We start from the raw sequence: 57,671 nt of genomic DNA, 5'->3' as shown, positions 1-57,671 counted from the left end.
TCTGGACGAGGGCTTGGCGATCATCAGCGAACACGCCAAGACGCTCGGCTACGACGGCCTGATCTTGTTCCTCGACGAATTGATTCTCTGGCTGGCCACGCACTCGGGCGATTTGAATTTCGTGCAGATGGAAGGGAACAAGCTGGCAAAGCTGGTTGAGTCCCGTAAGGCCGAACGTCCGGTGCCAATCGTCAGCTTCGTGGCTCGTCAGCGAGATTTGCGTGATCTGATCGGCGACAATGTTGCTGGTGTGCAGCAGTTGAACTTCTCCGATGTCCTGTCGCACTGGGAAGGCCGCTTCCACACGATCACGCTCGAAGACCGCAACCTGCCGGTGATCGCTCAGAAGCGTGTGTTGAAGCCGAAGAACGATGCGTGCCGGGCCGAGCTTGAGCAGGCATTTGAGCAGACGGCCAAAGTACGGCAGGAGATCATGGAAGTCCTGCTGACTCGGGAAGCTGACCGTGCGATGTTCAAGCAGGTCTACCCGTTCAGCCCGGCGCTGATCCAAGCACTGGTGGCCGTGTCGAGTGCCCTCCAGCGGGAACGGACGGCGCTCAAGATCATGCTGCAACTGCTCGTCAACCGACGTGACACGTTGCGCCTCGGCGATGTGATTCCACTCGGCGATCTCTGGGACGTGGTGGCCCACGGCGATGAAGCGTTTACCGACGTGATGCGTGTCCGTTTCGAGAACGCCAAGAAGCTGTACCAGAACCGGCTGCGTCCGATGCTGGAGCAGCAGCACGAAATCGACTACGAGGTGGATAAGCAGCGAGCCAAGGACAACGAAGAGATCGAAGGCCGACTGTCTCGCTTCGAGAATGACGACCGGCTCATCAAGAGTCTGCTGCTGTCGTCGCTCGTGCAGGGTGTGGACACGCTCAAGAACATGACCTGCACCCGACTGGCAGCACTCAACCACGGCACGATCCGGTCTCGCATACCGGGCCGGGAACATCAGGTCGTCGCCCAGAAACTCCGCACATGGGCAGGTATCTGCGGCGAACTGCGTGTCGAAGGCGATCCGGCGAATCCCACCGTGTCGCTGGAACTGGAGGGAGTCGATACCGAAGGTCTGATCGAAGCGGCACGAGTCTTCGACAACCCCGGCAACCGGCAATCACGCATCCGGGGAATGCTGTTCCTGTCGCTGGGCATTCCCGATCAGGACGAGATGTTCATTGGCTACAACTTCCTGTGGCGAGGCAGCCGTCGCTCGTGCGATGTGCTGTTCACGAACGTCCGGGCGCTGCCCGATGAATCGCTGCGTTCACAGGACGAGTGGAAACTGATCCTCGACTTTCCGTTCGACTCCGAAGGGCACACACCCATTGAGGACTTGGACCGGCTGAACAAGTTCCGTGACAAGAACGAGGCCCATCGCACCATTGTCTGGCTGCCGTCGTTTTTCTCGACTCGCACACAGGCCGAACTTGGCAAGCTGGTCATCATCGATCACCTGCTGCGAGGCAGTAACCTCGATCAATACGCCAAGCACCTCTCGCTTCAGGATCGGGAGACGGCCCGGTTGCTGTTGAAGAACCAGCAGAGTGCGCTGCAATCTCGACTGACTCAGGTGGTGGAAGCGGCGTATGCGATCCGCAGTGAACCGACGCCGGGATCGCTCGACAGCGCCTACGACATGTCGGACTCACACTTCCAGTCGTTGTTCCCATCGCTGTTGTTGCAGCGACCCGTGGGAGCGACACTCGGCGAGGCGATGGAGCATTTGCTCGATCAGGCGTTGTCGCACCAGTATCCGAAGCATCCGAAGTTCGGTCAGGAGATCAAGCTCGGCAAGGACTTGAAGCAGGTGCTTGAAGTCTGCCAAGAAGCGGCTCGCTCACAGGATGGCCGGGTGTTCGTGGAAGACAAGGCGGTGCGACTCAAGCTCCGCAACATCTGCAACCCGCTCGATCTGGGGCAGATGTCCGAAACGCACTTCGTGCTGGGAGCGTTCTGGAAGAACCACTTCAACCGGATGCTGTCGCAGTCGGATCAGACCCATCCCACGGTCGCCGACCTGAAGCGTTGGATGGAGCAACCAGACGAACGTGGGTTGCCTCGGGAGATCGAACATCTGCTGGTGCTGGTCTACGCCGACCAGACGAATCGGTCGTTCGTCCGCTATGGCGGCAACTACGTTCCGTCGCTGGACGACATGCCCAACGATCTGGAGCTTGTCGAGCAGCAGCTTCCTGATGTGAAGGATTGGGAGACCGCCGTGCAGCGGGTCTCCGAAATCTTCGGCCATGCGATCTCACGGCTGCTGAACGCAGGGAACCTGACGACGCTGGCCTCAAAGGTGAAGGAGAGCGTGACGAGCCTGAAGGCGGACGGCGAAAGCCTGCCGGATCGCCTGCAACTGATCCTGAAGAACCTGAGCATGGCGGACGGCGACATCGAGAAAGCCGACCGGGTGAGAACTGCCGAGGCCGTCCGCAAGCTGCTGAGCGATTGCGAAGGCAAGGAAGCCACGGCGCTCGTGGGTGTGATCGCCTCGGCCAAGATGGACACGTCGGGAACGGCCATGGGGCGCAGCTTCAAGTCGGCGACTTCGATCTTGGATTGCCTGCGAAACACCAAGTGGGACTTGTTCAACGGTGTGTCGCATCTGGGTGACGAGCGGAAGACGCAGGCGGACCTGTTGATTCAGGATGTGCGGTCGGCGTTGTGTACTGACGAGTTGGCTCTGGCCGGTGGTCTGGCCTCCAAACTGTCGGAAGCCGAGAGTCGAGCGATCAAGCTGCTGACGCCGCCCAAGCCGAAGCCCGATGATCCAACTCCACCACCACCGCCACCGAAGAAGGGCTGGAAGCAGGTTGGCACCGGCAGCCGGTCTCGGTTGAATCATGAGGAGTCTCTGACTGAGGCGCAAGAACTGGTCCAAAAGTTGGAACAGAACTCGAAGCTCCGACTCACGATCCACTGGACCTTGGAGGAGGAGTCTGAATGAGCGTCGGCATGTTGAGTCCTCAACAGGTTCGTTCCCTCGTGGAAGACAAGTGGCAGCGAGACATCGATGCTCTGGCTGTCGGTCTGCACGTTGCGCCCTCATTGATCGGGCCGAACGAAGTTGATTTCGAGTTCGGCAAAGCCAAGGTGGTTCGGGCCGACACGGTGTTCGAAGTGCGTGAAGCCCTGCTGACCGCCGAGAAGGAGAAACGCCGCCTTGTCCTGCTGACCGGACTTCAGCAGAACGATCTGGGCCATGATGTCGTGGGCCGCTTGGCTCGCAGTCGGCTGTTCGCCGTCGATCACTGGGCCAGTCTGTGTTCGCTGTTCAAGGCCAAGGAACTGGATCGTGCGATTCTTGATCCCGCCATCGCTCAAGCGTTGATGGAGTACGCACCACCTGACGGCTATCCCCCAGTTTCAGCCGGTTTGCTGGATGCCGGAACCGTCTGGCGAGCGATCTGCCGTCATGTCTTCGACATGGGAGAACGTGAACCCGATCTGGTGTCGCTGCTGCTCTGGGCGTCTTCGGAAAAAGGAACCAAGCGATACCAGAAGGCCGGTGACGAAGTGTGCGCCAGCCTGCGGCGTCGGCTGATTCACAACCTTGGTGATCCTGCCGACTCGATTCTGCGGTTCCTTGAAAGTAATGCGGGACCGGACGCACTGGCGTTGGCCGTGGCCTGTCAGGTGGTCTTCGGATTGGGCGATGACTCCACCCTCGATGCCGCTGCTGCTCGCATGGAGCAATACCACGGAAACAAGCCGCTGCCCAAGGCCACTGGTCGGACGTTGGGGAAAGTGGCCGTCGATGCGATCTCCGATCTCGACCGGCATGACGATCCCCGCATCGCTCAACAACATTTGCAGCGGGCCGACGAGTTGCTGAAGCAGTTCATCTGTGAGGAGTACGCCTACCGCAGCACGCTCACCCGACTCTCGTTTGAGCAACGACTGGGGCGACTGGGCCACGCCATCCAAGCAGCCGTTAAGAAGACCACGGACGAGACCATCACCGCCTGTGAGTCTCGCTTGGAAGACATCGCCGAACATCGCTTCGCCAAGCTGGGTCGAAACAAAGATCAGGTCTCCAAGGCTGAGATGGCCGTGCGGTTGATCCGCTGGCTGAAGACGCCGAACACTGCTCCTACCTCGTTTGCAGATCGAGCGAGTTACCATGTTCGGGAGATGTCGTTCGTCGATTGGGCACGGGAGCCGCTGTGCCGTGGCGAAGATGTAGCGGACCTGTCGTCGGCGTATCAGCTTCTTGACCAGACCGTGCTTCAACGTCGGGAAGAGATCAGCCACTCCTTCGCCAAGTCGCTGGCCGACTGGTCGTCGGTTGGTTCGAAGGATGCTGGCGTTCTCGGTGTCGAGGACGTGCTGAATAAGGTCGTCAGCAAGGTCGTCGAAGCTGGCAACAAAGTGTTGCTGGTGGTTCTGGACGGCATGAGTTGGGCGATCTGCCACGAACTGCTGGAGGACATTCGGCAGGATCACTGGTTCGAATCCACTCTGGACGAGTCCAACGTACTTCCAGCGCCCGTCATCGCCACGATTCCCAGCGTCACCAACTTTTCTCGGGCCAGCCTTCTGTCTGGGGCGCTCGCCAAGGGAGACCAGAACCTCGAACGGAAGAACTTCGAAGCGAACAAGGCGCTCTCCGAGGTTTGCGAGAAGAAGTCTCCCCCGATTCTGTTCCACAAGCAGCAGTTGACCGAAGGCAACCGGGGAGCGATCTCTGCTGAGCTTTCGGCAAAGCTCACATCTCCTCAGCACAAGGTGGTGGGCGTCGTCATCAACGCCATCGATGATCGACTGAGCAATGCCCAACAGGTCATCGAAAATTGGTCGATCAGCCGGATCAGTCCGCTGCGTGCGTTGCTGCGACTGGCTCGTGACTCAGGCCGAGTCGTGATCCTCGCCAGCGATCATGGCCATGTCTGGCATCGCCCGGATGGAAAATACCGTCCTTACGACGAGAGCAGCCGGTGGCGCAGCAATGACGGCAAGTGCGGTGACGACGAGATCGTCCTGACCGGCAGTCGAGTCATCGCCGGAGACAAATCGGTGATCGTCCCGTGGACCGAGAAGGTCTATTACGGTCGCCAGCAGAACGGTTATCACGGTGGAGCGACCCCGCAGGAAATGGTCTGTCCGCTGATCCTGCTGACCGACAAAACCAGCGCCTATTCCGGCCTGTATCGGTGTGAGTATCCCAAGCCTGACTGGTGGTCGGCGGCTCCGGTTGCCTCGCCCGAAGTCGAAGAGCCGCAGGTCACGATCACGGTTCCCGTCAAGGTTGGTCCGCCGACACTTTTCGACATGGAGTCGGACGAGAAGCCGGTCGCCAAACCGACGAAAGAGGAGAAGAAGGGAACAAAGGCAGGTGCCGATTGGATCGCTGCGCTCTTCAAGTCGCAGGCGTACAAGGACCAGAAGACGATGATCCGCCGTCACCCGGTCGAAGACGAGGTGTTGCAGATGTGCCTGTCGGCCCTCGATTCCAGTGGTGGCATCATGACCCCTGCGGCCTTTGCCAAAGCCGCCGATGTCCCGATGGCCCGGCTCGACGGTCTGGTCGTCAAGATGCAGCGAGTGCTGAATGTCGATGGATACGAGATTCTGACGCTGGATCGCACCGAGAACCGTGTGGAATTAAACGTTGCCAAGTTGAAACGCCAGTTTGATCTGGACTAAGCGAACCATGGAAATCAGCCCCGAACGACGCCGAGAAATCATCGCTGCCTTGCGAAAAGGCACGGTGCCCCAACGTGGACTCGATTTCCTCGCTGTCGGCCTGCAACGTTTTGAAAACGTGATCTCCGAAGAACTCGATGACGTGGCTCAGGGGAGTGCGATCTTCAAGGCCGTGCGAGGCGAATACGGCTGCGGCAAGACGTTCTTCGCTCGCTGGGTGCAGGAGTACGCCAAGAAGAAAGGCTTTGCGACTGCTGAAGTTCAAATCTCCGAGACAGAGACTCCGCTGCATCGACTGGAGACTGTCTATCGCCGAGCGATGGAACAGCTTTCGACGCCTGACTGTTTCCTCGGAGCGTTCCGGTCGGTGATCGACGGCTGGTTCTACGGACTCGAAGAGGACGTTCTGGCCGAGGGCACTGTCGATCCTCAAGACGAGAAAGCGCTGGCGAACCGGGCTGACGAACTTTTGGAACAGCGCCTCGGTGAGATCACTCGGGCGACACCCCAGTTCGCTTCGGCCCTGCGTGCGTATCGAACGTCACAACGGGCAGGAGATCATGCGACAGCGGAAGGTCTGGCCGGTTGGCTGGCCGGGCAACCGCACATTGCCGCCGCCATCAAACGAGAAGCCGGGATCAAAGGCGATGTGGACCACTTTGCCGCTCTCAGCTTCCTGCGAGGACTGCTGCTCATCCTGAAGGACTCTGGTTACTCAGGATTGGTGCTGGTACTGGACGAAATCGAGACCATTCAGCGAGTCCGATCCGACGTGCGTGAGAAGGGACTCAACGCACTGCGGCAGTTGATCGACGACATTGATGGCGGACGGTTCCCCGGCTTGTACTTGGCCATCACGGGGACGCCAGCCTTCTACGACGGGCCACAAGGCATTCAACGGCTGGAACCACTCGCTCAACGGCTGCATGTGGACTTCCAGACTGACGCTCGCTTCGACAACCCCCGAGCCGTGCAGTTGCGGCTGACGACGTTCGATCACGACCGGCTGGTGGAAGTCGGAACAAAGGTGCGTGAACTGTTCGCTGCCGACTGCAAGGCTCCAAGCCGAGTGCGGTCGCTGGCGGGCAACGACTACATCGACTCACTGGCACGGTCGCTGGCCGGGAAGCTGGGTGGCAAAGTTGGCATCGCCCCTCGACTGTTCCTGAAGAAGCTGGTCGCCGACGTGCTGGACCGGATCGACCAGTACGACGACTTCGATCCTCTACAGCATTACCAGTTGACCGTGACGAGCAATGAGATGACGAACGTGGAGCGAGAAGCACAGGCCCAAAACGTGGACGACATCGAGTTAGACGTGTGAATGCCTTCGACCGACTACATCCTGCACTCCAACATCACATCGTCAATTCTCTCGGTTGGAGAGAGTTGCGAGAAGTGCAGTCGTTGTCCATCGACGCATTCCTGACCGGGGCCAACCTCGTCATTCTTGCACCCACGGCTGGTGGGAAAACCGAGTCAGCGTTCTTTCCTGTGATCTCCCAGATGCTCGAAGAGTCGTGGTCGGGCATCTCAGTTCTCTACGTCAGTCCGATCAAGGCGTTGCTTAACAATCAGGAACAGCGTCTCGACAAATATCTGCGCCTTGTTGGACGGCAGGCGGCGCTGTGGCACGGAGATACTCCGCAGGGCGAACGGCGACGGATTATTGCGGAACAACCGGACTGCCTCCTGACCACTCCAGAGTCGCTGGAGGTTCTGCTTGTCTCGCAGAAAGTCGATCATCACCAGTTCTTCAGCAACGTACGGGTCGTGGTCATCGACGAGCTTCACGCCTTTGCCGGTGACGACCGTGGCTGGCACCTCCTGTCGGTCTTTGCCCGAATCGGGAAGATCGCAGGCCGAGACATTCAGCGGATCGGCCTCTCGGCCACAGTCGGCAATCCCACAGAGATGCTCGGCTGGCTGTCATCGGGTTCCGAGCGTCCCCAGCAAGTCGTCTGGCCGAAGGGAAGCGACTCGAAAACACCCGATGTCCAACTGGACTATGTGGGATCGTTGGCGAATGCCGCCAAGGTCATCAGCTTGCTGAACCAAGGTGAGAAGCGTTTGGTGTTCTGCGACAGTCGCTCCCGTGTCGAGCAGTTGGCGGTGTCGCTTCGACAGTACGGTGTGGATACGTTCGTCTCTCACAGTTCACTCGGACTGGATGAACGTCGTCAGGCCGAAGAAGCCTTCGCCCAGCGTCAGAACTGTGTGATCGTGGCCACCAGTTCGCTGGAACTCGGCTTGGACGTTGGTGATCTCGACCGGGTGATTCAGATTGATGCTCCCGGTACGGTGTCATCCTTCCTGCAACGGATGGGGCGCACGGGCCGACGATCAAACACGACACGCAACTGTCTGTTTCTGGCGACCAACGACGAGGGGCTGTTACGGGGAGCGGCACTGATCGAACTGTGGCAGCGGGGCTACGTCGAGCCGGTTCAGGCTCCACCGTGTCCCTACCACATTCTGGCTCAGCAGTTGATGGCATTGATCCTTCAGGAACGAGGGATCGGCAAGTCTCAGTGGTTCTCGTGGGTCGAACGTGTCCCCGGCTTCGCCCAGTTGCCACCAGAGCGGGTCGCCGAACTCGTGGAGTTCATGATCGCCAAGGGCATTCTGTGGAGCGACAACGGCATCTTGGCATTCGCCCCCGAAGGAGAAAACACATTCGGGCGTCAGAACTTCATGGACATCTTGTCGGTCTTCACTTCGCCGCCGCTGTTCACAGTGATGTCCGGGCAGAAGGAACTGGGCAACGTCCATGAATCGACCTTCTACAAGCGTGAGGAAGGCCCGGCGATTTTGGTGCTGGCTGGTCGAAGCTGGAAAACAAAACATTTGGACTGGAAGCGCCGGATCGCTCACGTCGAGCCAACTGACGAAAAGGGTCGATCACGCTGGCTCGGTGAAGGCCAGATGCTCAGTCACGCCGTCTGCCAGAGCATCCGCCGCATCCTCGCCTCTGATGCAGATGAACCAGCTTGGTCACGCCGGGCCGTGCAGCAGTTCACCGAACTGCGTGACGAACACCCGTGGGTCTCAGCGGATGCCACGAGCCTCGTGCAGATGCCCAACGGTCAGGTCCGCTGGTGGACATTCGCAGGAGGCGTGGCGAACACATTACTCGCTGATGCACTGAAACCACACTGCGACGTGAAGAGCGATAACCTCTCGTTGAGCTTCCCCACGGCATCATCGCTGGACACGGTTGTCGAGTACGTCAACGGCATCCAGCCCGAGGCCATCAGCCCCATTCCGAACATCGACGCCATGGAGAACCTCAAGTTCTCCGAATGCCTCTCACCCGGAATCGCCGCCGAGGTGTTCGTGTCACGGTTTGATGATCGAGTGGGGGTCGCACAAGCGATAGAAGAACGAAAAAGAATCGTTGCCCACAAGGAATAGTGCAATGTTGAAGAGGAAAGAACTGCTTGAGTACATCGGCATCCAACTCGCCCACCTGAAGGCGACAGTTGCCACACTAAATGCTGTTCACTTCTTCGATCTCAATGTGGTTGCGGAGGACTTTTTCACTCACCTGCTCAATGCGGTCTACGGATACTCGTTGGTCAACCTAAACCACGAAGACTTGAACAAAGCTGCAATCGATCTAGGAGACTGCTCTGCACGACTCGCCGTTCAGGTAACGTCTCAACGGAATAAGGCCAAGATTCAAAAAACTTTAGACAAGTTTGCTGAGCATGGCCTCGTAGATGACTACGACAAACTGAAAGTCCTCATCATTGGGGATCGCACGGGTGACTACCCGACTCTCCAAGTTCCAGCAGGAGTCTCGTTCTCTGGTTCAAGCGACGTGATCGACATTGATGGACTGATGAAGAACATCAGTGAACTTGAAACCACAGAGCTTACGACAATCGCCGCTCTGATTCGGCGAGAGGTTTCCGATACAGCCGCCACACACACCGAACTAGGAAACAAGCTCGACGAGATCGCAGCTACCCAGCGAGAAATGTTGAAGCGACAAGAAAAGGAATCAACAAAGTCGGGAGAGATCAGCGAATCAGTTGGAGAACTCCGCAAGGTCGTCAGTTCGTTTTCGGAGACGATGCTCCCTGACGCTATGGCGTCTGTTCATCAGGGGGTCTTGGACCTTGCTCGTGACTATCTCAAGGACAACAAGCCGACCCAAGTATTGGAGTTACTTGAGAAGCAAAAGGCCACGATATGGCCAACAGCAAACGGGCCAACAAAGGCGAGGCTGTTATGCACGATGGGTGGTGCGAAGCTTGCGCTCGGCTCAGAGACCGAAGCGGCGCACTTGTTTCTTGAAGCACGTCAGTACAACCCCAATGACGAAAAAGTGCTTTCGAATGTCGCCGTGGCGTATCTCCTGCTGGGAGATGACGAGAACGCTGCGGATTCTGCCGAAGAAGTGTTGCAGCGCAATCCAGTGAACTTTCAGGCGTATTCAGTCCTGATCCAATCCAGTGACGAGCCGCTCGATAAACTGGTCGAGCGAGTACCTGAACATTGTCGCACAAACTCGGAGGTGGCGCTGGCTCTCGGGTTCGTTGCCCGGCGCCGAGGAGACTCGACTTCCGCCCGAGAGTGGCTTCAGCTTGCAGTGGACAACGATGCGGACAATCATCCTGACATAAAGGGAACTCTTGGAGAGACGATTCTTCATTCTTACACAGGAAATCCGCTGTCGCCTGTTCGGATCGAACAACTCAATGAGGAAAGTCGCTCCGATCTTCAATACGTCGTCGAATTGCTCAGCAACGCCTGTGATGCGCTTCACGACGATAATGCGCTTCGACTGCGGGTCACATGGCTTCTGAACGCTGCCATAGCCAGTCGTCTACTTGGCAACGATCAGGATGCAGCCAAATACCTTACCCGAGCAAAACAAGTTACCCCAGAACATCCAGCCGTCCTTTACCAAAGCGCACTCGCCGCCCGTGAAGACGGCGATCTCTCAGCCGCTATTGACATAGCCCAGTCGATTGGAGCCTGCGACGAACTGCCGCAAATTCCGTTGATTGTCGTCCAGTTGTTGTGGCAGGCCAACCGCACCGACGAGGCCATCAAGGAAGCGAATACCTTCATAAAATCGTCTCCCTCTGAGGAACTGGCCTTCTCAGCACGACAAATACTCGTGGAACTTCTCATGGAGCAAGGCCGGTTGGCGGAGGCTCGTCAACTGTCAGAGGAGATTGTTGCATCTGCCCCCACGGACGTAAGTGCGCTCGTTAGTGCTTCTCAAGTTCTTCGGGCGATGGGTGAGTCAGATGATGCCAACGGCACCTTGGACAAGGCGTACAGGGTTTCGTCAGCAAGTACGCCAGCAACCCATCAATTCCTCTTGGGGAATGAACTCGGAGCGACGGGGCGCTGGGTTGAGGCTGCAACAGTGTTCGAACGAGTTGTAGACACGACGGCAGATTCTCCACTCACACGAAAGTACATCCATGCCTGCTATCAAGCTAGTCTGCTGAACAAGGCGCTTGTCGTGTGCAGAACGCTGCGAGAGGCCGCTGGACCGCTGGAATTCGTCACCGATGTCGAGGTGTCCATTCTCCAAGAGATTGGCGACCTAGCATCGGCCCGCTCAGTCTGTGAGGAACTGATTGAGGCGTTCCCAGATAACGAGAAGCGGCGAGTACAGGTTGCGGTGATCTTTCTTCGCCAGCACGACGATGTGGCTTTGGATGCGTTCTTGGACAACCCACCGGACTGGCGGCAGCTTCCGATTGAATGCGGTCAACAGATTGCTCAACTCTATGCCGCCCGAAAGCGATACCGTGAGGCGATTCAACTCCTTTATGAAATGAGGAGAGTTCACTCGGTTGGCAAGGTACATCTCCAGTACCTTCAAACATTTCTTTCCGACATCAATAAGCACGACTGGCTCGAAGTGCATGAGTGTGGCGTTGATGTCGCTGTGTGCGTAAAGGACTCGAACGACGAGCTTCAGTGGTACGTCATCGAAGATCGAGAGGGAGCCGATGTCGCCAGAGGGGAACTTTCGCCAAGCCACCCGTTGGCAAAGGCGCTTCTCGGAAAGAAGCCGGGCGACACAGTATTGCTGAAAGAGTCGCCGATGTCCTCGGAACAGGGGGTCATAACCGAAATAAAGAACAAGTACGTTCACGCATTTCACGAATCCGGCAAAGTATTGGAAGTGCGGTATCCAGATCAGGCTGGTGGATTCGTGGCGATGAAGATGAAGCCGGGAGAGGAGGGGGTGAAGGAACTCCTGACGAAGCTCGAAAAGCAACAAGACGAACGACAGCAGGTCATTACTCAAGCACATTCTTTGTATGCCTCACATCCCCTGCCCATCGGTGCCGTCGCCCGTTTCCTCCAATGCGACATCATTCAGGCGTGGAGTCACCTGACCGAACACGAAGACGGCAAAGTAATCTGTGCGTCTGGCACAGCAGCAGAGAGTGAGTCAGCGGTTCAGATTCTTGATCGGGAAAGTGTGAAGTGTGTAATTGATCCTGTCTCGTTGATGACCATTCACGCTTTATCTCTGGCCGATGAGGTTGTGTCCACAGTAGGGCGGCTCGGGATTGCTCAGGCGACAATCGACTTGCTGACTGATACGCTTCATAAGCGGAGTGCGATCAGCCGCAGAGGGTTCATGACGCTGACCAAGGAGGGACAGCACTTCGTGCGCCGTGAGGTAACAGAAGCGGATGTGGAGTCTTATCTCCTGTCCCTTGAGACGCTCATCAAGTGGATCGACGACAACTGCGACATTTTGCCGTGGTCGCCAGAATTGTCCACGAAGCGAGAGGAACGCAAGGAGTTGCTCGAACTCATTGGGGACGAAAGCCTCGACACAATTTTGGCCGCCAGCGATCCTGCTCGGGCCTTGTACTCAGACGATCTTCGTCTGCGTCAACTGGCAAAGGCCGACTTCAACGTCGATGGTCTCGCAACCCAACCAATTCTATTGAGAGCAGTTGAAGCAGGCATCATTGATCGAGAGAAGTACAACAAGGCCGTGGTTCGGTTGGCTGCGGCTGGCTATCTTCACACGAGAATCGACGGCGAAGCACTTTTGGAGGCAGCACGGCAAGCTGACTGGTCGTTGGCCTTCCCTTTCGTGAGTATCACTTGGCTACTTAGAGGGCCTGACTGTGACGAAAACGCCGCCATCCAAGTTGTCGCAGACTTCTTAAAGCAGTTGTGGGCGCAGCCGATGCTTCCACGGTCAACAGACTACCTTGTATTCCGTCTTTTAGATGAACTTGGAACGGGGCGGGATGTTTTTCAGGTTACGGAGAAGCTGCTTTCGTCGGTCAACCAGCGATTCCTCGTAAACCCCATCGCCCAGAGCGAGGTGGCGAAGCTAATCGTGGCATGGAGATCAATGCGAATCCTGTAGCGGATGCTGTCAAGAGCAACAGTTACCGAGTTTAGAAGACTACAAACGAAGTAAGACGGAAGGAAATGAACGTGTCAGCACTTGGATGGGTCGATTTTTCGTCTGAGCATCGTGAGAAAGTCAAGTCGGTCATCGACTTGCTCTCCACTCCCGGTGTGATCGACGAATTGGGTATCGGCGTCATCCGAGATTCATTCTCCGACTCGCTGTTCCCCGGAATCTCGACGATCCAGACGAGAGCGAAATACTTCCTGACTGTCCCCCGCATCTTCAGGGACTACGAGAAGCTGCCACCCAACCAGCGTCGGCGGCGGAAGCTGGCGACATACCTCAATGACCACGAAAACCTGTGCATGGAGGCAATGGTTGCCAACTACGAAGGCGATTCAGCCCATCAAATCATTGGAGCGTCTTTCGTCGGTAAGAAGGGTGAGGTTCAGCGAAAGCCGTCGTCAGTCTATTGGACCGGCATCCGGCAGTTCGGACTGATCCGCACAAACCTTTCGCTTCAAGGGTTCTGTCAGAAGTTCGCTAACCCTGACCAGCCTCTTCGTGATCTGGTTCAAGGAACCGACAAGACGAAGGGCGATGACCCGGATGCCGAAGAGCAATCCAACGAAACGATCAATACTCCAGCCTACGATGACGACTGGATCGACTCGCTGACGATTCACCTCTCTCAAGATGAAGCCTCGTTTCTCTCTCGCCAGATCGAAGCTCGTGTTCCGCTGAGCCTTATCGGGCAGATTCTCCTCGACAGCAATCTGCGCCGCAAATTCCTCGACCTTCCCTCTGATTGGAACTTCACCACATTCGCCGATGAAGCTCCTTTCCTCAACAGATTGCCTGACGATCTTCAGCGGGTCATCGCTGCGGCCAGAGATTTCTGGCAACTCATGTACGGAGCGCACATTCGGTACAACTGCCTGATTCAAGAGAAGCGAGGGACGAAACAGCTTCACAAAGAGTTTGAGGCGATTTGGGACGAGTGGAAGACTGAACTGACGAGCTTCCCTTGGGACCGATGGGACACAGGCTTCTTGTGGCAACTTACGAAGCTGCACGCTCGGCAAGTGAAGGACTACACCATTGAGTTCGTTGAAGCGTGGATCGATGGCATTCACGGGGCGGCAACCACGGAGAAGCTCGACGCTCTCGTGACCCGACAGGAACGCCTCAACAAGAAAGCTCGTGCCCGTCTGCATCCCACTGCCGACATCAGTGAGAGCGAGTGGGTGGGTATCGGCGATCTTAACTACCGCCTCAACGTCGCCCGAACGATCATCAGGGACATCGACGACGGCCTCACGTCACAGGAGGCCGACGATGCTTGATGTGAAGAAGCACCGGCTCGATTACGGGGCCATGTTGATCCCGCCCAGTGGTTATCGGTTGGCCAAGGCCGTCGCCGCCACCTACACGCTGGACCTGAATACGCTGCTTTCCATTCCGGTCGCACTGTTCTTCTCGCAGACCTTGGAGGGCAACTTCGAGACAGAGCGGGTTCAGCTTCTCGAAGCAATTCAACGCTGTCCCGAAGTGCTGCGCATCTACCATCAGCGGGGCAAGATTCACGTTCCCAAGAAGCACAACCGGCTGTACGGACTGTTGGAACCGTGTGTTGTCGGCATCCTGCCGGACAATGCCTACACGTCGTTTCATCCCAAAGTCTGGGTGCTTCGGTACGAACACGATGACCAGCCCACGATGTACCGAGTCATCGTCCTGAGTCGCAACCTGACCTACGACCGCAGTTGGGACATTGCCGCCCACCTCGATGGTGAAGTCACCGAGGAGCGTCAGGCGAGGAATCTACCACTGGCATCATTCGTTTCACACCTCTTGTCTCACGAAGGGTTCGATGGCGACAGGAAGTTCGTCGCTGATCTGCGCCGTGTCGAGTTTCGTCCTCCTGCGGGATTCAGTAACAACTTCACGTTTCACCCGGTTGGAATCGACGGGTATTCGAACCCGATTGTCTCGCAGACGGGGAGTCGAGCCATCTGCATCAGCCCTTTCGTCCACGACGAAGCAGTTCGCACCTTGCGAGAAAACGTGGCCGACGAACTGCTTCTGTTCGGGTGCCGGGAGGAATTGCACAGGCTCAAGCCCGATTCACTCTCAGACATTCGCACCTTTTGCATCTCTGACCTGATCGTCGATGGTGAGAGTCAGGAGCAAGGCGAAGACGGCGAGGGTGAGCAAGCGGAACAGAACCTTCACGCCAAGCTCTATGTGTATCAGGGCAACACAAGCGGCGTTTCGTGGTTCCTTGGTTCTGGCAATGCAACGAAGGCAGCTTTTGAGCGCAACATCGAGTTCCTTTTGGAACTCAGAGGAAGCAGCGCCGCTGTGCAACTCGACCGCCTCAAAGACGAGCTTCTCGGGGCGGACGAGAAAGGCGGAATCTTTCAACAATACCAACCGCCCCAAGAGCCGATTGACGATTCGGAAAGAAAGAAGTTGGAAGAGAAGTTGCGGCTGCTGGAGTTCGCCCTGCTTAAGCACATAGACATTCAGCGAGCCGAGGTGACTCCCTCGGAGAACGAGGCCAACTTCGACCTGCATTTGGTTCTCGATCCCGGCCCCAGCACATGGCACGACTTAAAGGTCACAGTGTCACCGTTCAATGCGGACGCTGCTGAACCGCAGGAGTTGCTACCGGGCTGCGTCACGACCTTAACATTCCAGAACATCAATGAGAGCAATCTGAGCCGATTTCTCCGCTTCGACATCTGGCAGGGTTCCGACCGGCTTCGGTCCTTCCTGACGAAAGTGGCAATCGTCGGCCTGCCCGAAACTCGTGTCAGTCGGATTCTGCGCAGCATCATCAACAGCCGGGATCGTTTCTTCGAGTACCTGCGTTTCCTCTTGGCTGACGATGGTGACAAAGAGCCAGTCGGTACGGAACCAGACAAACGGGGTAAGTCAAACGGCGAGACAGCGAGCATCTGGGATACCTCGTCTCCAATCTTTGAACAGTTGTTGCTCTCGGCGTCCCGTTCTCCTCGGCGATTGAAGGCTATCGACGACGTAATCGAACAGCTTCGTAAGGAGGACGAAGAAGACCCGACCCGTCGAGTCGTTCCGCAGGAGTTCTTAGAGTTCTGGGAGGCATTTAAGCAGATTGTGCCCCAGCAGACTCGGAGGAATCGCCAATGACGACGCCTCCCATCGACGAGCATGTCACACGGAGTCTGGCTGCCCTCAAGGACTTTCAGCGAGAGACCGTAAATGTCGTCTACAACAACCTGTTCAGGAATGGCCAGCAGAGAATGCTGGTAGCTGATGAAGTCGGCCTCGGAAAGACCATCGTTGCCAAAGGCGTCATCGCCCGAAGGATTGTGGACAAGATCGAATCGGGTGACTCGACACCGCTCAAGGTGACGTACATCTGCTCGAATCAGGTCATCGCCCACGAGAACGTCGGCAAGCTCGACATCTACCCCGACCAGCGCTCCCATGACCGCTTTGCGAGCCGCCTGACCTATCTGGCCTTCCAGCCGGAAGGCGGGGATCAAGGCGTTCTGCGACTGAATACGCTGACACCGGCAACCTCGTTCAACAAAGGCAGCAGCACCGGCCAGCAGGGAGAGCGTCGAATTCTCTATTCGCTGCTGATACAGGACGAGCAGTTGAGCGGTCATGGCAAGGCTCTGTCTGCCATGCTTCGTGCAAGTGTCCAGAAGGCAGCGAGCGACTGGTTCCGTGAACTGGATGCAGAACGAGACAATCCATGCGGCTGGCCACTACGGCCATGCTGCCACAGTCGATTCCTGACGGCGATCAGGAAGAAGCGGCTGAAATACTCCGATTGTCCATTGTTCTCGCATCTCGGGATTTTCAAATCGATTTCCCTTTACGATGCCGTAGTCGAGTTCACGAAGTTACTCACGCTGAAGAACCTCGGCCAGTATCGAGACGGGTCTGACCACTTGGTGCGGGAACTCAAGGACATGCTGTCCGAAGTGTGTGTCGAGTACATCGACGCCGACATCTACATCCTCGACGAGTTTCAACGGTTCAAAGAGCTTGTGAATCAGGAGAGCGAGTCAGAGGCAGCCGAAATCGCCCGCCGCATCTTTGCCAAGGAGAAGGCTCGCATTCTTCTCCTGTCGGCCACGCCGTTCAAGGCGTACTCAGGAGACTCGCCGTGGGAAAGCGGTGAGGAACACTACAAGGAGTTTCGGACGATCCTGAGTTTTCTTTTTGATGGCGACAAGGACGCTTTGGGCGGCTACGAAACACACCGGCAGGCGCTGTTCAAGCAACTGCTGGAATTAGGCATCAAGCCGGGTGAGATTGACACATCGCACCGGGATTCAGTGCAGCAGGTTCTTCGACGGGTCATGTGCCGGACGGAACGCCTCAGCGTTTCGCAGGACTTCAACGCCATGACCGTGGACAAGTGGCAGTCGCACCCATTGCAGGTGTCGTCTGGAGACATTCAGAACTTTATTGCCACGGACAACGTAGTGCGCTACCTGAACGAAACCGACACGCAGGCCAAACACCAGCTTCATGCGCCGATTGAGTTCTGTAAGTCGGCACCGTTTCCCCTGTCGTTCCTCGACGACTACAAGCTCAAGCAGCAGCTTAAGGCGAGGAAGAACAAGGCGGACGTTCGCAAGGTGCTGAAGGCCAACTCGACGGCGTGGATCAACCACCGAATAGTCCATCGCTACAAGGGTGTTCTCGCTGATGATGGCTCGTCTGCGACCAACGCCAAGCTCAGTCAAGTTCTCCAAGAGGTACTTGGGCAGAACGGCGAGAATCTGCTGTGGATTCCACCAAGCCTGCCGTGTTACCCGCTCGCAGGTGCCTTCGCCGACGCCACCGGATTCTCGAAGACGCTCATCTTCTCCGCTTGGCTCATGGTGCCCCGAATGTTGTCGTCGCTGATCTCATTCGAGGTGGAGCGACGGACGATTGGGAACCCAAACTCCATCGATCCACAGGAAAAGGAAGCCCGGAAATACTTTCACGCCAAGACGGAGCGTCGGCACCCCATTCCTCAGTTGGTGTTCTCTCAGAAAAAGACTGACGCTGGTGAGTCAGCAGGAAACATGTCGAACTTCACGCTGCTGTATCCGTCCCACACGCTGGCCAACCTCTTCGATCCGAATGATGCTCTGCTCCGAAAACGGTCGCTGTCAGAACTTCGCAGCGAACTCGTCGCCAGAGTCAACGGGCTGATCGAAGACGCTGAGCTTCACCGCTTCGGAACCTCGACAGGTGAGTCGGACAAGTGGTACTGGGCCGCTCCACTCCTCTTCGACCGCCGTACACCATCAATGAAGGAGGGACTTGCTGACTGGCTGAAATGGGTCGCCGAGTCGGATGACTCGGATTTCCTCAATGCCAACAAGGAAGACAGCAGCGAACGTGGGCAGGCCAGTTCCAAAGAAAAGCACTTCGAGGAATTGGTACGCTGCTTCAATCAGCCTGACGAAGCAGGTCTCGGGCCGTTACCAGACGACTTGGCAGAAGTTCTAGCAGACATGGCAATCGCCAGCCCTGCCGTCGTCGCACTGAGATGTGCGAGGGAGCAGTTCCAGCCAGAGTTCTACGACGCCTCACTCTTTGCGTTTGATCTTGCGAGCGAGTTTCTCAGCTTGTTCAACAAGCCCGAGTCCATCGCCGCTGTTCGTCTCAGCACCGCCCGACCAACGTACTGGCGTCGGGTACTCCAATACTGCGTCGATGGATGCCTTCAGTCGGTCTTGGACGAGTTTGCCCATGTTGTGAGAGCCGACAGCCCGTCGCTCTGGGAGATGTACCACCGCCTTGTGGCGTCGATGAACCTTGGAACAGCTTCGATCAAGGTCGATGACCTGAACAGCTTCCTGAAGAACAAACGGCGGAACATGCGGTGCCATTACGCTGTGGACATGGGGAACCAGCGTGTTGAAACCGACGAAGGGCAGGATCGTATCAAGGGGATTCGGAACAACTTCAATTCGCCGTTTCGCCCGTTCGTGCTGGCCACAACGTCGATTGGCCAAGAGGGTCTCGACTTTCACACCTACTGCCGCAAGATCGTTCACTGGAATCTGCCGTCCAATCCGATTGATCTTGAACAGCGTGAGGGCCGGATTAACCGCTTCAAGGGCCTCGTCATCCGTCAGCAGATTGCGAGCAAGTACCGAGACCGCCTGACGAGTGAATCTGTGCAGGCAAGTGGCGTCTGGGATGCGCTTTTCGACGTTGCCGCCGTTGAGGAAAGAACCGGCAACGGGAAGTGCGAACTGATCCCTTATTGGCACGTCGAGGCGGATAAGTACCAAATCGAACGAATCATCCCGTTCTATCCGTTCAGCCGAGATCGAGCGAAGTTGTCGTCGCTCTTGAAGACGCTCGCAATCTACCGACTGGCATTTGGACAGCCTCGCCAAGCCGAACTTGTCGAACACCTTCTCACCAACATTCCCGAGGATCGCATCGCTGAAATCCGCAGCAGTCTAATGATCGATCTGAGTCCGATCAGTTATCAGGGACACAACGGCACACCGGATTCCGTGGAGCCGACAGGGACATGACCTTCCACCTCCAAATCGGCATCGACTATTCGGGCGCACAGACGCCGACATCCCGTCTCGCTGGACTTCAAGTCTATGCCGCCACAACCTGCCTTCCCGAACGAGTCACCACCCCAGCCGCTCCAGAATCCAAAAGTTGGAATTGGACTCGACAAGAGATCGCCGAGTGGCTGATCGAGCAGGCCCGATCTGGCCATCGATTCATCGCCGGGATCGACCACGGGTTCTCGTTCCCCCTCAACTACTTTGAGCAACACAAGCTTACGTCGTGGCCTGAGTTCCTCGAAGACTTCGTAGCTCACTGGCCGACGCACGAACCGCACACCTACGTCGATTTCATCCGTGATCGAGCCGAAGGGCCACCTGACCGCACCGGCAGCAGCGCAGAGTTCCGACTGACCGAGAAATGGACCAGTTCAGCGAAGAGCATGTTTCAGTTCGATGTACAGGGGAGCGTGGCCAAGTCCACCCATGCCCGACTTCCGTGGCTGCTGCGCATCCGAGAGGAAGTCGGCGATCTGGTTCACATTTGGCCATTCGACGGTTGGCAAGTACCCAGCGACAAGAGCGTGATCGTTGAGGTGTATCCGTCGATCTTCCGCAACAGGTATCCCCGAGAGGACCGGACGGCTGACCAACAAGATGCCTACGCCATCGCTCGCTGGCTCAGTGAGATGGATGAGCGTGGATTCTTGAAGCGGTACTTCGACCCGCCATTAACCGACGAGGAGCGACAGATCGCCGATCTCGAAGGTTGGATTCTGGGGATCATGTGATGGCAGTGACTCGTGAAGAATACACGGAGGAGAGCATCATCGTCCTAACGCCCACCGATGAGTTGCTGACAGCAGATGCCGTCCAAGAAGTCTTCGCTTGCACCGACTCTGCTGCGGCGAGGCAGGTCGTCATTGACTTGAAGAATGTCCGATCCCTCGTCAGCGGCAGCTTGTACCCACACGCAGAACCGTTCAAGCCGTTGTTGATGCTCAACCAGAAGCTTCAAAACGAGAAGAGACAAATGATCCTCTGCAATCTCAGCAGCGAGATCGCAGAAGTGTTTCGTATCACCCGGATCGATCAGATTCTTCAAGTTCAACCTGATTTGAGAAAGGCCCTGTCAAATTCCAGTGGGGTGAGTTCGTGATGAGCGACAACACCTTCTTACCCGGACCATCGGAGAACACCGTCAAAGCAGCCAACGGCCAAGTTCTGACCGTGCCCAATGGATGGCTTCTCCTGCCGCCCGGTGACGCCGCCCTAACTCGTCGAGTGAAGGCCGCTGGCGACCACTGGGTAGTTCAGGAGAAGAAGGGGAGGAAAGTCTTCTCAAAAGGCGTGTACGCACCGGCAGAGACAATCGACCGTATCCGGGCCGAACTGGAAACCGAGCGATCCACAGAGTCCTACGCCAAACGCAAGGCTGCGGACGCCAAACGACGGGAGAACGTCCAAGCAGAATACGTCGAGGATTTCCTTGGGGCGGTCGTGGCCTTTCTTGACTTCCATCCTGACCACGCTGAACTGGGCCAGCAGCTTGCTCGGGCCGTCACCGATCACGCCACGCCGGTTGGCAGTGGAACCGTGGCTCGGACAAAGCGGATTCCGGTCGAACAACGGGCCGAAGCCGCCGTCATCGCTTGGATGCGCCACCAAACGACCGGCTACGACGACATGGTGATTCCACGAGTCAAAGGCAAACGCCGGGAAGTGCGGCGGATGCTGGCCCGACGATCTCACGACTTGTTGGAAGGCTATCGGCAGGGAAGATCAATCGCTGCGGACTGTCCATTGCAGAAGGCTTTGACAGAGAAGTAGAGCAACAACGTGTCACAACAGCTTCAGGATCAGTTCGACTCCCAGCAGTTCTCCAACGACTACGAGTTGGTGAACGGGGTCGCCATGCACACCGAGAACCCCGGCGAATTCCACATTCCGCCTGATGTCATCAAGCGGCATGTCCGGCCCGGCCAGTTCGTTGAACTCCGAATCGATTCACCGAGGTTCTCGGTCCACGAGAACGCACCAGAGAAGTGCAACTGCCCGTCGTGCAACGGCGAGATGACAAAGCCGGTCCTACGGCATGAGAATCCTGCGTCACTCGTGCCACTGCCGAAGCAAAGTGTTCCATCTCGTGGCTGGGGCGAAGACTTCTGGGTTCAAATCACCGAGCGGTCAGGAAACTACTTCCGTGGCGTCGTGGACAATCCGCTCGTCGAAGCTCGGCTGCATGGGCTGAAGCAGGGAGATGAGATCGTGTTCTGCGAGGATCACATCTTGGCCGTTCACGACATCCACCGACAGGAGCTTGTCGTCGGCATGGACATGGCAGACCTGAAAGAACTGGCTCAGTGGGTTGGGCAGATGCGGCGTCGGGACTGACCGTGTTTTGTGTCGATGGAATGGCACTTCAGCAACCTACTGCTTCTTCTCCTCAAGTCTCTCCGCTGACTCCTTGCAGGCTTGCTCATAGCCCTTGCTACCGAAGAGGCTCATGCACTCGGCAATGGCACGCCGCTGCTCTTCGTTTCGTTCAGCCGTCTCGTCGAACAATCGCTGCATCTCGTCGAGCGACAATGCTCTCTTAGAACGTCTGGGAAAAGACGCAGGTTGCTCTGTTTTGGCAGGCTCATTCACTGGTTCATCCCCATAAGTCTCGCTCGCCAAGTCCGTTCATTTTCCAGATCGGTTCTCCATTCCTCCAGTTCAAAAGTTGCACCGGCACGACAGTCGGCCCGGCCACAGCAACGTCCCCCCGTCGTTCCTCAACATCGACAGGGCGACTCGTGTTGGAACCTAGTTTCCGATGATTGACTGCAATTCGGAGTACAAACGCTCCAACTCTTCGTAGCTGAGTTCGAGCCATGCCGGTTGAATCCAAATACGGAAGTTCTTCCAGTCGTCTGCCACGTCATCGACAAAGACAAAGTTCACCGACTCGTCTTCCGCCGAGGCGTCATCGCTCTCGTCGCCCTTGAGGATTCGCCTCAACTGCTTTTGCAGGCATTCTGCCGTCCATAGCTCCAACCGGTAGCCGAATCGCCCGCACGTTATGTGGACGGTGTTCCCTATGTCGTCGAGTTGCACTTCGATCTTGCGTTTTCGAGTGATTAGGGGTTCTTCTTGTGCTTCTGGCCGCCCCTTTCCGAGCGACACCTCACCACCATCGGCAACTGTGGCGAGCAGGCCGCTCGTATTGCGAAGTTGCCATGTCCGCCCTCGACGAGTCGAAAGAGACTTGTTGGGCTGGCTTGGGAGCGAGCGTGTTTCCCTGATAGCGGCGAGGTACTTCTCGACCGCATCTTCATAACTGTGTGTTGCGTTCATGGTGCAATTCCTCCTTGAAATGAATAACGCTAAGACACGATAGCGCTGGCCGCCTTATTCGTCAAATTGCGGTTATGAAGCGAGGGAGAGGCAGGCCGTGCTACCTGATTCTCCTGTCGAGGCTCAGACCACAGTGGAGCAACTTTCGAGTCGAAAGGTGGTCCCGAGCGCATTCACCACTTCTCAGGAGTGCGGTGTGATAAGCGCATGAACCTTGTTGGCCCGCAGAACTTCTCACATCGTTTCGACTGCGCCCTGTGTGAGAAGTGCTGACAACACCTGCAACTTCTCACCATTGTCAGAGCGCACACTTTGATCGCCAAAATGCGAACCTGAACCGATCATGCTGCCGGTTCAGGTTCGCTAATAAGCAACCGACGCAAATCGTCTGGCAGGAAAGGGACGAGGCGCTGAGCGGTCTCAACTGGCACACCCTCTAGTTCAGACCATTTGCCCAGAATCAGACTGGCGTTCATAGGAAGTTCCAAATCGTAAGCGTCCTCGATGTGAATGCAGAGTTCGCTAATAAGCTGTGCCCGACGCTCATCTTCCAGTCTGGAAAGCCGCTCGACTGCGAACTCGCAATAGGCGGGATCGATGTCGATGCCAATGCCATCGACACAAAGGCGTGCCATTGCCTCGGTCGAACTGCCCGAGCCATTGAACGGGTCGAGGACGAACAGGCTCTCTTTGATCCCGTGCAGCTTGATGCACCGTTCGGCAAGCTCGACAGGGAAAGGGCACGGGTGAAAACCTCTTTCACTTCGGTTCGTAATCGTCGGATGTGGAATGAACCACACGTCACCGGCGCAGCGCAGATCAGAAGTGGTTCCGTTCCTCCTGAGATTGCCCTTGTCAGCGTAGGGCACCCCGATGGCGAGCCGGTCGATCTTTTGTTCGCCTGTCTTCGTGAAATGGAACACGAACTCCCAAGTGTGATCCAGATAGCGGTCACTTCCGTTGGGTGAGAACTGACCATGAGATTGCCCGTCAGCCGTGATCGTCTTCGCCCAGATGATTCGGTTCTGTAATGAGAAGATGCGTCCGGCGATCTCAGCAACCTTCATGGCTCTCCACGGGTTGCTGTTCGGGGAATCGATGTTGAGGAAGAAGCTGCCATCGTCCTTGAGGACGCCGTGGATCGTCTCAAAGCACCCTGCGAGCCAATCGAGATATTCCGTTTCGGGGCGGTCGTCGTCGTAGGTGCCGTAGTCCTTGCCGACGTTGTACGGGACCGAGGTGACTGCCACATCGACCGACTTCGGTGCCATTCTCTCCCGCATGAGCGTCAGTGAGTCTCCACACCAGACTTCAACATTTCCAACCGTCTGGCTGACGGGCGACATGCCTCCCTGTTGTGGTGGGATAGCCTTCGCCTTTCGGCTTTCACGCTTCGCCGTGGCGATGTCGATGGTCTTCCCGGTGCAGTTGTCGGGAAGCTTACCGATGATCTTCAGGGCAGCCTCAGCCTCCTTCGGCGTGTTGGCGATGATCTTCTTGTACGTCACGGGACGCATTTTCCCGTCTTTGCCCCTAAGTTCGTCGAACTTGTCAATTTGACAAGTTGCCTCCAGCGTACTTCTCACATCGGCCACGGTGTTCTTGGAGACGCCGATGATTTGGGCCAGAAAGTTGTCAGCGATCTGCGGGTCACGAAGCAGGTATGCGTCGATGACGGATCGCTTCTGCTGCCGGTTCAGTTGCCGACGACCACAGTTCAGGCGCAGAACCAACTCGAACTTGTCTGTTTCGCTCTCGAACTGGCGAACCTCCCGAGGACAGAAGAGACCCAGATCATCACAGGCACGCTGGCGATGGTAGCCGTCGATCACGTTGCCTTCCTGATCGACAATGATCGGGACATCAACACCTCCCTCGGCGACGGACGCTTTCAGTGCCTCGAACTCGTCGGGCAGCAGAGGCGGAAGGAACTGGTAAGGCGAAGTGGTCATGATTCCACCCCCCTCTTCGAGCGGTCAGCTTTGCGCCGCCCTCGTTCGTCTCCAAGTTGCTTCCACTGCTCCCGCACGGCAGGCTCGGCTTTTCGCAGGTACTTGTGGACCTGATCTCGTCCAACTCCCATGATCTCTGACCACTTTTCGGCAACTTGCGTCTTTGTGTGGCCAAGTTCGATCCCTTCACTGATGCAGATTCGCAATTCGTCCAGTCCTTCATCCTTGCTGGATCGCCTCTCTTCCCACATCCACCACGAGATCGATTCGAGCTTGGTCACTCGCTCCGGCGCAAGTCGCCCTCGCTTGTATTCCTTCCGCTGCGTCCTCACCCATTCATAGGCCGCTGTACCACTTGCTGGACGTTCTGGAAGGGACGACAACTCAGAAAAATTGCCTTCCCAATTTGCTGACAAGCTGGACCACTCCCACCACGAAATCGATTCGAGTGATCGCCTTTTCTTCGAGTCGAGTTTTCCTTGTTGATAAAAACGCCGCTGTTGACGGACCCACGAATACTCAGGCGTCCCGGCCTTCGGGCATTGGGGCATCGCACGAATCGCCTCGAAATTGGTCTCCCAGCGATCCGACACGTTGATTGTCCACGTCCACCAAGGAATCTGCTCCAGAAGCTTGACTCTGGCGTCGGGCAGATTGTCTTGGGAACGCAATGTTCGATTGTGCGTACACCACCAGTAGGCGCTGCTTTGCGAGTCTGGCGGGCCGGGGAGATTGCGAATGCGCTCGTAGTTCTCCTGCCACTGACGTTCGAATACTCCCTCCACGACATCACGAATCTCAGCGAGCGTCTTCGGCCCACCAGCACCACCGGAATAGGCGATGATGGGATCGAAGATGTCGGTGGACCACACTTTGTCGAACCCGGCATTGACCAGATCATCCGTCTGAACCGAGACATTCGCCTTACGCCGCATGAGCAGCAAGACCTGCTTGGCGAGCGGCTCATGATTCTTCGTCACGCCATTGTCTTTGAGAACATTGACGATGGCGGTTCTCACCTCTTCGGGAGCGGCTGACAGACCGGCATCATCCTTCTGTGCCTGCAACTTGAGCAGCGCTTCGTAGGTGTCTCGGATGATCTGCTCTTGTTTGGCCTCTGAGAAGTCGCCAAGCAGATTAAAATGGACCTTCGGATCGGCGATGTCATCCTTCGACCCGTGCTTGGGCCGTGGTAGGAGTCTTACCTTGATCGGCTGAATGGCGTTCTCCAGCACCAACGAGGCGTGAAAATGAGCGTAGAGTTTCGTCAGTTGCCGCCGCCGCTCTTCCTCGTTCTGTTCGACCACCAGCGGGAAGAAGTTGAGATAGCTGATGTGGCGTTTGCCACGGCAATCCCGAACAAGACGCCCGAACCGCTGAAGCCGGTCCTGATCGGAGTTCGTCGGCACAAGATCGACGATCCGAGCGGCTTCCACCCAGTCGGCTCCTTCCCGAAACATGCCAACAGTCAGAATTCCTGCTACACGGTTTCCATGCTCCGCAACGAAGCGGATTTTCTCCGCACGCTGTTCGGTCTCGACGAGATCGACGACCACCGATTTCTGCCGCAGGGCCTCATCAAAGGAAGTCCAAGGCGCTGCCTTCAGGCATTCACATGCGATTCGCTGAACCCGAGCAACAAACTTGGCCTTGGGCTTTCCGAGCAGCATGTTGTGGCCCTCGGGCGGGCAGTAAATGATTGTTGGGACGGATGGACCGCTTTGTAGAACGTGCTGAAGCTCCTTGAAGACCGTGCCTTTGAATGTCACGAAGTCGTAAGAGTAGCTTTTGATGTGTTTGAGAATCCGCCAGTATTCGTCGAAGGGGACGTGGACACGGGTGAATTCTGCGAGATGCGTGTCACTGATGATCGGAAGGTGGTCGCCACGGAAGAAGTATGCGGTCGCCAGCCACAGCTTCAGGCCGGATGAACCGAGATCAAGGAGCCGAGCAATCTGCTTACCCAGAACGTTGCGCCCCTCCTCTGCGGCGAGGATGTGATGGGCTTCGTCGATGACCGCCGTGGTGTCGTCCGCCATCTCAACCAGTTTGTCGTCGCTCAGCCGATCCAGAGCGTAGGAGAGCGTCATGTGGGTCGTGAGAACGACTCGTCTTGCTGCTGACTTTGCGGGGCCAGCGAGAAGGAAGTCAGTCAACTCATCGACCTTTGCGGAGGACGTTGCACAAAGGTTCCGAGGCACAGACCACTCGACCAATTCACCATCGGGCAACAAGATGTCCTTTCGTTCTTGGAACCCTTTGGCGATGATCCGTTGAGGCACGCAGATCACAACCTTCCGTGAAGGGTCTCGCAAATCTGAGGCGGCGAGAGCGCAAAGCAGGAAGCTCTTTCCCCAACCTGTTGGCATATTGACGATGACTCTGGCACATCCATTGGCAGTGTCGTAGGCAGTTTGCTGGTAGTCACGCAGCATCCAAGTAGTCATGAGGGTTGTCCTTTCGGTTGTGTGCGCACCGAGAGTTTTGGCGACTATGCTCGGTGCGCACCGGGAGCGCAGTCGCAGTCCAAAAGTTGAATCCAGCAGCAGGGGGCGACTGAGAAATCAGTCGTCGTTGGGAAGTGGCGTCTGGTCCACGATTATGAAGCGGTAGCGAACATGTGGGCCTTCGCCCTCAAAACGTTTCCGGCCTTTCTCCAGCCGAAGCGTCATGAGTTCAGCCTCCGTCTCGACGAGAAATGTCTCATTGCGATGGGCACTGAGAACAACTCCCAGTCCCCGCTTCCTTGACTCAAAGCTCTCCTGATCGCCAGCCGGGATCAGTTGCTTCACAAGACCGAGCTTGGTTGCCTCACGAGTCAAGTCGTCGGGCTTGTGCCAGTCCGTGCCATAGCAGGACGCTCCCAGCAGACCGATGGCTGCACGCACAGGATCATCGGCAACACGTCGCTTCCCATAGTTCGCCAGAAAGCCACGGACGCCGTTTGCCTTGAGGATGCCACCGACGACCGCCGCCCATTCCGAGAACGGGTGACGGACATCTCGGTCCAGTGGAGAACCCGCTTCCTTCCACCGTTCCACCATCCCCCGCAGTTCGGCGGCGATGTGTTCACGATTTTGAGGCAGAAACTCCAGCTTCGGATTGCCAATCGGCGAGGTTCGCTCGGAGACATGCCCCACAGGATCAAGGTGGATCGGCAGGCTGCGGTTGAGGATGTCCTCGCTCACCGAACCGAAGTTGGTGGAGATCGCCAGAACGATGTCGTTCCGGCGTCGGGTGGCTGGGCCGGTCCCGGTCGAAAACAGGAAGGGTTGAGGGTCGGTCGCAAATCGTTCGATGAAGGCAGAGGCGATGGTATTGTCACGTCGGTCCAGACGAGCGTTCTCGATCACCAGAACCCCAGCGTCGGAGTTGTGATTGAGCGCCCCGACAAAACTCCTTTCAAGCGCCCAGTTTGTTCCCTGATAGCTGATCGAACATTGCTCGGTCTCTCCCGATGCGAAGGCGATCACGGTGTCTTTTCCGGCGTGGCTCTTCGAGGCCGTGGCGAGGATGATTGGCTTGCCGCCCGGCCAGTGGTTTCGTAGCAGGACCGTTACCCCCGCTCCGAGAGCATTGGCTCGGTCTGCTTGACTCTCGAAGTCCATTACGTCGAGGAAGGCATTGATCCGATCCATCGAATCGTAGACCTGCGGCGACTCGCCCACGAACAGGTATCGCTGGTCTGGCCCACCATCGTTGTAGCCCGGCTCAATGAGTTCAAAGTTCGGCAGGTAACGTGCCACCTTGCTGATCTGATCGACGACATCGAACTGCGACAGAAAGGCATCCGTCTTCAGCATGGCGTTCATGTGTGCCGCTGAGAGCTTGCTGCCTTTGGGCTTGCCGTCGAGGTAGATCGTCAGCGCAACCCGATCCACGATGATCGGAGCAAGGTCAGCCGCATTCGTAATTGACTTGGTTGATCCATCGTGACGCACGAGCAGCAAGCCGCCGTCGTGCCCCGAACGGCAGAAGAGATCACCGGCCTTTGCCAGTAACGCTCCGAACTTGCGATAATTCGTGGCTGCCGGATCACCCTCATCCCATGCAAGCTGTGGGAGCTTCGGTGGAGCGTTTCCTTCAGGCACTTGAAATTGCAGTTCTTCGATCTCGATGGGGTCGTCTCTGACGACGCTGAGTTGGCTCATGGTTTCTCTCCTTTATTGGCAACCCGGCACACCCGGCACAGCGGGCACGACGGGTGGCTTCAGGGCTGGCTTTAGTCGTTGGAAGGGCATGGGGCATTTGGCCCGCTACGCGGGCCAAATGCGGGCCTCAAAGCGACTGTCTCGTGCCTTTCACAGCCACCGGGAAAGCCGCCCGCAAGGTCATGGTTGCGCATCGGTTTTTTCCTCGTCTGTGAAGGCGGCCTCGCCGTCCTTCACAGAAATGTCGAAGGACAGAGAGTCCCTGTTCTCAATGAAGGCGAGATACTCGGTCAGAAAATCAACGATATTTTCCGATTCCACCTCGCATTGAAGTGCTGAGTAGAATCCATCGCAGTTCCTGACCTTCCCATTGACTCGAAATCTCGATGCAGACGCCAGATGTTCAACGCTGGCAACAAACCGCAGCCAGTCGTGAATCGCCTCAGCAGTTCGAAGTTTGCATTGGATGTGTTTCATGTGAGGCCCCCCATCGCTTCGATTCTGTCGATCACCTGTTGAGGTACATCCTGCGTTTCTCCTTCAATGTCGGTCAGCGTCATTACGGCGGTGCCGAAAACGTGAAGTCCGACCATTGCCGACGCTCGCCGATTCAGTGGAAGTCCCTCAATTCGTCCGCTGTCGTTGACATAGAATCCAAGTCCCTGTCCGTTTCTGAAGGAGATACGTTCGATGCGACCGCCGACTGCCTTTTGATAGTCATTCAGGCTCGACATCAATCGCACTTCTGCGTCACCATTCGTGTCAAAGACGATTGTTTTCACCGCTCTATCTTTCCTCGTCATTCGCTCTGTGAACTGCGGAGTCGTCCCAAACTCTGAGAGCGGAGTTGTGCCCGGCACAGACTGGCAGATGAACTGCTCCGCAGGAGTCTCCTTCCAGACAAAGAAACTCCCCTTACGCTGGCCGCATTCGGGACAGGTGAGGGTTCGAGCAGAATGGTTCTCCGGTCTTTCAGTGCAAACGATGAAGTGGAGGGAGCATCTCATGCACTTCGCCTTCACTTTGACGAAGGTTGACTGGTTCTCATCGATCTCGTGCCACTCCTTGACGACTACCCGGAGATCGTCACGCTCCCTTTCGAGCTTCGCCTTGCCCTTCTCCAGTTCGGCGATCTGGTCATGAAGCCGAGTCAGCGGTTTCAGACTCTCAATCTGCCCATCTTTGGAAGCGACTGTGCGTTCCAACTCGTCGATGCGTCTGGTCAGGCTTGCCTTCTCTCGCCGAAGTTCGCCCGAATACCGCTCGACCTGTGATAGCAGCCTGAGTTCTTCCTGTTCCCCGTGGCAAGCTTCTCGCAGGTCCGCCATTGCCTGCTTGAATTGCGTTTTGTCTGCCATGATGGTTCTCCTCGAACTTGGATAGAGTTGGAGCAGCACGCTGCTTGCTCCTCACAAGTTGGAGGGCGAACTGGCAATTCGACTGACGAATTGGGAATTCGGCGGAAATGTGACCCTGAATTCGGGCGGCGAATTCGGAATTCGCCCTTTCAGAAATAAGGGCGAAAGACCAGCGAGGGGCCGATTACGAGCGGCTCGACAGCGATCTACGCCGCCAATAGAAGGTGGGAAACATGGGCGTCCCACTCGGCGACGGAGGCGAGAAAAAGTTCAACTGGGCCTCTGAACTCTCGACTTTTTTTCAGAAACAAGCCTTTCGGCGAGAGCGTCGAAGGGCTTTCTCATTGAGGCGACGATGGTTGCGGTTTGACGATTGTGGTTCAGATGGTGCACAATAGTCTTTTGAGTTGACGCAACCCTTGTCTCTGCTTGACGGTGGGCGGTTCAAATCCCGTCGCCAGTTCGGATCGTGACTCAGAGAAGCAAAAGCTTGGGGCCCCCTCCTATAACACCCTTTGATCCGGGAAATCAGAAGATGCCCATCCCTTCTCCCCGAGCGGCTAAGGTGTCTTTCGCTCTCGCCATCACCGCGTTTGCTGGTGGTGCTGTTTGCATCATGGGCGGCCAGTGGCCCCCTGGGCTTATGCTCGTCTGCGCTGGGGTGGCCGGAATCATGACCTGGCAGATGCACCGGCGCATGAGACCAGACGATGACCACGCAGTCTAACCTTTGCGCTATAAAGAACGCGGCCGGGCGTCGCGGTTGAGATCAGTGCGTCCCATGCGACGGGTCACTGAGTTTGGCGCGTTCGGTGTCATGTTCCAGCCACCAAACTGCCGACCAAATGCCACAAGTGCGTATCCCAGCCCCGAATACCGGCGATAAATAGTTCATTAGCCGTCTTGTTGCACCGACTTTTTCCATACCATGTTACTGTCGATTCTTTCGGCTGTTGCGTGCAGGCACCTAAGGAAACACGCTAGGTGAATTCCGCAAGTTGATTCTGTCGTAAGCAGTGCTTATACATAGAAGCTCTGTCTAATGGGAAGTTGGGCATCACTTCATGGCAACAGTACGGCGTTCTGTCGCGACACTCCGCATCTCGGGTGAGACGCTGCAGCCACAGAAAATCACAGCTGCACTTGGATGCGAGCCAACCTCAGCTCAAACGAAAGGGGAAACTCTAGTCGGAGCCAAGACAGGCATCGCCAGAATCGCCAAGTTCGGGATGTGGCGTCTAGAGGCTACGGAACGCGAACCGGCTGACCTGGATTCACAGGTTAGCGACATCCTTTCCAAGTTGAGCCCTGATTTGAACACTTGGAAGGAGATCACTTCGGCTTACGACGCCGATCTTTTCTGTGGCTTCTTCATGGATCAACCGAACGAGGGGCTGGAAATCTCGCCTGCTTCGTTGGCTGCTTTGGGTAATCGCGGCCTAATCCTCAGCCTGGACATTTATTCTGAAGAAACTCCGTGACCACCCACTATCAAAAACGCGAAATTCTGCGGCTCGCTCGAAGTGGTCACACACGCAGACTTCAACAATTGTTGCAAAACCACGTCGATATCAACTTTCTGCATCACAAGACTGGAATGACACCGTTAATGACGGCTGTGCACGCGGGGCGTGTGGCGGCGGTTGAACTACTGCTGAACTTCGACGCTGATCCGAACTTGCGTGCAACCGACAATGCTTCGGCTTTGCATTGGGCTTGCCTACGGGGTGACGGCAATATGGTCAAAATGCTTATTGATGCGGGAGCTGAATTAAACATCCGTCGAGAAACCGACCGCGATGACGAAGGCCCGGCTCCAATTCACATGGCACTCGGCAAGTCTCACGATGACGTTGCGATCTTGCTGGTAGAAGCAGGAGCGAGCGTTGGAGTAAGATACTTCGGACTTACTGTCGTGGAATACGCAGCGAGTTGTGGATGCGATGCAGTCGTGACATATCTACGGCAACTTGGTGTGAGGACGTAGCTCGAAACCAACCCATCAAGCCTCTAACGCGGAGCCGCCAATCGCGTTGTTCACGAAGTCAATTTGCTGTTTTCTGACAGAGCCGAGTAAAGAAGACGTTCTAGAATGGTTAACTCAATGCAAATCAAACCAAGGCAGATGTTGCCTCTCATGATCCTTCTAGTTTGCGTCGGTAGTCTGTTGGGCGCTGAGCGCAAAGTACTTCTTAGTACACGCGTTGCAACCAACGGTGAGTTTCTGACGGTTCCCGTTGTCGTTGCTGGTCGACAGTATACGTTCGTGGTTGATACCGGTTCGACTGCTACTGTATTAGATTCGAAGTTCCTAAATTCACTCTCACTGCCTGACAAAGAAGGACCGGTGATACCGGTTCGCGAAGGTAAGCAGTCAAAACTATACACTGCCCCACCGATGAAAGTCGTAGGGACAGAGTCTGGCGAATTGCTTTTCCCTATCGATTCGCCGGTTCTTTGTCTTGACTTGGCGGATCTACTAGATGGCGGTAGTGACAAAGAAATTGATGGCGTGCTGGGAATGGACTTTCTGCAGAAGTTTGCTGTGAAGTTAGATCTCACCGCAGGACGAATGCAAATTCTGGATTCCGATTCCGTGACTGCCGATGAAACTGAAACAGCGATACCGCTTGAGTTTGCGAATGGCACACCGCGTGTCCTGGTCGAGTCGAGTGACGCAAGATTCTGGTCCATTGTCGATACCGGTGCCTTACCTACGTTGTGCATTCGCTCAGACGTTCACAACTACTTATTAGAACAAGGAACGCTTACCCCATGGAGGTTTGAAGTCGAAGTTGAGGGGGATAAGCGTGTTGGAATTATCGGGATAGGCTCGTTGGCGTCGTTTAAATTGGGCCCCTTCGAGCATAACGGCCTTACTGCAGACGAAGCGGAGAGAGGCACGCTATTGGGCCTCGCCTACTGGAAAAGATACCAGGTTACATTTGATTTTCCTCACAAGACTGCATTGCTTAGACCTAGTCGCTACTTTCGAATGATTGACGAAACGGGCCACTCAGGAATATTCCTAAAAGCCGTCGACGAAAGCCCAAACCAAAAAGAGGTCGGGCAAATCGTATTGGGATGTTTTGCAGAGCGAGCAGGCATCAAGATTGGCGACCGTGTGCTTTCCATCAACGGAAACTCCGTTGAGAACATGCCGATTGACAACATGAATCGACGCTTGTCCCAACGATGGCATAAAGAGTGCGTTCTCATGCTTGAACGAGATGGAGAGTCTTTTGCGATCACCCTGCCTAGGCTCAAAGAAATGCCTGCCGCTGATGATCCCGGCGAATAAGCCAATGAAACTCATCTACTCACCACACGCCGAACTCGAGTTTCAGTATACGGTCGAACCATATACTGCAGCACGCAAGGCAGCTATCGATGTAATTCGCAATTGGTCGACTATTACGGACTTGGTTGCATTCGCCGAGTCTCGGCATGGTTACGAAAACAGGGACGGGTTCTTTGGCATCACTTATGCCAGTGATCTTGACGACTTCGATCGCGCGAATGGAATTTCCATCCCGAACGACTACGTCGAAGCGAACGCAGGGTATGGCGCGAGTGCTGGTGAAACGCACCAACTTCCCGAATCGGAATACCTTGAATTGTTGCGACAGTTCTTGGTTCTGAATAATCGCCCGGAATTGGCGACTCGGGTTGAAACATTGCTCACGAAAGACGTATGACAAACGGTGGCGCTCGGAGCCGCAGCCCGGTGAACTCAGTCGTTCCAACCTCAGGTACGCATCTCTCACGCTCATATGTCATCAACCTCGAACTACATCGCGAGAGTGCAGAAGTTAACAAGGTTCTTCACTGCTTCGAGGATCACGCTCGACGAGTACGCAGAAAACCTACTTCTATCTTGTGTGACCTATCCCGAGGTGGATGAACTCACGGCCCGCGAAGTCGCTGCGAGCATTCCTCAGACTGCCCAAGTAAGAGTGCAGCAGGAAATTGAAAAGATACTTGACCCAAGCTTTCGTTTCCCTGACCTCCATTATGACGGTCCCGGACCAAGCCCTGAACTTCGCGAAAACAAGCGGTGCGTTTACGAGAATCGAATCCGATGGTGTTCCCGTGCATTGAAACAAGCAATGACAACGGTGTAGCGGATCATGCCGTTACCGCAAGATCGCCTGCGTGGGCGATCTTGCTTTGGGATTCGCTTCGTCCCGCTTATTCGCTCTTTCCTTCGCCGATGGTGCGGAGGAGGAACTCTTCGTACTTTCGCATCCGTCCCAGGCGTTTGACGTCGCCGTCGAGGCCGTGGCCTCCGGTTGGGTCGAGGAACAACTCGACGTTCGTTTCTTTGCCTGCCTTCAGCAAGGCTCGGTAGACCGCCATCGTGTCTTGGAACAGGACGTTGGTGTCTTCCATACCATGGACCAGCAATAGCTTCCCTTTAAGGTTCTTAGCCAACGGGATCAGCGAGTATTTCTCTTGATCTGGCTTGCCGGGCCGCGAGGGGCCGACCGTGCCCGTCGAGTACCACGAGTTATAGTTTTCCCACTGCGTCGGACCGGCACCAGCCATGCCGACCTGGAAGACCTCTGGCTCGGTGTACAAGCACATCTGCGTTTGGAAGCCACCGAAGCTCCAGCCGTAGACCGCCACACGTTGGTCGTCGATGTTGTAGTTCTCGGTCATGAATTTGACGCCATCGACCAAGTCTTCGACTTGTGGCTTGCCCACTTGTTCAAAGTTCGACTTCTCGAACAAACCACCGTAACCTGATTGCCCACGCGGATCGACGACGATGGTGACGTAGCCATGTTTCTGGGCCATGTACATCTGGAAGAAGTAACCGTCAGAGCTGTAGCTGCCATCGTTCACGCTATGACGACTGCCGAGCGGACCGCCATAAACGTAAATCAACAGCGGGTGCTTGTCCCGTTTCTTCCAGCCTTCTGGCTTGAACATCATGCCGGCGATCGTGTGCCCGTGCCGGTTTTCGTACTCGAAGAACTCCGGCTCGATCTCGACCATCGCCTTCGCTTCGTCAGGATGCGAGTCGGTGATGGTGGTGACCTTTTCCTTTTCGTTCTGGGCAACCAGCTCGGTCAATTCGCCGAAGGTGACGTAGTTGCCGATCATCCGTTTGCCATCGTTGCTGACGGCCACGTCCGAGAACGTTCCGTCCTCTTTGTTCAGCCGAGTCAGTTCACCCTCTTCCAGGTCGAGGACATACACCATCAACTGGGCAGCCGACTGCTTGGTCGCGGTGACGAACAGTTGCTTGTGGTCGTCCGAAAAACGAATCGGGTAGACCTCGAAGTGTCCGCTGGTCAATTGGCGAACGCTTTCGTACAGCGGATCGAGCAGATGAACATGGCGAAAGCCACTTTGTTCGCTGATGAAGACGATCGATTTGTTATCGCCAGCGAAGTCAGGCGACACCATCCCTGGCGTGTTCGGGCCGCCGTAATGTTTGAATTGATAAACGGTCTTGGCGTCGATCTTCAGCAGTTCCGGCGCGGCGGTCGAGCCACCACGGGGACCACGGCGGCCAGGCGTGCGATCTTCGGTGTCCTTCTTCTTCGCTTCGGACATCTTCGTGCTGAATTCTTTTTGACGCTCGCGTTTGGCGGTCTTCGTCGCTTCGGCCAGTTCTTTTTCCGAAGGCCACTTGGCCAGTCGGATCTGGACTTCGGAGTTCTCTTGATCGAAGAAGCAGAACGTCACTTGCTCGTTGTCCAGCGACCAGCGAGGCGAGCTGATCACGTCGCGCGGTTCGTCGATCGTCTCTTCGAAAATCTGGATCAAGTCGGCATGCTCGGTTTCAGCTACGTCAAACTCGTAGAGGTAAACTTTGATCGTTTGGGGTTTGACTTCGTCGTCGGAAACCTGGCGAGGCACACTGTCCGATTTGGCGAAGCGGTCGCGATAGCGAATGATGTCGACGGTCCGCCCGCCTGGCGAACTTCTGGTGCGACTGGTCAATACCATTCGCTTGCCGTCGGGGCTGATCGCATATTGGCTCAGGCTCTCGCCGGAGGGCAGATTGGGACTGAGTTGTTCCACCAGGTGCTCGCCGAAGGTAAAACGCAAAACGGCGTCATCGCGTCGGACGGTATAGCCGGAACCATCCGGCAGAAACGCGGTCTGCGACTCACGTTCGTCAGTTTTCGTCAGCCGAACGAGTTCCGGTTCGTCGAGATCATCAATCAAGTAAACATCCCCTTCGGAAATCAGCAGAATGCGATTTTCTGTGGGGTGCCATTGGAACGAGGAAATCCCGGAGTAGACCGGCGCGTACTCGTCGTCGGCATCTTCGTCCGAGACATTCAAATAGATTTCGCGTTCGGCCTCTAACTGCTCTTCGGTCTTTTCCTCGTCTTCCTTCTTGGAGTCATCCTTGTCTTTGTCCTTTTCTTCTTCCTTGTCGTCGGACTTCTCTTTTTCGTCGGATGCTTTTTCCTCTTTGTCCGCCTCTGGCTTGTGCTTCTTCAGGCGGTCTTCAATGACGATCCGCGAGGATCGCTGAAACTTCGACATCATGCCGATGTCGGTGATTCGCTCCGCCTTTCCGGTCTTGAAGTCGTAGATCCACAGATCGCTGCCATGCCGGCGCTCCTCGTAAGGACGATAGAGATAGGCCGCGTAGCGTCCGTCGGCAGAGAATTCCGTACCCCGGGCCGAAGGACCGAACAGGCTCTTTTCGGGAAAAAGATCTTCGAGTTTCAAATCGCCCTTGGCGTCGTCGGTCTTGTTGTTCTTTGCGTAAGTAACCGCGGGAAGTAAAGCCGCGATGACGAAAACGATCGCCAAAGAAAGTGAGAATCGTGGCATGTTTTTCTGTCGCTTGCTGGATGAAATGATCGAGGCGGAACGAATGGATAAACGCGAGCAGATGGGGTGGTGTTATCTTGAGGGACATCAACAACGTGAGGACGAAATAACGCGTGTGGATCCCGCAGAAGTCACTCGTGACTCACTACAGTTTAGGGGAAATGCGAACGATGCGTGATTTCGTACGACGGGATGTTTCATCATAGCGCAGATGCTCCGTAGACCGGAATCCTGTTCCTCTCGAAGAAAAAATAAATCCTCTGCGAGATTTCTTGCTCCGGGTTGTCAGATGGAAAAATGCTACTGAACCGCATCGCACATCGGCAAAACTCGGAGTCGTAGGACGCACACTGCAGCTTCCTGATTTTGAGAACCTTGCCGTTGATACCGCGATTTTTGTTGTCGCGATTTACGCTGGTTCGGTCGCGAACCCTCTGAAATTCCCCGGCGTTTGGGGGAGGGACTGGCCGAGGGTGCTTGCTCAAGGGTGTGCAAGGCTCTGTTCAGAAGCCTTTACCGCTGCTAGATTTGGCGTTGAGTCGAAAACTGCGGATCGACAAGACAGGGAAGGCTAGAACTTGGCTGCCGTAACCTTTTTTTCGCTCCGGCTCAGTTTTTCCTCCTACCCCTCGTTTGCTATAACTTTGGCAAATTCAATCCCACTCCTGCCTAATCGCCTACTGCCAAGACGAACGCAACTTTCGTCTCACCAGAATGATTGGGAACAGAGACGCTTTCTGGTCCTTTGAGGAAATATGCTCATGGCTGCTTCACCTTCGATTCTCGCCGACAAACTGCACGAGTACCCTCAGCAAGACGTGATCGATGGGGCCAGCGACGGCATCGATGCGGTTCTCGACGGCTGCCTCAACCAGAATGGGGGCGTGCTGCAACTTCTTCACCGTTATGCAGGCCGCACGTTCTGCACGCCAGGCAAGCGTATCCGCCTGGACGAGAAGTCGTATTACCCTGACTACATGGGCGGCACCGGCCTCGATGAAATCTGGATGTGCTGTACCGTGCCGATCGTGACAGGCGTCATCGACACCCGCACCAACAAAGCTCCCTTCCGCGAAGGGGAAGCACACGTCCTCACCGCGGATGGCAAGGTGATTGCCCTGCAAGATTTGATCACCGCCAATCCTGAAGCGGTCATGGGCGAAAAGGTGACGGCATTCTCGAAAGAGATGTTCGGCAAGGCAACCTGGCCGATCGTGTCGAAGAAGTTCGACAACCTGAATCCGATTCCAAATCACCTTCATTGGGCGAAGTGGGAAGTCTACGACATCAACTCGTACGACAATCCTGGCGTCAGCCCTTCGCATTATCACACCACGGCGATGGGCCTTTACCCGTTCGTCACCAAGGACCAGTTCCTCGATTGCATGAAGCAGTTTGGCAAGGGGGAGTACAACGGCATTCGCCACTTGGCTCCGCACACCATGATGCGACTCGACAACGGCTTCACGATGCCAAACGGCGTGCTCCATTCGCCAACCGATCTGTGCACGCACGAACTGCACGTCACGATGGACGAACACTTCCTGGCGGAAGACGTGACGCTCGACGGCCGCATCAGCGCCGAAGCAGCGTTCTACGCTTGCCGCGAAGAAGACTATCCGAAGTCGCGGCATGAAGACTGGGATTACCTGGTCGATCAGTTTGACTTTGTAACGAACCAGGACCCTGACTTCGTTATGAAGAATTCCCGTCCGGCGATCACGGCTGAGGAATTCAGTGCGGACGGTGTCGACGCCAAGTGGATTGTTTACGGCGAACTGCTCGGCGACCAGAAGTGCTCGATCCTGCGTCTCATTTTGAAGCCAGGTGCGAAGGTGAACTTCTGCCCAGAGTGCCCAACGATGTTCCACACCAACGGCGGCTGCGGTCGCGTGGGTGGCCTCGCCGTGAACTACAACCAGAACATGATTCTGGGCGAACTCTATTCCGAGATCGGTTTCATCACCCAGGTCGCGCTGAATAACGGCGGCGTGGAAATCGAAAACACCGGCTCCGAGCCACTCGTGTTGACGTTCGACTTCCCACAGAACGCCCACAGCAAGACGCCTGGTACCTAATCGTCGGCACACGACTCGTAGCGGTCTCGTTCGTTCCTGAGATCGAGCCCAACTAACCCACATGAAGAGGTTGCCGGATCCGGCAGCCTCTTTTTTTGTGGCTCGCTCCGGGGCGAGGGCAGGGCGTTCATTACTTCGCCGAAAGCGGTTGTATCGATTGTGATGACAGACAACCTGTCAGGAAGGGACCGATTGTCATTTGCTTGGGTGGGGATTCGGTTGAAGACTTGGGAAGCCACGACCATCTAGTTTGGTGTTATCAAACCTCTGAGGTTCACCGATCCATGCTTCCTCCGAACTACAGCATCCGTCAAGTTGTCCCTGAGGATTACGAAGCCATCATCGAGATCTGCAAAATGGTCTACCCGGAGGAAACGCCTTACACGGTCGAAGAACTGGAAGACCATCGTCAGGTCTATCCGCAAGGGCAGTTCGTCGCGGTCGAAACCACACGCAACGAAGTCGCTGGTGTTCACTTCACGCTGCGGCTGAAGATGGTCGATTTTCATATCGACGACTCGTGGGACATCCTCACCGACGGTGGATCTTTCCTAGATCACAATGCGGAAGGGCCGACGTTGTACGGCGCCGACATCATGGTCCACCCGACGCACCAGCATCACGGCCTCGGCCATGCGTTGACCGATCAGGCCCGTTTCCTGGTGGAAGCCGAGGGACTGTGGCGAATGGTCGGTGCCAGTCGCTTGCCTGGCTACGGTCAGCACCGCTCGGAAATCAGCGCCGATGCCTACGTTGAAGAGGTGGTCAACGGAACTCGCTTTGACCCTGTGCTGAGCATTCATCTGAAGGATGGCTGGACTGCCGTCCGGCCAATCCAAGGCTACCTGCAACACGACCCCGATAGCGCCGGCTGGGCGGTCGTTATTCAATGGGTTAATCCTGAGTGCCCGCCACCGCCCGAGTTCGACCTCAGCAAGCTGTCTTCGACGGTTTAAGGCAGGCTTGGCTTACATCGCTTAAGCATTGGCCGCGATTTCTCGCATCGCGTTGACGAACGTCGCGATGTCTTGCTCGGTCGTGTAGGCATGGGCCGAGATGCGGATGAACATGCGGTCTTGCCAGCGAATGACAGGGGCCTCGATGCGGTAGTTATCGTAAAGCCGCGTCTTGAGGGCGTCGGACTCGAGCTTCAGTGCCGTGACATCGATCAGGCCCATTTGTTGGAAGAAGTCGTTCGGGTGAACCCGCTGGATGCCTTCGATTTGCGAAGCCTGATCGACCGCCGAACGGACCAGGTCCCAGGCCTTCTGTCGGGCTTCGTCGGTGAAGTGCTTCTTTTGCCACGCAATCGCCGCCGGTACTGCCAAAAAGGGAGCCGGGTCGTGAGTGCCGAGCCACTCGTGGTTCGAGACAAACTCGTTCTCGCGATGAAACGTTTTCTCAGGCCCCCAGCCCCAACCAACAACCAGCGGGTCGACCATCGGCTGGCGATCTTCCCGCACGTAGAAGATTCCAGATCCCTTCGGGGCACAGATCCACTTGTGGCAGGTCGCCGTGTAGAAGTCGGCACCCAGCTTGCCCAAGTGAACCGGGATCTGCCCCGGTGCGTGGGCCCCGTCGATCATTGTGAAGATGCCTGCTTCGCGAGCCCTTTGACAAATTGCTTCGACAGGTAGCGTCAGGGCAGTCGAAGAAGTGATATGGCTCATGAAGATGAGCTTCGTGTTTTCGTTCACGCCTTGCCAGAACTCGTCGACGATCGCTTCGTTCGATTCCACAGGCAGCGTGATCGCTTGCTGGACTACGCGAAAGCCTTTCTGCTCGGCGGCGTACTGAAATGCGAACCGGCATGCGCCATATTCGTGGTCGGTGATCAAGACTTCGTCGCCAGGACCCAGCGGCAAGCAGCGTGCGATTGTATTGGCCGCGAAGGTCGGATTGGAAACGAAGACAAGCTCGTGTGGCTGGGCCCCCAAAAATTCGGCCACCGTGCGCCGGGCATCCGCCAGCAGTGTTGGCAATTCACGCTGCAGAAATCGAACTGGTTGCCGCTCGAGCTGAAGTTGCCAGTGCTGGTAATCTTCGAGCACTTCCTTGGGGCAAGCTCCAAACGACCCATGATTAAGGAACGTGACTTCAGGATCGAGAAGAAAGTCGGACATGTCTTGAGCACCGGTGATTTCAATGACTTAAGGCGAAACGCAAGCTGTCGGAGTTAACGGCAATGCGGGGCGCCAGCACCTGAGTATGAAAAACGACACGGCGACGTAAAGGCGTACTCAGGTCAAATGAGGCGGTGCTCAGCCAGAGGTTCAGGTATCCATGCCAAATCGTAATCCGCTGTCAGACAAACTCGCCAAAAACAACAAAATTGCCGCGGCCCCTAATTGGGACCTAAGGTGCAAGAGTTCCTACTTTCGACGGTCTCAGGCTGCCTGACAGCGAACCGGATAACGGTAGTCGTTTCGGCAAATGTCGGGCAAAAAATTTGGACGGAAAAGAGTCGATCCGACGCAGAGGTTGATTCGCAATCGTCGTGCGAGGGGGCGAGCAGGGCAGGGGACTGGTCTACGGACACTCGACTTCGTAAAGATAGCTGACCGTGTGCATTTCAAAGGTATTGCCGACGACCCATTGCCCCATTTCATCGAAAAGTAGCTGTTGGGACATTCGATCGAGGTGGCTTCCAAACAGGAACCGTAGAATTTTCATCCGGTTCTCTTCTGAGTCTGGGAAGCGGAGCTGGTAACGAGATGGTGTTTTCGAGAATTGATAATTCTGATCTACGAGCACCTGTTCCAGGTCTTCGCAGATGTAAAAAGGAATCTCTTCGCGCAACGAGTCAAAACCCGATTTCCAAAGTTGAACCAGTCCGTTTTCCAAGCCTGCCATCGCCAGCATCAGTTTGCCGCCTGGCTTGGTAAGCCAACGTAGCGTCGTCACGCTTTTCTCGAGGTCTTCCACGTAGTACAGAACATGGTTCGAGACGGCCAGGTCGAACTCGGGCACCGTCCCGGCCCCAGTCGGGAAATGTTCCCAAGTGGTCAACGGATGCTGAGTGAAGGGGGCAACTCGTTCGACCGCGAACTTCAGCTGATGTGCGACAGGTTCCATCAGCGTTATCTTGAGCCGCTCGGGCGACCAGTTCAATTTTCGAAGCAAACGAACGATGAATCCTCCACTACCGCAGCCGAAATCGAGCCAGCGAATCAACGAGCGATCAACTTGGAAATCGGCCAGTTTACGGGCGTAACAGATAGCATCGCATTCCGCTTCGGTCCCGTGGTCCATAAAGAACTCGTAATCACTTTCAATGGGACCGAAGTCTTTCTTGCGCATTGTTGATTACCAGCGTATTCGTCGAGAAAGGGTTGTGGGATATTTCCACTTGTAAGAATAGCTCGCAGAATCCCGCAGGGTGGAACTGCAATCCGCAACCCGAGCTGGGTCATTTTACGTGGGAAGCCTCTTTTTCGGGAAAGGCAAGAATAGAAACCGAAGATCTAGCAGCGAACCTGCAAAAAGAGGATGCGGCGCCAAGGATTTAGCCCCGCATCCTCACGGCAACGAAAGATTGAAAACGTCTTCGAGATCTGCCCCCCGGACGTTAATTACTTGATTGCATGAGCCTGCTATCGAGGGTTTCCCGCAGCCGCGCCAAGTCGGTCGGGATGGTCAGGAATCCATCGATGCTTTCCATTCCATGGTTTTCGAGATCATGGACCTTAAAACGATCCGAAATCGCCACGATCCGCGGGCGGCTGCCGTTGAATTGCGATTGCGGTGCGGACCGAATGCGGTTGGCGATGCCAAAGGCGTCGTGAACCGGAAGGTGACAATCGACCAGGATCAGGTCGTACTTCTTTCGCCCCAGCAAGTACATGACATTGCTGCCATCTTTGGCTGTGTCGGCCGAGTAGCCCAATTGGCGGAGCTGTTCGACCAGGTACAACTGCAACACGCGGCTGTCGTGGGCGACCAGGACATGCCCGGCGATCTTCCGCTTCGCCGCACTCCCATTTCCGTCGGCTATTTTCAGGAAGTTCGGCCGACGCGTAATTTCCTGATGCGGAGGACTCACGCAGAAATGTGACTCCTTTTCGGGGAACTCGACCGGGAAGTTAATCCAGAATCGCGATCCTTTCCAGCGTTCGCTTTCGACGCCGATCTCGCCACCGACCAGTCGCGCGATCTGCAAACAAAGTGACAGACCAAGACTTGGGTTTTGCAGAGGAGGCATGGCGCTGAGGTTGCCCTGGGCGAACGCCTTCCGCAGAGCATCAAGCACATCGGGGGTGATGCCAACGCCGGAATCGGCGATGCTGATCCTCATTCTTCCCACGGACCGCCCCGAAGAAATCGTGGTGCCCCGGATCTCGATTTGCCCCTGGGTTGTGAACTTGATGGCGTTCGATAGCAGCAGAATCAGCATCTGCCGGATCTGTTGACCATCGCAGAAGACGGAGTCGGAGAACTGCGAATCGCAATGCCAGGTCAGGTTCACATTCTTCTGTTGCAGCAAAGGTGCAGCAGTCGCTGCAACTTCGGCGATAATCGCCGACATGTCACAGACAAACGGTTGCAGCTTGGCCCGCCCTGATTCAATCTTGGCGATCTCCGATGCCTCGCGAACCAGCCGCATCAGCATCGCGTTGTTCGCCAGGCTCGCATCGACGCAAGCCTTTTGCTGATCGGTCAGAGGAGTTCGCAGCAGATGGTCGTGGATCGAAAGGATCCCTTCCATCGAGGTTCGCAACTCATGGCAGATGGTAAGCAAGAACTCGCTTTTCGCGCGGCTCGCTTGTTCGGCTTCGACGGCCAGCATCGAAACCGCATCTTTACTGAGGTGATTGGAGAGATGGTGGTAATCGACCGTCTCTTCCTGATGCCTCAGCGAATGGATGTTTCGCAGCAGTTCGTTCTCCTCCTTGAGCTGCCGCGAAAATTCCTCCAAGCTTTTCTGCTGCGAGTGCATTTGCTCGAGCAGCGAATTGTGTTGTCGGCGAAAGCGTTCGTGTCGGACCGAGGAATAAATAGCTCGGGCCAATGCTCCACCAGTATTGTCCTGTTTCAGAAAATAAGAATGAGCCCCCCTTTTCATGACCTCTTGTTCCAGGTCGGGGTCGTCTATTCCGGTGATGGCCATAATGGCCATTTGTTTACAAGTCTCGGCCAAACGTGAAACGGTTTCCAGTCCTTGGCTATCGGGTAAGCAGAGATCAGCCAGGACAATGTCGAATCGTTTTCGAGCGAGATGTTTGCGAGCCATTTCGAGCGTTTCCGCCCGGCAAATTTCGATCGGAAATTCACTTTTGGTGAGGTGGCGTTCTATGGCCTCGTAGTCGACATCATCATCCTCCAGCAGCAGCAGGTTGAGTGTCGAGGTATCTGAGATGAGCACTTCATGATTCATGGTTATCTCCCAAGTAAGGTGAGACAAACGCTCGACAACTTCCCCATGCGGTTCGACTCGAGTCGTTCTGAAACTAAGTAACGCAACCGTGCGGGGCTTAGCGTTCAAAACTGCTTGGGTGACGAATCACCTTCGCGGACTTCGAGAAGTCACATCGGCAAGGGCAGACCTGGGCGATACTGCGTAACAGTCAAACGAACCAATCACCATGGCTGACGTATTCCAATAACGAAAACCTCAGCAATGAATGCCGAAATCTCCCAAAGGGAATTGGCGATATGCCACGATTTGGATGGAGTGGTTGGCACGACAGAGTATCTCGCAATCAATGCGAAAGTCTGGCTTCCGAGCGCAATTGGAAATCCCTTCACGATCTACTTCGCGTCAGGATTTCTGTAACTTCATGCTAAGGAGGATCTGGCGTCCTCCCATCGCTGCATTCCATTGCTGTGACGAGCGGTCGGCTGCTCGCATGCCATAAATCAAGATTTGGAGACGAACTCCAAATAGCCACTACATTTCTTAAGAAATCAAACCTACATCTAGTAGGATTTAAAAGTGGTTTATTGGCAACACCACTTAAGCTCTGAGGACTCCTATCGGCAACTAACTGCGGGAAATCCGAACGAATTTCGTTGCGAGTTTCAGAATAATTCGTTAGTTTGTTAAATACTCATCGGAAAATGCACGGGAGAACCGGGTCTCAGACTCGGTTCTCCCGGCGACGAGTAGCACAAGAAGCAGTAAGTCCACGTTCCCTTGGACATCTTTCCGCCTTCCCTGCGGTGAACTTCTGGCTACGTGGATCACTTGGTCGGGTTGGCATCGGGTGAATTGGTCACAATGGCATCGATCGCGCTGATCAAACCTTGTGGGTTGATCGGTTTTGGAAACCAGCGATCAATTCCGCCGGCGCCGCTTTCCAGGCCATTCTCTTTGGGTGAAGTGCCGCTAAGGGCAAAGATTCGGGTTGATCGAATTCGGTTGTTGGAGCGAATCATTCGCACGGTGGTCGGCCCATCGCATTCGGGCATCTTCATGTCGACCAGGATGACTTTCGGTGGTCCGTTTATGTCGAGATAGTCGAGGACTTCTCTGCCATTGGCGAATGTGTTCACGCCATATCCGTGAAGCCGCAGGAAATCAGCCAGCATCTCACGTTCATTTGCACTGTCCTCGACGACTAGCACGTTGCCAGTACCGACTGCGGTTTTCCGCGAGGGACGTTGCAAGATTTGATTTTCGTCGAGTCGGTTCAGGCAACTCTGCATTATCTGGAAGGCCTCTTCCGCTTCTTCCTCTTGGCCCGACTGGAGCAGTTCGCGGTATAGGTGGAGGCCGATACTGATCTGATGCAGCTCGTTGCGGATACCGTGACGGATGTCACGTGGCAAGCGGAGAAACTGTCGGCGCACCAATGACGCAGTCGTTTCGTTGCCGTCGATTTCGTCGCGAACAATAGCAATGTCGCGTGGGGCATCGATACCAATTTTCACATGTCCTGAATGGACACGAATGAAGTGAATGGTGATGCCCACCTGAGGGAAAGATATCTTATCTTTCGCGTGGCGCGTAACGACTAACACAACGGTCTCCTTGGCTGCAGCCATGCAGGTGAATGGTGCAGTACGAGGTAAGGAGGCCTATTTCCCGGCTGACAGGAAACTACTTGCCCCAGAGCCCATATTGCGCATGCGCAATACCTGTATGAACTCTTCTAAAAAATCCTCGACTGAGCCGTCCGTTGCGGAAGCGGGCTATCGGCTGCCCGCACGCCTACTGCTTAAACTATCAGCCCAACCCGACCCAGTCAATAAAATTCAATGTGTTTATGCGAAAAGGTAGTGGTATTAATCCCACCCGAACAACATAAGCAATAAACATATACCAGCTTGCAGATTCTCAAGAGGTGAGAGAATCGTCAGGAGCGAGGAATCTTGAGATGGTCGAAGCGAGCTCGCCGGGATCGATCGGCTTGACCAGGTGCATGTCGAAACCTGCCTCAAGGGCCTTACGACGATCCTCTTCCTGGCCGTAGCCTGTCACTGCCACCAGCAAGGCGTTGGCACAGCTTGAAACGCGTGCTCGGCGTGCCAGTTCGTAGCCATCGATATCAGGTAAACCGATATCGACGATCGCGACTTGGGGCTGGAATTGTTCGAGATGCTCCAGGCCTTCCAGACCATTCGCGGCCGTATCGACCTTAAAGCCTTTCAGCTCGAGTGAACGCGACAACATCCGTCGGATTCCATCGCTGTCTTCGATCAAGAGTAGCCGCGTGCCGGCTGGGATTTTCCGCTGCGTCTCCGTCGTCGTCGCAGGAGGAGCCGTAGTCAGTGGCAAGCGAATCGTAAACTCGCTTCCCATCCCGGTACCATGACTGACAACACTGACCCGGCCACCATGGGCTTCGACGATCATGCGAACCAAAGAGAGCCCGAGGCCCATGCCGCCTTGCGAACGATCGATGGTCTGTTCGGCCTGCACGAATGGTTCGAAGATCTGGTCGGCGATTTCAGGAGGAATGCCATCGCCAGAGTCGCCGACGCGGATCACGACTTCGCTGATTTCACGGCAGACCGAATAGCGAATCGTACTTCCTTTCGGACTGTACTTGCTGGCATTCACCAGCAAGTTGACCTGGGCTTGTTGTAGACGACCGATGTCTCCTTCGACGAACAACGGACAGTCGGGTTGGGTCAGCTCCAACTGCTGTTCGGAGATATCGATCTGATGTTGCACGCAGTCCACGACGTCCATTACCAAGTCGGCAACATCGACCACCTCGGTATGAAGGACGAGCTTGTCGTTGGTGATGCGGGCAACATCCAAAAGGTCGTCGAGCAAACGCGAAACGTGATGCAACTGATGTTCGACCACTTCGCGAGCCTCTTGCATGGTCGCTTCGTCGATGTCATCTTCCTTCAGCAGGCTATTGGCGTTCAAGATCGCCGCAAAGGGATTGCGAAGTTCGTGCGACAACATGGCCAAGAACTGGTCTCGGCGGCGAACCGCATCTCGGATCTCGTCTTCCGCTTTTCGCAGTTCCGAAATGTCGCGGGCGATGGCCGACGCACCACAGACTTCTTTGGCGGTATCGCGAATGGGGGAGACATGCAGCGATACTTCGAGATGATGGCCTTTGCGATGTTTCCAGATCATGCAGTGATCGTTGACCGATTTTCCCGTCATGACTTCATACAGAAGCGACTGGGCGCTGGGCTCCGACTCGTCGGTCATCAGCATCGCGAAATGCTTGCCGATAACCTGGTCCTCGGGATATCCCAGAAGGTCTGCGGCCCCACGGTTCCAGGTGCGGATCATGCCATCCAGGTCCAAGCGTATAATCGCATCGGAAGACTGTTCGACGATTTCCGATAGTTCCGTCAGTTTCTGCTCAGCGTTCTTCAACGTGGTGATATCAATCAACGTCATCACGACACCATCGACGGTTGACTTCGAGATGTAGGGAAGTATCCGCATCAGGAACCATTGATTGTCCTGTCCGCCGACTTCCAGTTCGATTGAGTCTTCCGACTGCAGGACTCGCTCCAGGACATCCAGCAACGCCAGGTTCTTGACGTTGTGGGTGAAGCTGTCGATGCGACGGCCGATGTCCTGAGGGATCAAGTTAAATGTCTTGGCAATGCCAGGCGTGAACTTGCGGATCCGGAATTCGCGATCGAGGAAGACCGTATCGACATCGGTGCTGTTGAGCAGGTTCTCCATGTCGTCAGTCAATTCTGTCAGCTCGGCAATCTTCCGTTGATGCTCGACATTTACCGTATAGAGTTCCTCGTTGACCGAATTCAATTCTTCATTGGTGCTCTGCAGTTCCTCGTTCGAGGCAAGCAGTTCTTCGTTGGATGACTGCAACTCCTCGTTGGTGGTCTCCAACTCTTCGATCGTCGCCTGAAGACTTTCTTTCGCGAACTGAAGTTCCGATTCCAACGCCTGAATCTGATCCCACGAAATTCCTTCGATATCGATCGACGGGATCTGCGTATCGGTCTTTTTAACTTCGTTCGACTGGAAGATGATCAGGTACTCGTGACGACTGGCCGTCCGATTGTAAAAAGGCTTGATTACCAGGCGGATCTCTTCGTCAGGAAATGCCTTGCATTGAAGTCCGGCGAGCACCACGGGAGACTGGTCACGAATGGCCCGTTGTAACGCGGTCAGCAGAGGAACTTTCAAGTCAGGCTGTACCAACTCGATGATGTCGGTCGTTGGGGGACCGTCCTTCATGATCAGGAACTTGCTTCCGCCCGAAAAGGTATGCATCAGTTCCCGGCTGTCGGTCACCAGGATGCTGGGAGGCATGAATTCTTCCAGCAGCCGATCGTACATGTCCATTTGATGCGAGGCAGTTCCCCGAACAACCGGCAGGTTCGCGGTCGCAGTTCGATTGAGCCCCACGATCTGACCAGGGGCGCGTTCCGCAGCCAGGATGCGAACATCACGACGTTTCTGAAAGATGCGCCAATGTTCGTGCAGAACATCGAACTCACGGCCAAGTTCGCCCAGGGTCTCACTCGGACCGAGCCAAAGCTCGCCACCCACCTTCAGGGCGAAATGAAACAGCGAAAGTGCCTTCTTTTGCGACTCGGGTCGCAGGTAGATCAACAGATTTCGACAACTGACGAAATCCATCAAGGTGAAGGGAGCGTCGCGAATGATGTTGTGGGGAGCGAAGACAATCATCTTTCGCAGGTGAGGCGATACCTGGTATCCCTCGCGGCGTTTGATGAAGTACTTGTCCAGCAACTCCTCCGGAATCTGTTCGACCGATTCTTCGGAATAGTGCCCCCGCGCCGCGATCTCCAGCGATCGCTCGTGGACATCGGTCGCGAAGATTCGGACCTGGATCGCGTGGGGATGCTTCTCGAGTTCCTCTGCGATGAACATTGCCAGGGAATAGGCCTCTTGCCCGGTTCCCGCACCTGCGACCCAGAACCGGAGTTCGTTCTGCGGATTCGCTTTGAGGATTAACGGACGAATGACTTCCTGATGAACCACCTCGAAGGCTTCCGGATCACGAAAAAATCGCGTCACGCCGATCAACAGGTCTCGATAGAGCTTTTCGAGTTCCTGATCGTCTTCGTCGAGAAGGCCAACGTAGCGATCGAGATCGTAGATCTCATTGAGCATCAGGCGACGCTCGATGCGGCGAGAAATCGTCCCATCTTTGTAGTGCGAGAAGTCGATCCCAAACCGATTGCGAAGCATACGAAAAATCGTGTGGACGTTGGCGTCGTTGGAAGTTGTCGGTACATGGCGCAATTCTTTTTCCAGAACACTAAACGGACGCGAGATGAACTCTTGGATCTCGTGCGGCATCTTCTCTGGCGGGAGGACCGTGTCCACAACCCCCGTCTGCGTGGCGGCGATTGGCATGCCATTAAACGCCGCAGTCTCGCTGTCTTGGGCCAGAATCAAGCCGCCAGCGGCGTGGATTTCACAGATGCCACGCGAGCCATCGGTTCCAGTTCCTGAAAGAATGATCCCTATCGCTCGACGACCCCGGTCTTGTGCCAGCGAGCGAAAGAACTGGTCGATAGGCAGCGACAAACCGTTCTGAGGTGAACGGTCCGCAATCAATAGCATGCCGTTCGACAAGATCATGTCTTTGCCGGGCGGGATCAGGTAAATATGGTTGGGTTGTACCTGCAGCTTGTGAGTCGCTTGTTGGACCGGAAGCGACGTGTATCGCTTCAGCAGGTGGTCCATCATGCTGGGCTGCTCAGGCGAAAGATGTTGAACGACGACGAATGCAACCGGCAGGTCGCCGTGGACCCCTTTGAAGAATCGCTCGAGTGCTTCGAGGCCACCAGCCGAGGCACCGATGCCCACGACGAAGGGTCCTTCGTTCAAATCTGAAGCCTGCGAGTCATTGTCTTTCACGTTGTGTTGCCCCCAATAAAATACAGTTCAACGTGCGAAACACCTGACCAAGGAAGGTCAGCGGTTCTATGGGTTGATGCTAGTCATCTTGCCGTTCTAGCTGGCGATGTAGCGACAGGATCTTGGTGGTATCGATTAAAGTCAGCACAATGCCGTCTACGCCGCGGCTTCCCTCGTAGGGCAATAACCGCATCAAGTACGCTCCACCATCACGCGACTCAATGGCCCGTTCGATCGGATGTTTGCTGCGCAAGACCTCGAGAGCTTCTTCCACGAGCTCGACATCTTTCAAATTATGAGCGATGTGGCTGATCGGGCGTCCCACATCCTGGTCGAGGATATGAAATGCCGTTTTTGCTTCTGCCGTAAACTTGCGGATTCTTAAATCGGTATCCAGAAAGATCGTGCCGATCCGCGTGCTCTTCAGCAGATGATCCATGTCTTCGGTCAACTGCGTGAGTTCCGTGATCTTCTTTTGGTGCTCGGCATTGACCGTGAACAGCTCCTCGTTGACCCCGTGCAGTTCTTCGTTGGTGCTTTGCAACTCCTCGTTCGAGGCAACCAGCTCTTCGTTGGCAGATTGCAATTCTTCGTTGCTGGTTTCCAGCTCTTCGACGGTCGCTTGAAGTGTTTCCTTGGTGTAATCCAGTTCTCGTTCGAGGCTAGAGATTCGCTGGGCCGTTTGATCCGCCGAATCGAACGGGAGTGCTTCGGTATCTTCCACGGGCTGTGGAACAGCCATCAATTCCAGCGAAACCAGGAACATCTTTTCGTTCCCCTTGAGATAAGGTTCCGCGACGATTCGGTAAAAGCTTTGCTCACTGAGGCTTCGAACGCGGACGCCTTCGAAGACGACTGTGCTACCGCTGGTCGAAGCTTTGTGAAGTGCCGCATTGAGGGCCGTGCGAAGGTCGCCTTCCACCATCCGCAGGACGTCAAGCGTTGCCTTGCCTTCCGGCTGAACCAGCAGGCGGCGTGCGTCACCAAACGAATGGACCAGTTCCAGGTATTGATTAATTAAAAGGCTGGGGGGCACATACTTGGCCAGCAAGTGGTCGTAGACTTCCGGCACCAGAATCGATTTGTCGCTTCGGGTCTGGGTGGCGACGAATGATGGGCGGCTGAAAACAACCCGGTTGAGCGGTGGCTGTGGCGAAATCGGACCGGTGTCGGCCAGGCGAACGTTGCGAAGTTTGCGATAGATTCGCCACTGACGATCGATCGGTTCCAGCTCACGTTCCAACTCGCCGATACTTTCGCTCGGTCCAAGGAACAACGCCCCGCCGACGTTCAGGCCAAAATGAAACAGCGATAAGACACGTTTCTGAACATCCTGGTTGAAATAGATCAACACATTCCGGCAGCTGATCAAATCGATACGCGTGAATGGTGGGTCCTTCGTGATGTCGTGCGGTGCGAAAATCACCTTCTGACGCAGATCGTTCGAGATGTGATACAAGTCGCCAATTCGCGTGAAAAATCGATCGCGGAACTCAATCGGCATCCGTGATACCGAGGCGGACGAGTAGACGCCGGAACTGGCCGTTTCCATCGATGTCTGGTGGACGTCGGAGGCGAATAGCTTCAGATCGACTTTCGAGCCCTGGCGTTCGATGCATTCCTGGGCGAGCATCGCCAGCGAATAGGCTTCTTCACCGGTAGCACAACCAGGGACCCAGATTCGCAGTTCTCCCTGCTCGGCAGCGCGTTCGACCAGTTCAGGGAACACCGAATGACGCAGCTTTTGGAACGCTTCGAGATCGCGGAAGAACTGGGTGACTTCAACCAGCAGATCGCGATACAGCACGTCGAGTTCGCGCGAGTCTCCTTCGACAAGCTTCGAGTACTCTAGCAGCGACGAGCAGCGGGACAGCTTGACGCGACGTTCAATGCGACGAACGATCGTCGTCGGTTTGTACATGCTAAAGTCGATGCCATACTGATTCCGGAACAGCTTGAAGATTGTCAGCAGTTCGCTCGATTCGCAGTCGACATCTTCCGGATCGCCCTGATCGATAAACGTCGCTGGACTTTGGATGTATTCTAAAATTCGGGCGGCGATACTATCAGGCGGGCAGATCACATCGACGATGCCGGTACCTAACGCACTGCGGGGCATGCCATCGAACGCGGCCGATTGAATTGACTGAACAACCACCAGGCCGCCAGCTTCATGAATGTCGAGAATCCCGCGCGAGCCATCGCTGCCGGTGCCGGAAAGGACGACCGCGATCGCCTTTTCGCGTGCATCTTCCGCCAGCGAGCGAAAGAAAATATCGATAGGCAGATTCAAGGCACCGAGGTCCTGATCGGACAGGTGAAGCGCACCGCCGGCCAGCTTCATGTTCTTCTTGGGGGGAATCAAATAGATGGCATTGGCCTGAAGCTCCATGCCATCTTCTACGCGATAGATCTGAATATCGGTTCGACGAGCAAGGAGCTCGTCCATCAGGCTTTTGAAGTCCGGTGAGAGATGCTGGACAATGACGAATGCCATGCCACTATCTTTGGGCATGTTGTCGAACAAACGCTCCAACGCTTCCAGTCCGCCGGCCGACGCACCAATACCTACGACGTAGGATGGCTTGTTTGCCGGCGCATCTGGCGAACCATTTTGGCCTTCAACATTATCGTTCATGCTTGGTCATCTCATGCACTGCGCCCGTTGGGCGATTCGCCACGGGGTAACTGGACAAAGAACGTGCTGCCACGCCCCGGGGTCGATTCGACCCAAATCCAACCTCGATGCCGTTCGAGGACGCGTCGACAGAGGGCGAGCCCCAAGCCGATGCCTTCGGCATCTTCTTTGAATCCTAGTCGTTGGAAGATTACAAAGATTCGATCGTAATGTCGTTGTTCGATCCCGATTCCATTGTCGTGAATTGAAAGCAACCAGCCTCCATCCCGGACACGACATCCGATATGAATCTTGGGTGGCACGTCGTTTCGAAATTTGAGTGCATTTCGCAGTAGCTCTTCAAAACAGGTGATCAACTGAACGCGGTCACCTCGAATCTGCGGCAATGACTCGCATGTAATCGAAGCTCCTGTTTTCTGGGTCAGTTCAGAGAGATTGCCGATGGCAGTCTCCATGACATCTTCCAGCGAGACGGCATTAAATTCGTTGCCGTGTGTGTTGACCCGTGAATAGGCCAGCAACGCTTCGATCATCCGCTGCATTCGCCGAGAGGAATTGCGAATGCCATCGACGTTGGCTTTTGTCTCTTCAATCGAGGGGCTTTCTTCCTCGAAGCGATCGAGGAACTCTTGAATGTGCCGCAATGGTGCCTGCAAGTCGTGCGAGACCGCGTAGGCGAACTGCTGCAGCTCTCGCTGATTGATCGCCAGGTCTTCTTCGGCACGCTCGACGAGGCTGGCCGCCGCTTTGACCGCCGTGATATCGTCGAAGGTTAGCACCAGACCGTCAGACTTCTCGGCCTCGTTGAAGTAGGGGCGAATTCTCTTCAGGAACGAACGCCCATCACGACTGCGAACCTCCTTTTCGATTGCTTCGCCGGTCGAGATGACCCGATCCAGATCGGACAGTAGATCCGTACTCACCAGGTTATAGCTGATGTGCTGGATGGGACGCCCGATGTCATGTTCGACGACATTAAACGCGGAAGCAATCGCCGGCGTAAACTTGCGAATCCGCAAATCGTTGTCGAGGAAGATTGTCCCGATATCGGTGTTTTCGAGCAGGTTGTCGAGGTCGTTGGTCAACGCCGTCAACTCGTCGATCTTGCGCTGGTACTCGGAGTTCACCGTGTACAGCTCTTCATTGACGCTGTGCAGTTCCTCGTTCGTGCTCTGCAGTTCTTCGTTCGAGGCGATCAACTCTTCATTGGTCGATTGCAGCTCTTCGTTGCTGGTTTCCAGCTCTTCCACCGTCGTCTGCAGCGATTGACGCGTATGATCGAGTTCGCGTTCCAGCTCTTCGACACGTCCGACACGTTCTTCGGAAAACTCGACCGCGTTCTTCGATTCTACTCCGACCGTCGCTTCTGGAAGCTGTTCTTCCAGGCAAATCAGGAACAGCTTTCGCGTGCCTTTGAAGTAAGGCTCGACGCGGACGTCGAGGCGCTTCATTCCAAGGGGAGTTGCCGAATTGACCCCTTTGAAGGTGACCGATTCTTCTTTCTGGTTCGCCCGATGTAAAGCAGCCGTCAATGCGGTCTGCAGGTCGCCGTCGACCATTCGCGAAACATCGAGCGTGGTTCGCCCCGGAGGTTGAACCAGCATCTTGCGGGCGTCGCCGAAGGTGTGCACCAGTTCGTAAAATTCGTTCACCAGCAAACTGGGCGGCACATACTTGGCAAGCAGGTCTTCGTAAGCTCCTGGTAGAAACCAGGCGTCTTCAACTTTGGTGTTTCCGTTGCCAATGGTCGAGCGACCTTGCGAGATCGCCGCGGGTGGTGGGCTAAGGGGCATGCGAGCCGACTCAGGCAGACGAATGTCACGCAGCTTGCGATAGATTCGCCAATGCTGGTCAACGACCTCGAATTCCTTCGACAGCGTGCCGACTGTTTCGCTTGGGCCAAGCATCAACGTTCCACCGACCCGTAAACCAAAGTGGAACATCGCCAGGATGCGGCGTTGAATTTCTGGTTCGAGATAGATCAGCACGTTGCGGCAACTGAGCAGGTTGATTCGCGTAAAGGGAGGGTCGCGCGTCAGGTCGTGCCGAGCGAACACCACCATGCGGCGAATTTCAGGCTTCACGTGATAAAAGTCGCCATGCTGCGTGAAGTACTTCTCGCGAAACCGACCCGGGACATTCTCCATCGTCTTCGGCGCGAAGACAGCGGAGCTGGCGATCTCCATCGACTTTTGATGAACGTCGCTGGCGAAGATCTTTACGTTGACCGAACGTTGCATCCGATCGGCTTCGTCATGCAGCAGCATCGCGATCGAATATGCTTCTTCCCCTGTCGCGCAGCCGGAGATCCAGACGCGGATCTCGTCGTCACTAGCACATTCGGCGATCATCTTAGGGATGACATCGGTTTCCAGGCGGCGGAACGCTTCTGGATCGCGGAAGAACTGCGTAACTTCGACCAACAGGTCTCGATACAACAGATCGAGCTCTTCGGTGTTGGTCGCCAACTTATCGAGATAAGACGACAGCTCGGTGGCTTGCGACAACTGCATCCGGCGTTCAATCCGCCGCTGGATGGTTGCCGCCTTGTAGTGCGCGAAGTCGATACCGAAGCGTTGACGGAACAACCGAAACAACGCCTCGAGTTCCCCTTCTGCCGGATCGGAAGGATCTTCTACCTGGCCACGTTTGAATTGCTCTGGATTGTTGACGTATTCCAGGATTTTGGAAGGCATCGTCTGGGGACGGCAGACCACGTCGGCAATCCCGGTCGAAGCGGCAGCGCGGGGCATGCCGTCGAAGGCGGCCGACTCGTTGTCTTGGATGACGACCAGGCCACCAGCACTATGGATATGTCGAATGCCGCGCGATCCATCGGAGCCGGTCCCGGAAAGCACCACGCCGATGGCTCTGTCGCCGAGATCTTTTGCCAGCGACTTGAAGAAAACGTCGATCGGCAGCTTCATCCCCATGTCTGGCTCGTGCTTGGTGAGCCGCAGGATGCCATCTTCGATCGTGATATCGTGCTTCGGTTGCAGAAGATAAATGGCGTTGGGTTGCACACGCATCCCATCTTCTACACGGAAGATTTGAATCTGGGTGTGTCGAGCCAAGAGCTGATCCATCAGGCTCTTGAAATCGGGGGAAAGATGCTGAACCACCACGAACGCGACACCGCTGATCGTTGGGGTGTGGTCGAAAAAGAGTTCGAGTGATTCCAGGCCACCCGCCGAGGCACCAATACCTACGACGTAAAACGGCTCAACAGACGAGGAAAGCTCATCGTGAGGTTGCTCGTCTGGGGGACTGTCAGCGCACATTCAATATTGCCTTAATAGCGAAGTAATTTCGCTTACTTATGTTAGCAATAGAATATCCGCTTCCTATTCAGAACTCCACATGTCACTGTCGTAAGATCGTGAATACCAAGGAAATTGTCGCGTTCTGATCTGCGATGATTGCCTATGGTGGAGAACCTCGGAATAGGCGAACTTTGAGGGTTAGTTCAAAACCGTTTGGCCGAGGTTATTCCCGCTGAGCATCTCTTCGACCAGCCGAGCCGGGTTGAGAGGCTTCTGAAACCAGCGATCGCAGCCACCAGGCCCAACTTCGACGCCATATTCAATGGGGTGAATTCCGCTAACCGCGAAGACCTTGATGTCTTCAAAGCGAGCGTTGCGCCGGATCTCGCGAACGGTCCAGCCGCCGTTGAATTTCGGCATATTCATGTCCAGAAGGACAACGTCTGGAAGTTGATTGCTACTGAGATATTCAATCGCCGCGGCACCATTGAGGACCGAATCAACCTCGAAGTCTTTCAGCTTGAGAAAGCTGGCCAGTAGCCTGGCTTCGTTCTCGTTGTCGTCGACCACCAACGCACGACGAACTTGCTTGTTGGTTGGCATGGCTACCGGTGGCAGGCAACTGGCGACCTGGGCTTCCAGGACTTCCAACTCGCGGATGATCCGTGTCAGTAAGGCGAAGACGTGATCCGAATCGGTTATTTCGGCGGCCAGTTGCACCTTTTCCAGGGCATGGATCGCGGCTTGAAGCTGCTGGTTAATGGGAGAGAGTTCGATGGGCTTTTGATTGCATGGCAGGCCACTGAAGTCGTCTGGCGGCAGTTCGTGGCGGCGAACGGCGATCTCGCGGGGGGCGTGGATACCGAGGCGAACTCGAGACTTCGAGAGTTGTAGCACTTTGATGCTAACCCCGAGTCCAGGAAATTCGATCGATTCGTTGGGGCTTCGAGAGAGAACGAGCATAGCTTGGTTTCCTTTCCTGTCGAATACTTTCGGGTATCGTCCTACCCGAACTCGCAGAATTACCGTATGGAACGTCACGAAGCAGCCTGGAGAGCCAGGATAACCGCCTAAAAAGACAGCTGCTTTCATGACAAGAGCGTGACGTCCAGTCGAACCGGTTGGGAAACCTGCCGGGAATCACTTCCCCGCATCTCGTCGTTAATATGTGCGAGATGTTTTACAGATCGTTTAAGAATCACTCAAGATGGTTCTGAAGTTCCACCTGGAAAATTTCGGGAAAATATTCGAATTTG

General features: G+C 55.6%; 34 protein-coding genes (1 of these 34 cut by a window edge). 17 read left to right on the top strand and 17 right to left on the bottom strand.

Annotation, left to right across the window (positions count from 1 at the left end; genetic code table 11):
• The 9 genes from AB1L30_RS17650 to AB1L30_RS17610 all read left to right on the top strand — a co-directional run.
• Positions 1 to 2,959: the 3' portion of a DUF6079 family protein gene (locus AB1L30_RS17650; RefSeq protein WP_367014725.1), read on the top strand. Its footprint begins 725 nt before the window's first position; the window shows 2,959 of its 3,684 coding nt (coding positions 726–3,684); its start codon lies off the left edge, out of view; the stop codon is at positions 2,957 to 2,959.
• An 8-nt stretch (positions 2,960 to 2,967) separates the two neighbouring features.
• Positions 2,968 to 5,658: a BREX-2 system phosphatase PglZ gene (gene pglZ, locus AB1L30_RS17645; RefSeq protein WP_367014724.1), complete on the top strand. Its 2,691-nt coding sequence runs from the start codon at positions 2,968 to 2,970 to the stop codon at positions 5,656 to 5,658.
• Positions 5,659 to 5,665: 7 nt separating this feature from the next.
• Positions 5,666 to 6,982: a BREX system ATP-binding protein BrxD gene (gene brxD, locus AB1L30_RS17640; RefSeq protein WP_367014723.1), complete on the top strand. Its 1,317-nt coding sequence runs from the start codon at positions 5,666 to 5,668 to the stop codon at positions 6,980 to 6,982.
• A complete protein-coding gene (locus tag AB1L30_RS17635) occupies positions 6,979 to 9,072 on the top strand; it encodes a DEAD/DEAH box helicase (RefSeq protein ID WP_367014722.1) in 2,094 nt (697 codons plus the stop codon). The genes brxD and AB1L30_RS17635 overlap by 4 nt, the downstream gene beginning before the upstream one ends.
• Positions 9,073 to 9,076: 4 nt before the next feature.
• Entirely contained in the window at positions 9,077 to 13,030 is a 3,954-nt protein-coding gene (locus AB1L30_RS17630; protein WP_367014721.1) for an SMEK domain-containing protein, read from the top strand.
• A gap of 71 nt (positions 13,031 to 13,101) precedes the next feature.
• Positions 13,102 to 14,364: a DUF6361 family protein gene (locus AB1L30_RS17625; protein WP_367014720.1), complete on the top strand. Its 1,263-nt coding sequence runs from the start codon at positions 13,102 to 13,104 to the stop codon at positions 14,362 to 14,364.
• Positions 14,357 to 16,192, top strand: coding sequence for a phospholipase D family protein (locus AB1L30_RS17620; protein ID WP_367014719.1), 1,836 nt, complete (start codon positions 14,357 to 14,359; stop codon positions 16,190 to 16,192). Before AB1L30_RS17625 ends, AB1L30_RS17620 begins: the two co-directional genes overlap by 8 nt.
• Positions 16,189 to 19,569, top strand: a complete 3,381-nt coding sequence (locus AB1L30_RS17615) for a DEAD/DEAH box helicase (protein WP_367014718.1) — start codon at positions 16,189 to 16,191, stop codon at positions 19,567 to 19,569. Before AB1L30_RS17620 ends, AB1L30_RS17615 begins: the two co-directional genes overlap by 4 nt.
• The gene (locus AB1L30_RS17610) at positions 19,566 to 20,345 is read left to right on the top strand and encodes a hypothetical protein (RefSeq protein ID WP_367014717.1); all 780 of its coding nucleotides are present in this window, start codon (positions 19,566 to 19,568) and stop codon (positions 20,343 to 20,345) included. Before AB1L30_RS17615 ends, AB1L30_RS17610 begins: the two co-directional genes overlap by 4 nt.
• Before the next feature lie 44 nt (positions 20,346 to 20,389).
• On the opposite strand, the gene AB1L30_RS17605 is transcribed toward AB1L30_RS17610, so the two are convergent.
• A complete protein-coding gene (locus tag AB1L30_RS17605) occupies positions 20,390 to 20,659 on the bottom strand; it encodes a hypothetical protein (RefSeq protein WP_367014716.1) in 270 nt (89 codons plus the stop codon).
• Positions 20,660 to 20,712: 53 nt separating this feature from the next.
• Here AB1L30_RS17605 and AB1L30_RS17600 point away from each other — a divergent pair, with 53 nt between their 5' ends.
• Both AB1L30_RS17600 and AB1L30_RS17595 read left to right on the top strand, forming a co-directional pair.
• Positions 20,713 to 21,384, top strand: coding sequence for a DUF2293 domain-containing protein (locus AB1L30_RS17600; protein WP_367014715.1), 672 nt, complete (start codon positions 20,713 to 20,715; stop codon positions 21,382 to 21,384).
• Between the two features lie 9 nt (positions 21,385 to 21,393).
• The gene (locus AB1L30_RS17595) at positions 21,394 to 21,948 is read left to right on the top strand and encodes a hypothetical protein (protein WP_367014714.1); all 555 of its coding nucleotides are present in this window, start codon (positions 21,394 to 21,396) and stop codon (positions 21,946 to 21,948) included.
• A 36-nt stretch (positions 21,949 to 21,984) separates the two neighbouring features.
• Here AB1L30_RS17595 and AB1L30_RS17590 read toward each other — a convergent pair whose 3' ends face one another.
• From AB1L30_RS17590 to AB1L30_RS17560, 7 genes are all read right to left on the bottom strand, one after another.
• Positions 21,985 to 22,143: a hypothetical protein gene (locus AB1L30_RS17590; protein ID WP_367014713.1), complete on the bottom strand. Its 159-nt coding sequence runs from the start codon at positions 22,141 to 22,143 to the stop codon at positions 21,985 to 21,987.
• A gap of 219 nt (positions 22,144 to 22,362) precedes the next feature.
• The gene (locus AB1L30_RS17585; RefSeq protein ID WP_367014712.1) at positions 22,363 to 22,893 is read right to left on the bottom strand and encodes a hypothetical protein; all 531 of its coding nucleotides are present in this window, start codon (positions 22,891 to 22,893) and stop codon (positions 22,363 to 22,365) included.
• A 341-nt stretch (positions 22,894 to 23,234) separates the two neighbouring features.
• A complete protein-coding gene (locus tag AB1L30_RS17580; RefSeq protein WP_367014711.1) occupies positions 23,235 to 24,845 on the bottom strand; it encodes a DNA modification methylase in 1,611 nt (536 codons plus the stop codon).
• Positions 24,842 to 27,292 carry a DEAD/DEAH box helicase family protein gene (locus AB1L30_RS17575; RefSeq protein WP_367014710.1) on the bottom strand — a complete coding sequence of 817 codons (2,451 nt, stop codon included), beginning with the start codon at positions 27,290 to 27,292 and terminating at the stop codon, positions 24,842 to 24,844. Before AB1L30_RS17575 ends, AB1L30_RS17580 begins: the two co-directional genes overlap by 4 nt.
• Before the next feature lie 117 nt (positions 27,293 to 27,409).
• Complete coding sequence (locus tag AB1L30_RS17570) at positions 27,410 to 28,996, bottom strand: hypothetical protein (RefSeq protein WP_367014709.1); 1,587 nt, start codon at positions 28,994 to 28,996, stop codon at positions 27,410 to 27,412.
• Positions 28,997 to 29,176: 180 nt separating this feature from the next.
• Positions 29,177 to 29,473, bottom strand: coding sequence for a hypothetical protein (locus AB1L30_RS17565; protein WP_367014708.1), 297 nt, complete (start codon positions 29,471 to 29,473; stop codon positions 29,177 to 29,179).
• The gene (locus tag AB1L30_RS17560; protein WP_367014707.1) at positions 29,470 to 30,354 is read right to left on the bottom strand and encodes a DUF3846 domain-containing protein; all 885 of its coding nucleotides are present in this window, start codon (positions 30,352 to 30,354) and stop codon (positions 29,470 to 29,472) included. Before AB1L30_RS17560 ends, AB1L30_RS17565 begins: the two co-directional genes overlap by 4 nt.
• Positions 30,355 to 31,418: 1,064 nt before the next feature.
• On the opposite strand from AB1L30_RS17560, the gene AB1L30_RS17555 reads away from it, so the two are divergent.
• The 4 genes from AB1L30_RS17555 to AB1L30_RS17540 all read left to right on the top strand — a co-directional run bounded on the left by AB1L30_RS17555 (position 31,419) and on the right by AB1L30_RS17540 (position 34,052).
• Positions 31,419 to 31,835, top strand: coding sequence for a DUF4279 domain-containing protein (locus tag AB1L30_RS17555; protein WP_367014706.1), 417 nt, complete (start codon positions 31,419 to 31,421; stop codon positions 31,833 to 31,835).
• Complete coding sequence (locus AB1L30_RS17550) at positions 31,832 to 32,341, top strand: ankyrin repeat domain-containing protein (RefSeq protein ID WP_367014705.1); 510 nt, start codon at positions 31,832 to 31,834, stop codon at positions 32,339 to 32,341. Before AB1L30_RS17555 ends, AB1L30_RS17550 begins: the two co-directional genes overlap by 4 nt.
• Before the next feature lie 117 nt (positions 32,342 to 32,458).
• Complete coding sequence (locus AB1L30_RS17545) at positions 32,459 to 33,655, top strand: aspartyl protease family protein (RefSeq protein ID WP_367014704.1); 1,197 nt, start codon at positions 32,459 to 32,461, stop codon at positions 33,653 to 33,655.
• 4 nt (positions 33,656 to 33,659) lie between these two features.
• Entirely contained in the window at positions 33,660 to 34,052 is a 393-nt protein-coding gene (locus AB1L30_RS17540) for a hypothetical protein (protein ID WP_367014703.1), read from the top strand.
• A gap of 493 nt (positions 34,053 to 34,545) precedes the next feature.
• Here the strand turns inward: AB1L30_RS17540 and AB1L30_RS17535 are convergent, their stop codons facing one another.
• Complete coding sequence (locus AB1L30_RS17535) at positions 34,546 to 37,158, bottom strand: prolyl oligopeptidase family serine peptidase (RefSeq protein ID WP_367014702.1); 2,613 nt, start codon at positions 37,156 to 37,158, stop codon at positions 34,546 to 34,548.
• Between the two features lie 761 nt (positions 37,159 to 37,919).
• Here AB1L30_RS17535 and AB1L30_RS17530 point away from each other — a divergent pair.
• Together AB1L30_RS17530 and AB1L30_RS17525 are read left to right on the top strand one after the other, a co-directional pair.
• Positions 37,920 to 39,236 (top strand): hypothetical protein, encoded by a 1,317-nt coding sequence (locus AB1L30_RS17530; RefSeq protein WP_367014701.1) that lies wholly within the window; start codon positions 37,920 to 37,922, stop codon positions 39,234 to 39,236.
• 284 nt (positions 39,237 to 39,520) lie between these two features.
• The gene (locus AB1L30_RS17525; protein ID WP_367014700.1) at positions 39,521 to 40,192 is read left to right on the top strand and encodes a GNAT family N-acetyltransferase; all 672 of its coding nucleotides are present in this window, start codon (positions 39,521 to 39,523) and stop codon (positions 40,190 to 40,192) included.
• Between the two features lie 21 nt (positions 40,193 to 40,213).
• Here the strand turns inward: AB1L30_RS17525 and AB1L30_RS17520 are convergent, their stop codons facing one another.
• From AB1L30_RS17520 to AB1L30_RS17485, 8 genes are all read right to left on the bottom strand, one after another.
• Positions 40,214 to 41,359 (bottom strand): aminotransferase class V-fold PLP-dependent enzyme, encoded by a 1,146-nt coding sequence (locus tag AB1L30_RS17520; RefSeq protein WP_367014699.1) that lies wholly within the window; start codon positions 41,357 to 41,359, stop codon positions 40,214 to 40,216.
• Positions 41,360 to 41,765: 406 nt separating this feature from the next.
• Positions 41,766 to 42,536: a class I SAM-dependent methyltransferase gene (locus tag AB1L30_RS17515; protein ID WP_367014698.1), complete on the bottom strand. Its 771-nt coding sequence runs from the start codon at positions 42,534 to 42,536 to the stop codon at positions 41,766 to 41,768.
• A gap of 268 nt (positions 42,537 to 42,804) precedes the next feature.
• On the bottom strand, positions 42,805 to 44,610 hold the full coding sequence (locus AB1L30_RS17510; protein ID WP_367014697.1) for a response regulator: 1,806 nt from the start codon (positions 44,608 to 44,610) through the stop codon (positions 42,805 to 42,807).
• Positions 44,611 to 45,416: 806 nt separating this feature from the next.
• Positions 45,417 to 46,196 (bottom strand): response regulator, encoded by a 780-nt coding sequence (locus AB1L30_RS17505; protein ID WP_367014696.1) that lies wholly within the window; start codon positions 46,194 to 46,196, stop codon positions 45,417 to 45,419.
• Between the two features lie 316 nt (positions 46,197 to 46,512).
• Positions 46,513 to 50,484: a chemotaxis protein CheB gene (locus tag AB1L30_RS17500; protein WP_367014695.1), complete on the bottom strand. Its 3,972-nt coding sequence runs from the start codon at positions 50,482 to 50,484 to the stop codon at positions 46,513 to 46,515.
• A 109-nt stretch (positions 50,485 to 50,593) separates the two neighbouring features.
• Positions 50,594 to 53,152: a chemotaxis protein CheB gene (locus AB1L30_RS17495; RefSeq protein ID WP_367014694.1), complete on the bottom strand. Its 2,559-nt coding sequence runs from the start codon at positions 53,150 to 53,152 to the stop codon at positions 50,594 to 50,596.
• Positions 53,153 to 53,163: 11 nt separating this feature from the next.
• Positions 53,164 to 56,433 carry a chemotaxis protein CheB gene (locus AB1L30_RS17490; protein WP_367014693.1) on the bottom strand — a complete coding sequence of 1,090 codons (3,270 nt, stop codon included), beginning with the start codon at positions 56,431 to 56,433 and terminating at the stop codon, positions 53,164 to 53,166.
• A gap of 180 nt (positions 56,434 to 56,613) precedes the next feature.
• A complete protein-coding gene (locus tag AB1L30_RS17485; protein WP_367014692.1) occupies positions 56,614 to 57,378 on the bottom strand; it encodes a response regulator in 765 nt (254 codons plus the stop codon).
• Positions 57,379 to 57,671 lie beyond the last annotated feature (293 nt).

This window comes from Bremerella sp. JC817 (assembly GCF_040718835.1).
Taxonomy (GTDB): domain Bacteria; phylum Planctomycetota; class Planctomycetia; order Pirellulales; family Pirellulaceae; genus Bremerella.
This window is presented reverse-complemented; position numbering and strand designations above follow the sequence as displayed.

Bases quoted from the DNA above. Each gene is read 5' to 3' on its own strand.
- AB1L30_RS17600 (WP_367014715.1), top strand. From the start codon at position 20,713: ATGAGCGACAACACCTTCTTACCCGGACCATCGGAGAACACCGTCAAA.
- AB1L30_RS17610 (WP_367014717.1), top strand. From the start codon at position 19,566: ATGACCTTCCACCTCCAAATCGGCATCGACTATTCGGGCGCACAGACG.
- AB1L30_RS17575 (WP_367014710.1), bottom strand. From the start codon at position 27,292: ATGACTACTTGGATGCTGCGTGACTACCAGCAAACTGCCTACGACACT.
- AB1L30_RS17630 (WP_367014721.1), top strand. From the start codon at position 9,077: ATGTTGAAGAGGAAAGAACTGCTTGAGTACATCGGCATCCAACTCGCC.
- AB1L30_RS17530 (WP_367014701.1), top strand. From the start codon at position 37,920: ATGGCTGCTTCACCTTCGATTCTCGCCGACAAACTGCACGAGTACCCT.
- AB1L30_RS17560 (WP_367014707.1), bottom strand. From the start codon at position 30,354: ATGGCAGACAAAACGCAATTCAAGCAGGCAATGGCGGACCTGCGAGAA.
- AB1L30_RS17540 (WP_367014703.1), top strand. From the start codon at position 33,660: ATGAAACTCATCTACTCACCACACGCCGAACTCGAGTTTCAGTATACG.
- AB1L30_RS17515 (WP_367014698.1), bottom strand. From the start codon at position 42,536: ATGCGCAAGAAAGACTTCGGTCCCATTGAAAGTGATTACGAGTTCTTT.
- AB1L30_RS17520 (WP_367014699.1), bottom strand. From the start codon at position 41,359: ATGTCCGACTTTCTTCTCGATCCTGAAGTCACGTTCCTTAATCATGGG.
- AB1L30_RS17570 (WP_367014709.1), bottom strand. From the start codon at position 28,996: ATGAGCCAACTCAGCGTCGTCAGAGACGACCCCATCGAGATCGAAGAA.
- AB1L30_RS17495 (WP_367014694.1), bottom strand. From the start codon at position 53,152: ATGAACGATAATGTTGAAGGCCAAAATGGTTCGCCAGATGCGCCGGCA.
- AB1L30_RS17545 (WP_367014704.1), top strand. From the start codon at position 32,459: ATGCAAATCAAACCAAGGCAGATGTTGCCTCTCATGATCCTTCTAGTT.
- AB1L30_RS17525 (WP_367014700.1), top strand. From the start codon at position 39,521: ATGCTTCCTCCGAACTACAGCATCCGTCAAGTTGTCCCTGAGGATTAC.
- AB1L30_RS17485 (WP_367014692.1), bottom strand. From the start codon at position 57,378: ATGCTCGTTCTCTCTCGAAGCCCCAACGAATCGATCGAATTTCCTGGA.
- pglZ (WP_367014724.1), top strand. From the start codon at position 2,968: ATGTTGAGTCCTCAACAGGTTCGTTCCCTCGTGGAAGACAAGTGGCAG.
- AB1L30_RS17585 (WP_367014712.1), bottom strand. From the start codon at position 22,893: ATGAACGCAACACACAGTTATGAAGATGCGGTCGAGAAGTACCTCGCC.
- AB1L30_RS17615 (WP_367014718.1), top strand. From the start codon at position 16,189: ATGACGACGCCTCCCATCGACGAGCATGTCACACGGAGTCTGGCTGCC.
- AB1L30_RS17580 (WP_367014711.1), bottom strand. From the start codon at position 24,845: ATGACCACTTCGCCTTACCAGTTCCTTCCGCCTCTGCTGCCCGACGAG.
- AB1L30_RS17565 (WP_367014708.1), bottom strand. From the start codon at position 29,473: ATGAAACACATCCAATGCAAACTTCGAACTGCTGAGGCGATTCACGAC.
- AB1L30_RS17555 (WP_367014706.1), top strand. From the start codon at position 31,419: ATGGCAACAGTACGGCGTTCTGTCGCGACACTCCGCATCTCGGGTGAG.
- AB1L30_RS17510 (WP_367014697.1), bottom strand. From the start codon at position 44,610: ATGAATCATGAAGTGCTCATCTCAGATACCTCGACACTCAACCTGCTG.
- AB1L30_RS17490 (WP_367014693.1), bottom strand. From the start codon at position 56,433: ATGTGCGCTGACAGTCCCCCAGACGAGCAACCTCACGATGAGCTTTCC.
- brxD (WP_367014723.1), top strand. From the start codon at position 5,666: ATGGAAATCAGCCCCGAACGACGCCGAGAAATCATCGCTGCCTTGCGA.
- AB1L30_RS17535 (WP_367014702.1), bottom strand. From the start codon at position 37,158: ATGCCACGATTCTCACTTTCTTTGGCGATCGTTTTCGTCATCGCGGCT.
- AB1L30_RS17620 (WP_367014719.1), top strand. From the start codon at position 14,357: ATGCTTGATGTGAAGAAGCACCGGCTCGATTACGGGGCCATGTTGATC.